The sequence below is a fragment of the Telluria sp. GW821-FHT07G12 genome (assembly GCF_059418525.1).
The window spans coordinates 1-43,897 of the sequence record NZ_JBWKQA010000012.1 but is presented as its reverse complement, the minus strand read 5'-3'; the positions used below and the strand labels follow the sequence as shown (position 1 = coordinate 43,897).

Genomic DNA, 43,897 nt, shown 5'->3' with positions numbered 1-43,897 from the left:
GGCGCGGCGGGAGCGCCGGCGGCTGGCGCGGCGGGCGGCGTGACGCGCGCCGGTGCAGGCGCGCGGTTCTGACCAGCGGGCGTCGTGGCCTGCGCAGGAGCGCGGTTCTGCGTGGCGGGCGACGTGGCCGGCGCGGCGCTTGGCGTACCCGGCGCGGTGCCTGCCGGGACGCCGCCTGGTACAGCGGCGTTCGGCGCGCCGGCGGCCGGCTGCTGGCCGGGCTGCTGCGCAGGCGGCACGGCCGGCGGCAGCGGCTGCGCAGGCAGCGGCGGCAGCGGGATCGGCTCCATCTTCGGCAGGTTGCGGCGCGGCGCGTTGTTGCCGGTGTTCTTGGGCGCTTCGGCGGCCGGACGCGGCTGGGCCGGCTGGTCGGACAGCACGATCAGCAGCTGGCGGTGGCGGTCGATGCCGGCCAGCGGCTGGCACACCACGCGCCCGAAGGCGCCCTGGGCCACGCTCTCGACCTGGCTCACCTTGGCCACCGCCAGGCCGGCCGGGTACATGCCGTCCAGGCCGGAGGTGACCAGCACGTCGCCGACCTGGATGTCGGCGTTCGGCGCGACGAAGCGCAGGTCCAGCTGGCCGGTCTGACCGCGGCCGTAGGCCACGCTGCGCAGGCCGTTTCTCAGCACCTGTACCGGAATCGCCTGCTCCTTGTCGGTCAGCAGGGTCACTTCGGAGGTGAGCGGGAACACGCGGGTGACCTGGCCGACCACGCCGGCGTTGTCGATCACGGGCAGGCCGAGCTTGACGCCGTTGAGGGCGCCGCGGTCGAGCACCACGCGGCGGGTGGCCGGATCGCGTGCGTCATACAAAATCTCGCTCATCATCGAGCGCACCGGCAGGTGTTCGCGCGCATCCATCAGCTTGCGCAGGTGGCCGTTCTCGGCCATCTGGAGCTGGGCCTGCTGCATGGCCTGGGCCATCGCCACCTGCTGGCTCTTCAGGTCACGGACTTCCTTCTGCAGCGCGGAAATCGATGAAAAATAATTGCCCATGTTGCTGATCGCATCGCGCGGCATCAGGGCAACCATCTGGAAAGGATAAAGGACCGTGGCCGCGACCTGGCGCACGGCGGTGAGCGCATGAAACCGCGCGTCGACGACAAGCAGTGCGATCGAGATGAGAGCGAACACTGTCACCTTGACCCTGGCGGGAGCGCCTTGCTTGAAGAGCGGCGGAGGACTGTATTCCATGACTTCCAATAATGAGGGCGACCGCGGGACGGGGCCGGGCGCCGACGTGAAGACACACTAACATGGCAGAAGACAGGACGCGCGGAGCGATCCGCGCAGCCTGTCTTCGCAATGTAATCCCGGCTTACTCGTACGAGAAGATCGAGCCCAGCTTGTCCATGCGCTCGAGCGCCATGCCCGAACCGCGCACCACGCAGGTCAGCGGATCTTCCGCGACCAGCACCGGCAGGCCGGTCTCTTCCATCAGCAGGCGGTCGAGGTCGCGCAGCAGCGCGCCGCCGCCGGTCAGCATCATGCCCTTCTCGGCGATGTCCGCACCCAGTTCCGGCGGCGCCATCTCGAGCGCGTTCTTGACGGCGGAGACGATGTTGTTCAGCGGGTCGGTCAGGGCTTCCAGGATCTCGTTGCTCGAGATGGTGAAGGAACGCGGGATGCCTTCGGACAGGTTGCGGCCCTTGACTTCCATTTCCTTGACTTCGGAACCAGGGAAGGCCGAACCTATGGCCTTCTTGATCGACTCCGCAGTCTGCTCGCCGATCAGCATGCCGTAGTTGCGGCGGATGTAGTTGACGATGGCTTCGTCGAACTTGTCGCCGCCCACGCGCACCGAGCCCTTGTAGACCATGCCGCCCAGCGAGATGATGCCGACTTCGGTGGTGCCGCCGCCGATGTCGACCACCATCGAGCCGGTCGCTTCGGAAACAGGCAGGCCGGCGCCGATCGCGGCAGCCATCGGCTCCTCGATCAGGTAGACCTGGCGGGCGCCGGCGCCCAGCGCCGATTCGCGGATCGCGCGGCGCTCGACCTGGGTCGAACCACAAGGCACGCAGATGATGATGCGCGGCGACGGGCGCAGGAATTTGGAGTCGTGCACCATGCGGATGAACTGCTTCAGCATCTGCTCGGTGACGGTGAAGTCGGCAATCACGCCATCCTTCATCGGCCGGATCGCTTCGATGTTGCCGGGCACCTTGCCCAGCATCTGCTTTGCTTCCTTGCCGACCGCCTGGATCGTCTTCTTGCCGTTCGGGCCGCCTTCCTGGCGGATCGCGACGACCGAGGGTTCATCCAGCACGATGCCCTGGCCACGGACATAGATCAGGGTATTCGCGGTACCCAGGTCGATCGCCAGATCGTTCGAAAAAAGCTGCGTAACAAAACCAAACATGTGTGTCCTGATGCGCATCCAAGTGCGCCTAAAGCGGACCTCGATGATCGAGATCCCAAACATTAATCGGGGAATCCTCGCCGCGATTGATGAATCCGCACCGCGGGCTTTCATGCGCGGTCCGTCTGCTTTCGGCGCCGGAGAACGCATTAGCCCGCCATTCTACCTTATAATTTGCCGATTAAACGCTGAAAAACGGGTGGAATCGCCCCTATATCAGCCTGCGAGTTCGACGGTATTAGCAAGCATTTATCAGCTTTAGCAAGCCGTTAACCAAATTTCATTATTCGCACAACCATCCTTGAACGCGGCGCCGAGCCGCGCCCTATGCCATGTCCCTGACTCTCTCAGACGTAAAACGGATCGCCAACCTGGCCCAGCTCGATATGGACGAGGCTCACGCAGAGATCGCCCTGAACGAACTGAACGGCATTTTTGCCCTCGCCGAGCAGATGCAGGCCGTCGACACCACCGGCGTCGAGCCGCTGGCCCAGCCTCTGTCCGCCATTCTCGCACTGCCGCTGCGCCTGCGCGAGGACGTGGTGTCCGAGGAAGACCACCGCGCCGAGTACCAGGCGCCGGCCCCGAAAACCCAGGACGGTTTGTACCTGGTGCCGAAAGTCATCGAATAAACAAAGCTGGGGATTCTCTGAATTATGCACAACAAGACCATTAAAGAGCTCTCGACGCTCCTGCATTCGAAACAGATCTCGTCGACCGAGCTGACCCGGCACTACCTCGACCGCATTGCCGCGAGCCAGCACAACGCCTTCCTGCACGTCGATACCGAGCTGTCGCTGGCCCAGGCGAAGGCGGCCGACGCGCGCTTCGCAGAAGGCTCGGCCGGCCCGCTGACCGGCATTCCGATCGCGCACAAGGACATCTTCGTCACCAAGGGCTGGCGCTCGACCGCCGCCTCGAAAATGTTGGGAAATTACGTCAGTCCGTTCGACGCGACCGTGGTCACGAAGTTCGGCGACGCCGGCATGGTCACCTTGGGCAAGCTGAACTGCGACGAATTCGCGATGGGCTCGGCCAACGAGAACTCGGCCTTCGGCGCCGTGAAGAACCCCTGGGATCTGCTGGCCGTGCCGGGCGGTTCGTCGGGCGGCTCGGCCGCCGCGATCGCCGCGCGCCTGGCGCCGGCCGCGACCGGCACCGACACCGGCGGCTCGATCCGCCAGCCGGCCGCCTTCTGCGGCATCACCGGCATCAAGCCGACCTACGGCCGCGTGTCGCGCTTCGGCATGATCGCCTTCGCCTCCTCGCTCGACCAGGGCGGCCCGATGGCGCGCACCGCCGAGGATTGCGCCCTGCTGCTGAACGAAATGGTCGGCTTCGACCAGCGCGACTCGACCAGTCTCACCCCTGAGCAGGGCAATGCGCGCGAAGACTTCACCCGCGAACTGAATCAGCCGCTGACCGGCCTGCGCATCGGCGTGCCGAAAGAGTACTTCGGCGAAGGCCTGGCCAGCGACGTCGAGCAGGCCGTGCGCGCCGCGCTGGACCAGTTCGTCAAGCTGGGCGCAACCCTGGTCGAGATCTCGCTGCCGAAAACCTCGCTGTCGATCCCGGTCTACTACATCATCGCGCCGGCAGAGGCCTCGTCCAACCTGTCGCGCTTCGACGGCGTGCGCTACGGCTACCGCACGCCGGAGTACAAGGACCTGCAGGACATGTACAAGAAAACGCGCGCGGAAGGCTTCGGCAAGGAAGTCCAGCGCCGCATCATGGTCGGCACCTACGTGCTGTGCCACGGCTACTACGACGCCTACTACGTGCAGGCGCAGAAGATCCGCCGTTTGATCGCCGACGACTTCCAGGCCGCCTTCAAGGACAAGTGCGACGTCATCATGGGCCCGGTGGCCCCGACCGTGGCCTGGGACCTGGGCGCGAAATCGGACGACCCGGTCGCCAACTACCTGGCCGACATCTTCACGCTGTCGACCAGCCTGGCCGGCCTGCCCGGGATGTCAATTCCTGTCGGTTTCGGTCAGGCCAAGGAAGGAGCAATGCGAAACGCCAAGCGCCCGGTCGGCCTGCAGATCATCGGTAACTACTTCAGCGAAGCCAAGCTGCTGAACATCGCGCACCAGTACCAGCAAGCCACGGACTGGCACCAGCGCGCGCCTGAAGGCGTATAAGGAGAAGAATATGCAATGGGAAGTCGTCATCGGTCTTGAGAACCACGTCCAGCTCACGACCAATTCGAAAATCTTCAGCGGCAGCTCGATCCGCTTCGGCGCCGAGCCGAACACCCAGGCCAGCCCGGTCGACCTGGCGCTGCCGGGCGTGCTGCCGGTGCTGAACCGCGGCGCGGTCGAACGCGCCATCCGCTTCGGCCTCGCGGTCGGCGCAAAAATCGCGCCGCGCTCGGTCTTCGCGCGCAAGAACTACTTCTACCCCGACCTGCCGAAGGGCTACCAGATCAGCCAGTTCGAGGACCCGGTGGTCCAGGGCGGCACCCTCAGCTTCGCCTACGAGAAAGACGGCAAGATGGTGACCAGCACCATCAACCTGACCCGCGCCCACCTCGAAGAAGACGCCGGCAAATCGCTGCACGAGGATTACCACGGCATGAGCGGCATCGACCTGAACCGCGCCGGCACGCCGCTGCTGGAGATCGTCTCGGAGCCGGAAATGCGCAGCGCGAACGAGGCGGTGGCCTACGCCAAGGCCCTGCACTCGCTGGTGATGTGGCTGGGCGTCTGCGACGGCAACATGCAGGAAGGCTCCTTCCGCTGCGACGTCAACGTCTCCGTGCGCCCAGTCGGCCAGAAGGAATTCGGCACCCGCTGCGAGATCAAGAACCTGAACTCCTTCCGCTTCATGGAAGAGGCGATCCACTACGAAGTGCGGCGCCAAATCGAACTGATCGAAGACGGCGGCAAGGTGATCCAGGCGACCCGCCTGTGGGACCCGGACAAGAAGGAAACCCGCTCCATGCGCACCAAGGAAGACGCGCAGGATTACCGCTACTTCCCGGACCCGGACCTGCCGCCGCTGACGATCTCGCAGGACTGGATCGAGCGCATCAAGGCCGACATGCCGGAACTGCCGGCCGCCATGCGCGAGCGCTTCATCAAGGACTACGGCCTGCCGGAATACGACGCGCTGATCCTGACCGGCTCGCAGGCGATGGCGAATTACTACGAAGCCGTGGTCGCCAAGGCCGGCAAGGACAACGCCAAGGCCGCCGCCAACTGGATGATGGGCGACGTCTCCTCGGCCCTGAACCGGGCCGACCTCGACATCGTCGATTCGCCGGTCGAGGCATCGCAGCTGGCGCTGCTGCTGAAGCGTATCGCCGACGGCACTATCTCGAACAACGCCGCCAAGAAGGTGTTCAGCCTGATGTGGGACGAGAAGTCGGGCGACGAGAACCTGGCGGATGTGATCATCGATCGCGAAGGCCTGAAGCAGATCTCGGATACCGGCGCGGTCGAAGCCATCGTCGACGAAGTCCTGGCCGCCAATGCGAAATCGGTCGAGCAGTACCGCGCGGGCAAGGAAGCAGCGATCAATGCGCTGATCGGCCAGTGCATGAAGGCGTCCAAGGGCAAGGCCAATCCGGCGCAGGTGACCGAGCTGTTGAAGCAAAAGCTGGCCGGCTGATCTTTTCAGCTCTTTTGCCAGATCTAAAAACCGGGTCCGTCCCCGGTTTTTTTATGGCCGTCGCACGTTCCAATACTGCCGGGCGCAAGATAGCCCCCCCGTGATAAAGCACGCATTTTTCCTAATACCAAGCTGATAAGCTTATTGACGTACTGCACATCAACAAGGCTAGGTGAACGCCTGACTCTTTAGGAATGAGCATGGATACGTCGACGGAATCCGACCGCCGCCCACTCAAGGTGCGCGGCGCCCGCTGGGCGCAAGGCCTCGCACGCGGACTGGCCCGCAGCGGTGTCAGCCCCAACCAGATCTCGGTGGCGAGCGTGGCCTTCGCCGCCGCCGGCGCTGCCTGCATGCTGGCCGGCGGCTGGTGGTTGCTCGGCGCCGCCGCCTGCATCCAGGGCCGGCTGCTGTGCAACCTGTTCGACGGCATGGTCGCGGTCGAGCACGACCGCGCGACGCCGCTGGGCGCCGTGTACAACGAATTCCCGGACCGGATTGCCGATTCCATCCTGCTCGCCGCCTGCGGCTATGCGGCGGCCCAGCCCGAACTCGGCTGGATGGCAGCCCTGGCAGCCGCCCTGACGGCCTATGTGCGGGTATTCGGTGCGTCCTGCGGGCTCGGCCACGATTTCCGCGGCCCGATGGCCAAGCAGCACCGGATGGCGCTGCTGACCCTTGCCTGCATCGCCACGCCGCTGCTGCCCTTCGGCGTCCGACCCCTGGCCGTCGTGCTGGCCATGATCGCCGTTCTCAGCCTGCTTACCTGCGTCACCCGCACGCTGCACCTGTGCCGCCAGCTCGAACAAGGGAAACCCTCATGAGCGTCTTCTTCCGCATGCAACGCGACGCCCTGCTCGGCTTGCAGAAGCTGCTCATCGGCGGCAAGGCCTTCTATGACGAGATGCCCACCGGCCAGTGCATCTTCTTTGCCAACCACACCAGCCATCTGGATACGACCGGCGTGCTGGCGGCCCTGCCGACGCCGATCCGCAACCGTACCCGCCCGGTGGCCGGCGCCGATTACTGGAACGCCTCGGTGCTGCGCCGCCACGTCGCCGGACGGCTGTTGAACGTGGTAATGATCGACCGCGCCAAGGGGGGCCCGGACGCGCTGGCGCCGCTGGCGGAAGCGCTGGACCAGGGCGACTCGCTGATCGTCTTCCCCGAGGGTACGCGCTTGCAGGCCGAGCTTCCGGGTCCGTTCAAATCCGGCCTCTACTACCTGACCAGGCATCGCCCGACGCTGCCCCTGGTGCCGGTCTACCAGGAAAACCTGCACCGCGCTCTGCCCAAGGGCGCGCCCTTTCCCCTGCCTCTGCTGTGCCGTGCCCATTTCGGCAAGCCCATTTTCAACAACCTGGGCGAGACCAAGGACGCGTTCCTGGCGCGCGCCCATGGCGGCGTATGCGCGCTCGCCACCTCTTTCTGAGCACCGCCGTGACACCAGAATTCATCAAGACCGGGCAGATCCTGCTCGGGATCCTCATCCTCGCTTCCGTGATCGGCTTTGTCCTGCACCGGAAATACCAGGGCGCCAACGAGACGGTGCGCAACCTGAACGCACGCATCAAGGCCTGGTGGGGCATGGTCGCCGTGCTGTTCTCGGCGCTGGTGCTGGGCCGCTATGCGACCATCGTCGTGTTCGGCTTTGCCTCGCTGATGGCCCTGCGCGAATTCCTGACACTGACGCCGACCCGCAAGAGCGACTACTGGCCGCTGTTCATCGCCTTCTTCATCGCCCTGCCCCTGCAGTACTGGCTGCTGTGGATCCAGTGGTATGGGCTGTTCGCGATCTTCATTCCGGTGTACGTGTTCGCGCTGATCTCCGCGGCCAGCGCCCTGAGCCAGGACACCGAGGACTTCTTGTCCCGAAACGCGCGCATCCTTTTCGCCGTCATGGTCTGCGTATATGGTGTCAGCCATGCGCCCGCGCTGCTCATGCTGGCCATTCCCGGCTTCGAAGGACATAACGCCCAACTGCTGTTCTACTTTACCTTCATCGTCCAGATCAGCGACGTGCTGCAATACGTGTTCGGCAAGCTGTTCGGACGCCGCAAGCTGGCGCCGAACGTCAGCCCTTCCAAGACCTGGGAAGGCCTGGTCGGCGGCGGCCTGGCCACCACGCTGATCGGTGGCCTCATGCATTTCGTGACGCCGTTCGGTTTCTGGGAATCGGCTGGCCTGGCGGCCTTGATCGTCGTGTTCGGCGCGCTTGGCGGCCTGGTGATGTCGGCGGTCAAGCGCTCGCTGGCGGCCAAGGACTGGGGCAGTGGCATCGCCGGACATGGAGGCTACATGGACCGCCTGGATTCGCTGGGCTTTGCGGCGCCCGTCTTCTTTCACATCACCCGCTGGCTGTGGGTGCCGTGACGGCCGGCATTTTTACGCGCCGGTTGCGCGCGGGCGGCGTCTTTATACACTACGTTTACACCCGTATCGCTAAGCTGGTCTCGTCATCATTCGTCGAAAGGACGTTGTATGTTCGAGGCCCTGGCAATCGCCACCGCAAGCCTGCTGTTCATCGCCATCGTGCTGCTCGTGCGCAGCTGCGTGGTCTACATCCCGAACGATAAAATCGGAATCGTCGAAAAACGCTGGTCCGGCCGCGGATCCGTGCAGGCCGGCTTCATCGCCTTGCGCGGCGAAGCCGGCTTCCAGCCTGCCGTGCTGCGCGGCGGCTTCCACCTGTTCGCGCCGCTCCAATACCGCGTGCACCGCCAGAACCTGGTCACCATCCAGCAAGGCACCCTCGCCTACGTGTTCGCGCGCGACGGCCTGCCCATGGCGCCGAGCCAGAACCTGGGCTGCAACAAGAGTGCCGACGACTTCACCGACGTCGCCGGCTTTCTCGCGAAAGGCGGCCAGAAAGGCTTGCAGCGCAAGATCCTGCGCGAAGGCACCTATGCGATCAACCTGGCGCAATTCGTCGTGCTGGCCGAGGGCCATGTGTACGCCTTGCCGCTGCCGGGCGACGCCAACGTCAACGCCAAGGGCGAGATCAGCGGCATCCTGGCCGCCGTGCACGACGACCTGGTGGCGCGCGGCGGCTTCCGTCCGCTCGTCATCCGCGAAGACAAGCTGGCCGTGATCACGACCCACGAAGGCCAGTCGCTGCCGGAAGGGACGATCGTCGCGCCTGTCGTCGGCGCCGACCCGCTTGAGGCCGCGCGCTACCATCACGACTTCCAGAACCCGGAAATCTTCATCGACGCCGGCGGCTACAAGGGCCGCCAGCTGCAAGTGCTGGTCGAAGGCACCTATTACCTGAACGCGCGCTTCGCGTCGTGGGAAATCGTGCCGAAGACCGAGGTGCCGGTCGGCTTCGTCGGCGTGGTCGTGTCGTACACCGGCAAGGCCGGCACCGACCTGACCGGCGACGACTACCGCCACGGCGAACTGGTGGGCACCGACGAGAAAGGCGTGCAGGCCACGCCTCTCCTGCCGGGCAAGTACGCGCTCAATCCCTACGCCAAGTGCGTGATCGAAGTACCGACCACGAACTTCATCCTCAAATGGCAGGCCGGCCAGGTCGGCTCGCACGAACTCGACAAGCATCTGTCGGAAGTCTCGCTGATCACCAAGGACGCGTTCGAGCCGGACCTGCCGCTATCGGTCGTGGTCAACATCGACTACAAGATGGCGCCGCTGGTGATCCAGCGTTTCGGCGACATCCGCAAACTGGTGGAGCAGACCCTCGACCCGATGGTGGCGGCCTACTTCAAGAACGTCGGCCAGCGCAAGACCCTGATCGAGCTGCTGCAGGAGCGCTCGGACATCCAGGAAAAGGCGATGGCGGAAATGCGCCGCAACTTCGAGGGTTACAACCTGACGCTCAACGAAGTGCTGATCGGCACACCGCGCGCCAAGCCCGAGGACACGCAGATCGAGACCATCCTGCGCCAGCTGCGCGAGCGCCAGGTCTCGCGCGAACAGCTGGAAACCTACCGCACCAAAGAAGCCGCCGCGCAGCAGGAGCGCATCCTGCGCGAAGCGGAAGCGCGCGCCAAGCAGCAGACGGCGATCACGGAATCCGAGCTGGCGGTACGCATCGCCGAGAACCAGGGCAGCGCGGCCGTGCAGAAAGCGATCAAGGCCGCCGAGGAAGCGCGCCAGGGCGCAGCGGGCGCCGCCGACGCCAAGCGCCGCCTGGCCGAAGCCGAGGCCTTCCAGCTGGAAGCGGTCGGCCAGGCCCAGGCCAAGGCCACCAGCCTGAACGTCGCGGCCTACGGCGGACCCGAACTGCAATTCCAGCAGACCGTGTTGCTGCGCTTTGCCGAGGCGATCGAACGCGGCCAGGTGGCGCTGGTGCCGTCGATCCAGGTCGGCGGCGCCGAGGGCCGCGGCACCGCCCTCGATGCCTTCATGGCGATGGCGGTGAAGCAGATGGCGGCCGCGCCGGGTGCCGCACCCTGAACGCTTAGGCCGCCGGCACCAGCGGAATCGTCACGCCGCGGCGGCGCTGGGCAAACTGCGTTGCGATGCTGTCGCGGATCGCTTCCAGTTTGCGGCCGTCGCGGTACAGCAGGTTGTAGCTCTCGAAGGGCACCATCTTGCCGTCCGGCTGGGCGAAGTGGATGCAGGACTTCTTCAGCGCCCGCACGTCCAGCGAGTACGCGTCCATGAACTGCACGATCAGCACCCGGAACACGTTGTCGTAGCGGAGCGCGGACGGCGCGCTCACCAGCGGCAGGCAGCACATCAGCTCCGACAGGCAGTTGGCCTGCGACTCGGGCGAGTGGTTGGTCGAGAACAGCTTGAAGACCTGGTCCTTCACGGTCTCGCGCAAGCCGGCGTCGCGCTCGAAGACGATGGTGTTGCCGCTGCCCTCGACCAGGGTCTGCGGATCCAGCCAGCGCGTCAGCGGCACGGTTCGTTCCGGCGTCTTGATCGCGTAGGCCATCGCCAGCGTGTCCGGGTTGCAGGGCACCGGCACCACGTCCTGCAAGGTGAACAGGCTGCTCTGCTCGTCGATCTTGCGGCGGATCTCCGACACCGTCAGGCGGTGCAGGCGCGGATCGTAATCCTCGACCCGGCCGGCATCCTGGATCGGCTGCAGGGTCACGCCGCGCACGCAGGGCTGCGTGAGCGCGAAGTCGATGATCCCGCCGATCTCGCCGTCGTTCAAACCCTTCTTGAGCGTGACCACCAGCGTGGTCGACAGGCCGGCCTCGTTCAGGTTGTCCAGCGCCTGGCGGCGGATGCGGGTCAGGTCGGCGCCGCGCAGTTCCTTGTGCACCTCGGCGCGCAAGGAGTCGAACTGCAGGTAGACCTCGATGCCGGGCGCGTAGCCGGCCAGGCGGGCGACAAACGCCTTGTCCTGGGCCAGCACGATGCCATTGGTGTTGACCATCACGTGCTTGATCGGGCGCGCCTTGGCGGCATCGAGGATGTCCCAGAACTGCGGATGCAGGGTCGGCTCGCCGCCGGACAGCTGCATGACGTCGGCCTCGCCCTCGTTGGCGACCACGGCGTCGAGCATGCGGATCACCTCTTCGAGCGGGCGGTGACGTTCGCGATGGGTGCCGCTTTCGGCATAGCACACCGGGCAGTTCAGGTTGCAGTTGTCCGTGATCTCGACCACCGACAGGCAGGAGTGCTGCATGTGGTCGGGGCACAGGCCGCAATCGTAAGGGCAGCCGTATTCCATCTTCGTGTTGAACAGCTGCGGCATCTCGGGATGCTTGACGAAGACTTCGCGGCACAGGCGGTAGTACTCGACGTCGTCGCTGACCAGCACGCGCTCGCTGCCGTGGGCGCCGCACCACTTGTCCATGTAGACCTTGTCGTCCTTGAAGATGATCTTGGCTTCGACCGGATGCAGGCACTCGGAGCAGACCGAGGTCGTCGTATCGTAGAACAGGTAGGGGCGGGTTTTGCGGCTCATTTCATTGTCCTGCGCATCGGCGGCGGATACTGTTGTTCGGATTGTTCGATCAGGCGGCGCAGCTGGGCCGATTCGCCGCGTGCAGTGGCGATGTCCTCGGGCGCCATCGTTGCCCCGGCCTTGTCGATGCGGGCGGCGTCCCCGGTCAGCATGATCAGGGTCAGCGCATCGATACGCTGCCGCGAGGTGGCGTTCTTCGCGGCGATCTGCCAGGACAGGCTGTCGGGATCGGGCTGGCCGCAGTGGAGCGCAGCGCGTCCACGCCAGACCCTTGCCTCATCCAGCCGGCCCGTGCGTTCCAGTTCGCGGCTCAGCACCGTTGCCGGCATGATCCAGCGCAGCGCGAAGCCTTCGCCGCCGGGCGTGAAGCGGCAGGCCTGGGTGGCGGCCTGCCGCAGCAGCGCCAGGCCTCGTTCGCGGTCCTGGAACCCGGGAGCGGCGCTGATGGGGGCGGCGTAGGCGCGGCTGAACCGTCCCGTCAGCATTGTTTCGCCCAATAGCGCCTGGGCCGGGCCGTAAGCCTTGTCCGCCGCCCGCGACAGCAAGGCGAACACACGCGCCTGGTCGATCTGCTCGGATGCCGGCGCGGCCAGTAGGTCCAGGGCCAGCGCAAAGGCCGCTGCGGGATCGCCCGCAGCGGCGGGGCCGGCCAGCTGCGCCATGCTTTTCCGGCGCGCCTCTTCCACTTCGCGCAGCCGGTTCTTCTGCTGCACGTTCTGGACGATGGCCGTCGTAATGCAGCCGGTCCCGCCCACCAGCGCCAGCGCGATCACCAGCATGCCCGCACGGGTGCGCGACGCCTTCATCGACAGCGATGTCATGTCCGCTTCAACTCCAAGGTTTGCCTGAGCACGACAGGCAGGTAACAGGCCAGCGCCAGCACACACACGAGCTGGATCCCGGACCAGCCGAACGCATAGGCATACGGCACCGGCTTGATGCCGTCGACCAGCAGGCGCCAGACCAGGTAGGCAGCCAGGTAGAGCTTGAACGCCAGGCCTTCGTGCCGCGCCAGGCGCGCACGGCCGCGCCACAGCAGCGCGCCCATCGCCAGCGCGAACAGCATGTCGTAGACCTGGGTCGGATGGCGCGGGATACCGTCGCCGAAATCGACGCCCCATGGCAGCGCGGTCGGCGTGCCGTAGGTGCCGTCGTACAGGCCGGCCAGGAAGCAGCCGATGCGGCCGATCACGGTGCCGGCCACCAGCGGCAGGATGAACTGGTCGCCGGTCGAACGCCGGATGCCGGCCAGCTTCTTGGCGATCTCGACGCCGAGCAGGCCGCCCAGCAGGCCGCCGACGATGGACTGGCCGGAAGCGATCAGGCGCCAGTCCGGCGCCGCGGATTGCCACAGGTGCGGCATCTCGATCCAGAACACCAGCTTGTTGCCGATCGCGGCGCCGAGGATGCAGCCGACGACGACGGCAAAGGAACCTGGCTGTAGCATGGCGGGCTGGCCGGCGCGCCGGCGCTGCCAGCGATACAGCTGCATGCCGGTGGCCAGGGCCAGCCATTCGAAGATAAGGTGGGTCGACTGCGCGGCGCCCGCGGACAGCACGGGCACCGTCATTCGGCGGGCGGCCCGGGCTTGCGCCAGATGCTGGAGATCGCTTTCCAGCACCCCCAGGCGATCGCGAGGCCGACCAGGCCGGCGATGATCAGCATGGGCGCTATGCCGCGGCCCTCGCCCGATCCTTGGAAGAAGGCGGCGATACCGCCAAACGCACCATACGCGCCGCAAGCGCCGAAGCCAACCAAAAAGAACGCCAGGACAGCGGTGGCGATGCCACGCAGGACGGTTTGCAAGGCGACTCCTTGTCGTCATTGTTTGTTGCCATTAAATCACAACTCGCCCAGCAGAGCCAGCGCCTGCGCCCGCGCCGCACTGCGCAGCGAGCGCCGCAAATCCGCATCGTCCGTGGTCCGCGCCAGCACCATCCCGCCCACGCACAGCGACACGATGGCCTGCGCCCGCTGCTCGCCATCCGGGCTACCTTCCAGCGCCGCTGCGTACACCGCCGTCAGGTTGCGGATCAGCTGCGTGTAGGCCTTTTGCGGCGACAGCCCGGCGCGCGCGACGTCGCCCGGCAGCGCGTACAGCGGGCAGTGATGCTCGACGTTGTCGAACACCTCGTCGCACAGGTAGACGTCGAGCAGCATGCGCGCCAACTGGCCCGGTTCCGGCGGCGGATTGCTGCCGATGTCGGGCTTGAAGGGATTGCAGCTCGTGAAGCTGGCGACGGCCGCCGCGTACAGCTCGTCCTTGCTCTTGAAATGGTGGTAGAAGCCGCCGCGCGTCAGGCCGGCGTCGAGCATGACGCGGTCGATCGACACCTGCTCGAAGCCATGGCGGTTGAACAGCCGGCGCGCCGCATGCACGATGCGCTCGCGGGTCTCGGCCTTGTGCTCGCTGCTGTAGGGCATGTCAGGTCTCCCATATTATGTTCTTGAACATATTATGCACCCGCGTATTCTCCTCCTATCCACATGACGAGGAGAAGACGAGATGCTGACCCTGACCACTTTCCGCAGCGTGCCGCCGTTCGCCGTCGGCTATGTGCGCGACCTGCGCGTGCGCTGGGCGCTGGAAGAAGCCGGCCTGCCCTATTCCCTGCGCGCGCTCGAGTTCCAGGAAGCGGCCACGCCCGCCTACCGCCGCGAGCAGCCCTTCAGCCAGATCCCGGTGCTGCAGGACGGCGGCCTGACGCTGTTCGAGACCGGCGCCATCCTGCTGCACCTGGGCGAACGCTGCCTGCATCACAACTCACCTCTGCTGCCGGTCGATGCGGACGAGCGGGCGCGGGTGACGATGTGGATGTTCGCGGCCCTGAACTCGGTCGAGCCCTATGTGGGCAACCTGGTGAGCCTGGTGGTGTTTTCCGCCGACGAGCCCTGGGCCGCCGGCGCCCGTCCGTCGACGGAAGCGATGGTGAACAAGCGCCTGCGCGACCTCGACGACTGGCTGGAGGGACGGGAGTGGCTGGCGCAGAGCTTCAGCGTGGCCGACATCCTGATGACGACCGTGCTGCGCCTGATGGACAACATGGAGATGGTGGAGCGCTTCGAACGCGTGAAGGCTTACCGGGACCGCTGCATGGCCCGCCCCGCCTTCCAGAAGGCGCTGGCGGACCAGGTGGCGCATTTCACGCAGGCGGCAGCGGCCGCCTGATCAGACCACGCCGTACTGCGCCCGATACGCCGCCACTGCGTCCTTGTGCTGGGCCATCGCCGGATCCGCCGACAGGTAGGCGAACAGGTCGGCCAGGTTGGCGATCGAGATCACCGGAATGCCATAGTTCTGACTGACTTCCTGCACCGCCGACAGCGGCGACAGCACGCCATCCTTGCCGCCGCGTTCCATGCGGTCCAGCGCGATCAGCACCGCGGCCGGCTCGGCGCCGGCGGCGCGGATCATGGCCACCGATTCGCGCACCGAGGTGCCGGCCGAGATCACGTCGTCGATGATTACGACCTTGCCCTTGAGCCCAGCGCCGACGATGGTGCCGCCTTCGCCGTGGTCCTTGGCTTCCTTGCGGTTGTAAGCGAAGGAGGTGTCACGGCCTTTCGCGGCCAGCGCCACCGCGGTGGCGGATGCCAGGGTGATGCCCTTGTAGGCCGGGCCGAACAGCATGTCGAATTCGATGCCGGAATCGAGCAGGGTCTGGGCGTAGAACTGGGCCAGCTTGCCCAGCGTGGCGCCGTCGTGGAACAGGCCGGCGTTGAAGAAATATGGCGACTGGCGGCCGGCCTTGGTGACGAACTGGCCGAACTTCAATACTTCGGCCTCGACGGAAAACGCAATGAACTGCTGGCGCAGATTGTCCACGACTTACCCCTGGTGTGTACTGTAAAGCCGTTATTTTAACCGGCGTGCGCAGCGCCCGACGCCGCCAGATCCACCACCAGGTCGGGATTGACCGGCTTGACCAGGTGCCGTTCGAAGCCGGCCTGGCCGCTCCTGACCTTGTCCGCTTCCTGCCCGTAGCCGGTCAGCGCGACCATGCGGCAGGGATGGCCGTCCAGCAGCGTGCGCATGCGGCGCGCCAGCTCGTAGCCGTCGAGTACCGGCAGGCCGATGTCGAGCACCGCCAGGTCGGGACGGAAGTCGCGCACCGCGGCCAGCGCCGCGATCGGCTCGTGGAAGACCCGGACCTCGTGGCCATGGGCGCCCAGCAGCCGCGCCAGGGTCTCGGCGCCGTCGACGTTGTCGTCGACCAGCATGATGCGGCGCCGCGCGGCAGCAGGTGCTGCGTGCTGCACCGGCAGGCTTTCCTCGGCGCCGGCGCCCGGCGTCAGCAGCGGCAGCAGGACGACGAATTCGCTGCCGCGGCCCTTGCCCTCGCTGCGCGCCTCGACCCGGCCGCCAGGCGGACCAGGTGGCCGACCTGGCGCTCGATGATCTCGCGTTCGCGCAAGGCGGCTTCCTCGCCGCGCAGGCGCATCAGCTGCAGCGAGGTGACGATGGGCGAGAGCGGATTGCGCAGCTCGTGGCCGAGCATGGCCAGGAACTCGTCCTTGGCCCGGCTGGCGGAGGTCAGCTCGGCCAGCAGTTCCGCGCGCTCGGCGTGGGCGCGCTCGAGCTGCTGGCGGCTGCGCACGTGTTCGGTGACGTCGACCGCCACCAGCATCACGCCAGTCTCTTCGGCCTCCAGCACGGCCAGCGGCTCGAGGCTGAACTTGAGGAAGCGCTCGTGCGGCTGGCCATCGGCGCCGTTCAGGACGATGCGCAGCTCTTCCGCCTGGGCCGCCTGCTGGTCGCGATACACCTGTTCGAGCAGGTGCTGGGGCTCGCTGTCGCGCAGTTCCGGGAAGACTTCCAGGAAGGCTTTTCCTTCCAGCCCGCTGCGCCCGACCAGTTCGCAATAGCTGCGGTTCGCCAGGCGGAACACGAAGTCCGGTCCGCTCAAGAGCGCCGCCGCCACCGGCGCATTCAGCAGCATGCTGTCGCGCTGGGCCAGCGCGACGTCGCGCTCGTGCCTTTCGGTGGCGTCGCGCGTAAAGCAGCGGGTGTAGCGCAGCTCGCCGTTCTCGAAGTGGGCGTTCGAGTGGATCACCACGTGCTTGATCGTGCCGTCCTTGCAGCGCAGGCGCGCCGGCTGGTCGTACAGGGTCTCGCCGGCCGACAGCCGGCACAGGATGTCGCCGATCACCACTGCATCGGCATGGAATTCGGCGATGTTGTGGCCGACGTATTCTTCCCAGCGGTAGCCGAGCATCTGCAGTTCGGCCTTGTTGGCCCACAGGATGGTGCCGTCGGCGCCGACGCGGTGCAAGCCTTCGGCGGCGTTCTCGACAAAGTCGCTGAACTCGCGCTCGTTGCGGCGCAGGATCGCCTCGGTTTCCATGCGGCGCGCGACTTCGGCCTCGAGCACGTGCACCTTTTGTTCGAGCCTGGCCACCTTGAGTTCGGCATCGTCGGCCGGCAGCGCCATCGAGGCGTCCGCGCAGGCGTGATCGTGTTCCGCGCACACGCGCTGGAAGGCGTTCATCAGCTTGGTCGAGGGGAACAGGCTCCAGGGGTAGGCGCAGAACAGCGAGAACGCCTGCCGCTGCGCCAGTTCGTTCCACATGCGTTCGAGCTGCAGCGCAGCGTCGTACTGGCCGCGCGCGCACAGCAGCGCCACCATTTCGCCAAAGGCGTGCACGCCGGCGCCATCGGCACAGGCTGCAGCCATGGCCCCGCCCACCACCGCGTCGAAGGACTGGGCGTCCGGCCAGCCGTCGACCATGAAGGCCGCCAGCGTCGCTTCCGCATCCAGCCACATGACATGCGTGGAAGACGCGACGGCGCCGCGCGCGCGCATCCAGGCGCAGGCGCAGCGCAGCGCGGTGTTCGGCGGTGGCGATCACGATCCCGCGGCCATTGGCGCGCAGGGCCTGGTCGACGTAGGCGGCAACCTCGTCGATCAGTAGCGCGTCGTTGTCGTAGAAGCGGACGAAGTGCCCGTGGTTGCCGTGTTTGCCAGACAAGATATCGTCGGTCTTGATGAGCACGAAGACTCCGGTGCATGCATGAGCTGGAAAGTTTAACACGGCGAAACAAAATAATTCACAATTACAGTGATAAGCGTAGTCGTCCACATACAGTTACCGAAAAGCAATCTGGAAACGCGTTAAACTCTCGTTTTGGCCATGCGCCTTGCCCTCACACTCTTTTCGACCATGCCACGAATTATCTCCGCCAACTTGAACGGAATCCGCTCCGCCCACAAGAAGGGCTTCTTCAACTGGATCGCCAGCCAGAACGCCGATTTCATCTGCGTGCAGGAGCTGAAGGCCCAGCAGGCCGACATGACCGAGGAATTCCTCGCGCCGCACGGCTACCACGGGCATTTCCACTACGCCGAAAAGAAGGGGTATTCCGGTACCGGCGTGTATAGCCGCACCAAGCCGGACGCCGCCAAGATCGGCTTCGGCTGCCTGGAGTTCGACAACGAAGGCCGCTACACCCGCGTCGATTGCGGCGACCTGACCGTGATCTCGGTCTACTGCCCGTCCGGCTCGTCCTCGCCCGAGCGCCAGGAAGCCAAGTTCCGCTTCATGGACGTGTTCCTGCCGCACCTGCAGGAACTGAAGGCCGAGGGGCGTGAAGTCGTCATCTGCGGCGACTGGAACATCGCGCACAAGGAAATCGACCTCAAGAACTGGAAGAGCAACCAGAAGAATTCGGGCTTCCTGCCGGAAGAACGCGCCTGGATGACGCGCCTGTTCGACGAGCTGGGGCTGGTGGACGTGCACCGCGTGGTCGCGCCCGACGCCGCCGACTACACCTGGTGGAGCAACCGCGGCCAGGCCTGGGCCAAGAACGTCGGCTGGCGCATCGACTACCACGTCGCCACGCCGGGCATCGCCAGCAAGGCGCATGCAGTCTCGGTCTACAAGGACGAGCGCTTCTCGGACCACGCGCCGCTGATCATCGACTACGCGCTGTAAGCCGCGCTACATCGAGCCCAGTCCGACCGCGTCCGCAATGACGTGCGCAGCCACGACGGGGAACAGCCGTCCGGTGCGCTGGTAGTACACGCCGAGCACGGCGCCGAACAGCAGCACGCTCAGGGCGCCGATCGGCCCCTGGTACATGTGATAAAGCAGGCGCACCAGCAGGGTCATGCCCAAAACCGTCGAGGCGCCGTAGCGGCGCAGGCCGCGCATCAGGTAGCCGAGCAAAAACACCTCCTCATAGGCGCCGTTGACGATGGACACCAGCGCCACCATTGGCAGGGAGACGCGCGCACGCGCCGCCATCTCGGCGATCGGCATGCCCTCCGGATGCGGCACCAGTGTCATCGCCAGCGTGGACAGCACCGTAGCGGCCAGGTAGAGGACAAAGCCGACAAACACACTGGACCACGACCACTGCGGATACAGCGTCCGCAGCGGATAGCCGCGCGCCTGCAGCACCGCGATGGCGGCGGCGCCGAAAATCAGTTCGGTGACCAGCAGCGCGCCGAGCAGGCCGTCGCTGAACCCCCGGGCGCCGGCTCCGCCCCGGTAGGCTGCCAGCGACTGCAGCGATGAGACGATGAACCAGCCAAAGCACAGCAGGACCATGCCCAGCGCCTCCAGCGTGCCGGCGTGGGGCGGTGCATCGGCGGTGGGAGACGGCTTGTTCGTCGATGAATTCATGGCGGGGGAAAGCAGGCTGAGCCGGACAGCATAGCATCTGCGGCCGAGCCCAAAATGCGCGCAATCTCACCGCAAAACTCCCCCTAGCCTGGGGGATTCGTCCAATTTCTGTGGCAAAAGCGCCATCCCTGGCCATCACCGCCGATTCCGGGTGGCTTTTTGTTGATATGATCCGTTCGTTAAGCTTGCTTGGTGGAATTTTTTATTTCCACCACCTTATTTATCCCGCCCGCCGCGCGAACGACCGTCATGACAACTACCACTCTCCCGCCGATCCTGCAGTCCGCCACCCCGACCGTCATCGCAGGCGGCATGAGCATCGACCTCGTGTTCAACACCGCGATGGCGGCCGGCAGCGGCACGATTTACATCACCGACGGCGCGGTGCAAACCGTGATCGACCGCGCCACCGGCCAGCCGGCCATGCGCGTGGTCGGCGCCACCGACACCCACACGATTGCCGCGTCCAGCGTCAGCGTCGACGGCGTCCATGTGAAGCTGAACGTGGCCGGTTTGCTGCCCGATCACAGCTACAGCATCGTGATGGGCAATGGGGTGCTGGTGTCGAGCGAGCACGTGGCCTTCGGCGGGGTGCGTTCCACCACGCAGCTCAAGTTCACCACCGCTCCCGCACCGGACAGCGGCGCGCCGACCCTGGTCTCGCACGAGATCGACAGCAGCCTGCTTAAGGCCGGCGGCAGCCTGCAGGTCACGCTGGTGTTCTCGGAGCCGGTGAACGGGCTGACGGCCGACGCCCTCGGCGCGCCGAACGCCGCCGTGAGCACCCTGGTGCCGGTCGGCGACGGCCACAGCTGGGTGGCGACCCTGGTGCCGTCCGGCGCGGCCGAACAGCCGGCCAACGTCCTCACCATCGACATGAGCAAGGTCCACGACGCCGCCGGCAATGCCGGCAAAGGCATCAGCAACGTGGCCAGCTATTCGGTCGACACCAAGGGGCCGGCCGCCGGCATCGCGCTGGACGGCGCCGACCTGTCGTCGGGTCATGACATCGTGGCCACCGTCAGCTTCTCGGAAGCGGTCAAGGGCCTGGACGCGGCGGCGCTGCAGGCCGGGCACGCATCCATCACGAACATCAGCGGCAGCGAAGACGGCAAGACCTGGAAAGTCACGCTGCACGGCGACGGCGCCACCACCGCCGCCGGCGAGGTGCTGAAGCTCGACCTCGGCAAGGTCGCCGACCTGGCCGGCAACCTCGGGAGCGGCACGGTCGCTTCAAGCGCCTATGCGGTCGACACCCAGGGTCCGTCGAGCGCCACGATCGTCCTCGACGGCAGCCTGCTCAAGACCGGCGGCACGGTCGGCGTCACCTTCAGCTTCTCGGAAGCGATCAAGGAGCTCCCGGCCAGCGCGATCACCGCGCCGCATGCCGTCATCAACGGCCTGGCGAGCAGCGACGGCGGCCGCACCTGGACCGGCACGCTGACGGCAAGCGACCCGAATACCTCGAGCGGCAACACGATCAGCGTCGACCTGAGCAAGCTGCAGGACCTGAAGGGCAATGCCGGCAGCGGCAGCGCGGTCTCCAGCGCCAGCTATGCGATCGATACGGTGGGGCCGGCGGTAGCCGACATCCAGCTGAACGGCAGTTCGGTCTCGACGAACGACGGCGTCGAAGTCACGATCAAATTCTCCGAAAAGGTGAGCCTGGGCGCGGACGCCATCCAGGCGCCGAACGCGACCCTGCTCGGCCTGAGCACCAGCGACGGCGGCCTGACCTGGAAGACCATCCTGCGTCCCGGCGCCAGCCCGGTCGAAGCCGGCGGCAACAAGCTGTCGATCGACATGAGCAAGGTGCACGACGTGGCGGGCAACGCCGGCAGCGGCAGCGTGAACGCCGCGCAGACCTACGACGTCGATACCATCGGGCCGAGCGCGAGCATCAGCCTGGATGGCAGCGAACTGCTGAACGGCGGCGGCATCGGCATGAAGATCGTGCTGTCCCAGAAAGTTGCGGACATCGCCGGCATCCTCGACGTGCCGAGCGCCACCCTGCTCGACACCTTGAAGACCGCAGACGGCGGCTTGACCTGGACCGCGACCCTGTCGACCTCCCTGTACGTGGTCGATGCCGTCAATGCGGTCACGCTCGACCTCCGCGGCATCCACGATGCGCATGGCAACGCGGGCGGTCTCGTCACATCGGCCAACTACACGGTCGACGGCACGGTGCAGGCTTATGTCGGCCATGACATCGACATCAATGACTGGCGCTCGCCGGATCTGAGTGACCACGTCAGCAACGAGGCATTCCAGTCCTTCCATGGCACCCTGTCCGCTGCGCTGACAACGGACCAGCAGGTGATGCTGTCGATTGACGGCGGCGCGGAATTCAAGGCAAGCATCGACGGCAGGTCCTGGTACGACGGCCAGGACAGCATGCATTTCGCGGACGGGGTCCACACGATCTCGGCGCGCGTGGTCGACGGCACCCACCACAGCGCCAGCTTTACGCAGAGCTTCACGATCGATACCGCGGCGCCGACGATGCTGAGCTCACCCGACGGCGCCTCCGGCAGTGCAAGCGACGACCTGGTATTCACCTTCGACGAGGCGATGTACCTGATTGCAAGCGAGGGTTCGCCCTTCTATTTCACCGATGCGGAAGGCCACACGGGCGGCGTCTATATCAAAAACAGCGATTTTTCCGCAGACCGCCACACCCTGACGATCTCCGCTGCGGAACATGGATTCGCACCGGGCAAGGATTACACGATCGAGCTGTCGAGTAATATCACCGACCTGGCCGGCAATGCGATCGCCAACCTGAAGCCCATGCATTTCCGTACCTCGGGCGTCGATACGCTGGCGCCGAGCGCGCTGTCGGCAGCTTCGCTGATCTCGTCCGGCATCTATGGCATCGGCAAGGAAATCGACATCGCCGTTTCGTTCAGCGAAGCAGTGCAGAAGGCCGGCAGCGGCACCCCGACCCTGCGCCTGACGAACAATGGCCTGGCGACCTGGGATCACACCAGCGCGGATGGCCGCACGGTTTATTTCAAGTATGTCGTCGGCGCCAACGGCGAAGACGATACCCACGGTTCGGACTCGCTCGCCCTGGTCAACAGCGCGGATCTGGTCGGCCACGTCAGCGACCTGGCGGGCAATCTGCTGGATGCCGCCCATATCAGTTTCTCGGGCCTCGACATTCCCTATGTCGACGGCTACGGCCACCACGATTCCGGCGGCAAGATCCAGATCGACGCCCATGCCAGCCCCGCGCCCAGCGCGCCAATACTGGCGGCCGCCAGCGACACCGGTGCAGCCGGCGACAACCTGACCAGCCTGCACACGCCTGGCTTTACCGGCAACGGCGCGGCAAGCTACGCCAGGGTCAAGCTGTTCGACGAGAACGGCACCCTGCTTGCCCAGACCTCGGCCAATGCCGACAACACCTGGACGATGTCGGCAAGCGACTGGCTGGACGGCAAATCCCTGGCCGACGGCACGCACCAGCTGACCGTCAAGCAGTACGACGGCGCCAACAACGAAAGCCCGGCCTCCGCGGCGCTGACGCTGAAGGTCGATTCGACGATCGCGACGGCCACCGTCACCCTGCGCAGTAGCGACGTCAAAGGCAGCGCCGACGGCGACCTGCTGACCAATGCGAGCAAGCCGACCTTCGTCGGCACCGGAGAAGCCGGCGCCAACGTCGTCGTGTGGGACGGCAGCACCATCGTCGGCCAGACCACCGTCGGCGCGGACGGCAGCTACTCGGTGATCTCCCTCTACAACCTGGCGCTAGGGCAGCATACCCTGACCGTCGAACAGACCGACCTGGCCGGCAACAACAGCCCACGTTCGGCTTCGCAATGGGTGAACTTCCGGATCGACTTCATCGAACCGGACGCGCCGGGCAAGCCGGTGCTGGCGGCCGCCAGCGACAGCGGCGCCTCGGACAGCGATGGCCTGACGAAGGAAACCAAGCCGCTGATCGGCGGCACCGCAAGCGAAGCCGGCGGCACCGTCAACATCTACGACGGCGCCACGCTGATCGGCACCACCACGGTAGGCAGCGACAAGAAATGGTCGTTCACGGTCGGCAGCCAGCCCGAGAAGCTGGCGGCCTTCGCCCCTGGCGAACACTCGCTGACGGTCAAGCAGGTCGACGCCTACGGCAACGTGAGCGCGGCGTCGGCGCCCCTGGCGATCACGGTCGACACCGCCGCGCCGACCTTCGCTATCGCGCCGGACTTCCACGATTTGAAGACCTGGGCCGCTCTCGTCTTCAACGAAAAGATCGAGTTCACCGGCGCCGGTTCGATCGACGTGCTGGACGCCGGCGGCGTCGTGCTCGGCCATTACACGGCCGGCGTGCACACCAACTGGGCGATCGTCGCCAACGACAGCGACGTGGCAGACACCGTGCTGGAACTCGACCTGGGCAGCGGCATCTATGGCCCGCTGCACCTGCAGGTCAACGGCGCGACCGTGGTCGACCTGGCCGGCAATGCTGCGGTCATCGGCAGTCCGAACTTCACGATCCCCATCCCGAGCTGATCAGGCGGGCCAGTCCAGATCCCGCTCGCTGGTGAAGCTGCGTGCTTCGCCGGTGAGCGGATCCTCGAAGGCAATCGAGCGCGCCAGCAGCTGCAGCGGGTTGGAAAAATCGTCGCCCTTGCAGGGCAGCGCCACCGGATAGAAGGCGTCGTTCAGGATAGGCACGCCCAGCGAGGCCATGTGCAGGCGCAACTGGTGCTTGCGGCCGGTGTGCGGATGCAGGCGGTAGCGGGCCAGCGGGCCGCGGCGTTCGATCAGCTCCACCAGGGTCTCCGAATTCGGCTCGCCCTCTTCCTCTTTCATGACGAAGAACTTCTCGCCGTCGACCATGCGGCTGCGGTAGGTGAAGGGGAAGTCGCGCCCCTCCAGCACCGGCGCCAGCGCCTCGTAGGTCTTGCGGATGACGCGCTTCTGGAACATCGACTGGTAGGTGCCGCGCGTCTCGATGTTGTGCGAGAAGATCACGACGCCGGCGGTCTCGCGGTCGAGCCGGTGGATGGGCGTCAGGTGCGGCAGGGCGAAGCGGCGCTTCAGGCGCACCAGCAGGGTCTCGCGCAGGAAGCGCCCGGTCGGGATCATCGGCAGGAAGTGAGGCTTGTCGACCACCAGCAGGTGCCGGTCCTGGAAAATGATGTGCTCCTCGAAGGGAATCGGCGTCTCTTCCTCGAGCTCCCGGTAGTACCAGATGCGCATGCCCTGGCGCACATGGCTGTCCACATGCAGGCGCTCACCCTTCGCATCGACCACGTCGCCGCGCGCCAGGCGCTCACGCCAGGGCGGGCCGCCGACCTCGGCAAAGCGCTCCTCGAGGAAGGCCAGCATGCCCCCGGGCCGGGTCTCGGTGATCCACAGATAGCTGGGGGCGACGCCGTCGCGCACCGGCAGCGGGACGACAGCGTTGGCTTCGGCCTGGTGGCCTTTTCTAACGAAGCGCGACATTACTGCGATAAGCCGGCAGCCGGTCGGCCGTCGTGCCTTTGCTACGCGCATACAGCGGCAGCAGGACGTTCATGTGGTTCTGTATCTGCTCGATGCGATTCTCGCCGCCCGGGTGGGTGGACAGCAGGTCGATCGGCGCGCCGCGCTGGTTCAGGGCTTCCATCTTGTTCCACAGGGCGATGCCGGCGCGCGGGTCGTAGCCGGCGCGCGCGGCGATGTCGAGGCCGACCAGGTCGGCTTCGCGTTCTTCGTCGCGCGAGAATTTCAGGACGTACAGCTGGCCCGCCGTATTGGCCAGGCCGCGCAGGTCGTAGCCGGTGTAGGCAGAGATCGCGGCGCCGACTAGCGAAGAAAACACGCCCGTGGTGGTCGCCTTGGCCTGGCGGTCGCGCCCGTGCTCGCGCAGCGCGTGCGCGATTTCGTGGCCCATCACGGCCGCGATCTCGTCGTCGGTGAGTCTGAGCTTGTCGATGATGCCGGTGAAGAAAGCGATACGGCCGCCCGGCATGCAGAAGGCGTTCACCTGGTCTGATTTGAGCAGGTTGACCTGCCATTTCCACTGCTGCGCGTCCTGGTTCCAGCGCGTGGTGTGCGGGATGATGCGCTGGGCGATGGCGCGCAGGCGCTTGACCTGCGGGTCAGTGGCCGGCACAAGCACTCCCTTCTGCTGGGCCTGGCCCAGAAGCGCAGTGTATTGCTGGGCGGCCGCCTTGTCCATCTCGCCTTCCGGCGCCAGTGCGTCGCGCAGCCAGCCGCCTTTCAGCGGCTTGACCGCAATGCCGTCCTGCACCACCTGGCCCTTCTGGCCGCGATCCTGGGCCGGCGCCGCCTGCACGATGCCGCACAAAGCCAGCACGGCCAATGTCTGCCTGAACTTGTTCATGGTCGTCTCCGATGCAGATAGCTGTCATTACGCCGCATCATACACAAGCATACCCACGCACACCGTTAGGTAACGACCAGATCCTTCTTGCGCAGCCTGAACACCGCCAGGCTGCCGCGCAGGTTCGGCAGGAAGGACACCACCTGGCCCTCGGCCAGCGCCACATATTCCAGCACTTCCAGCCCGCATTTCTCGGCCAAGTCCTTGAAATCGTGGATCGTTGCGTAGCGCACGTTGGGCGTGTCGAACCACTGGTAAGGCAGGGAGCGCGAGACCGGCATGCGGCCTTTCAGCAGCGCCACCCGGTGCGGCCAGTAGGCGAAGTTCGGGAAGGACACGATGGCTTCCTTGCCGACGCGGACGATGTCGCGCAGGCGCGCCTCGACGTGCTGCATCATCTGCAGCGAGGACAGGCACAGCACCATGTCGAAGGCGTCGTCGCCGAACAGGTCCAGGCCCTGCTCCATGTCGTGCTGGATCACGTTGATGCCGCGGCGGGTAGACTCCAGGACCTTGTCGTCGGCGATCTCGACGCCATAGCCGGTGCAGCGCTTGCCGCGTTCCAGGTAGCGCAGCATGGCGCCGTCGCCGCAGCCGACGTCCAGCACGTGCGCGCCTTCCTTGACCCAGTGGGTGATGAAAGCCAGGTCGGGGCGCAGGGTGTTCAGGTCTTCGTATTTCATGCGGCCTCCCCGTGCGCGCCCTCTTCCCAGATGCGGTCGTAATACGCGCGCACGATGTCCATGTAGCGCTTGTCCTCGAGCAGGAAGGCATCGTGGCCGTGCGGCGCGTCGATCTCGGCGTAGCTCACCTTGCGGCGGTTCTCCAGCAGGGCCTCGACGATCTCGCGGCTGCGTTCCGGCGAGAAGCGCCAGTCGGTGGTGAAGGATGCGATCAGGTAGTGAGCCCTGGTGTTCGCCAGCGCCTTGGCCAGGTTGCCGCCGTGTTCGCGCGCCGGGTCGAAATAGTCGAGCGCCTTGGTGATCAAAAGGTAGGTGTTCGCATCGAAGTATTCGGAGAACTTGTCGCCCTGGTAGCGCAGGTAGGACTCGATCTCGAAGTCGACGCCGAAGTCGAATTTGTAGTCGTTGGTCTCGGCGGCATTGCGCAGCTTGCGGCCGAATTTTTCCGCCATGTCGTCGTTCGACAGGTAGGTGATGTGGCCGACCATGCGCGCCACTTTAAGGCCGTTGCGCGGCACGACGCCGTGTTCATAAAAGTCGCCGCCGCGGTAGTCCGGGTCGGTCAGGATGGCCTGGCGCGCGACGTCGTTGAAGGCGATGTTCTGGGCCGAGAGTTTCGGCGTCGAAGCGATCACGATGCAGTGGCGCAAGCGCTCGGGGAACATGATGCTCCAAGCCAGCGCCTGCATGCCGCCCAGCGAACCGCCCATCACGGCGGCGAATTGTTCGATGCCGAGGCGTTCGGCCAGGCGCGCCTGGGCCGCGACCCAGTCTTCCACCGTCACCACCGGGAAGGCGGCGCCGTAGGGTTTGCCGGTGGCCGGGTTGGTGTGCATCGGACCGGTCGAGCCGAAGCAGGAGCCGAGGTTGTTGACGCCGATGACGAAGAAGCGGTCGGTGTCGACCGGCTTGCCGGGACCGACCATGTTGTCCCACCAGCCGGCGCTCTTGGCTTCGCCCACGTAGTGGCCGGCCACGTGGTGCGAGGCGTTCAGCGCGTGGCAGATCAGCACCGCGTTGGACTTGTCGGCGTTCAGCGTGCCATAGGTTTCGTACATCAGCGTGTAATCGCCGATGGATGCGCCGCTTTGCAGGCGCAGCGGTTCGGCGAAGTGCATCGCCTCGGGTGAGACTATTCCAATCGATCCCATGAGCTTCTTGTTTTACAGGGTTTGCAGCTGCTCGACGGCTTCAGCGATAGCGCTTGGCTCCATCGTGCGCAGGATGCGGCGGGTGCGAGGGCCCAGCACCGCGAGGTCGCTGGCGAGGATCTCCTGCTTCACGGCCAGCAGCTGGGCCGGATGCATCGAGAATTCGCGCAGGCCCATGCCGAGCAGCAGGCGGGTCAGCTTGATGTCGCCGGCCATCTCGCCGCACACGGCCACGTCGATGCCCGCCTTGCGGCCGGCGTCGATGGTCATCGAGATCAGGTGCAGCACGGCCGGGTGCAGCGGATTGTACAGGTGCGCCACCTCATAGTCGACGCGGTCGATGGCCAGCGTGTACTGGATCAGGTCATTCGTGCCGATCGACAGGAAGTCCATGCGCTTGACGAACATCGGCAGCGCCAGCGCAGCGGCCGGGATCTCGATCATGGCGCCGACCTCGATCGCTTCGTCGAACTTGATGTTCTGCTCGCGCAGCTGGGCCTTGGCCTGTTCGATCATGTTCAGCGACTGGTCGATCTCGAAGGCATGCGCCAGCATCGGGATCAGGATCCGCACCTTGCCGAAGGCGGAAGCGCGCAGGATCGCGCGCAGCTGGGTCAGGAACAGCTGCGGTTCGGCCAGGCAGTAACGGATCGCGCGCAGGCCGAGCGCTGGGTTCAGCGCCGTGTGCTCGGTCGGGTCGAGCGGCTTGTCGGCGCCCACGTCCAGCGTGCGGATCGTCACCGGGCGGCCCTTCATCGCCAGCACCGCCTTGCGGTACTGCTCGAACTGCTCGTCCTCGCCCGGCACCCGCAGGCCCGCATTGCCGATCCCGCTGCGGCCCATGAACAGGAACTCGGAACGGAACAGGCCGACGCCCACCGCGCCCGCATCCAGCGCCGGCGCGCAGTCGTCCGGCAGCTCGATGTTCGCCAGCAGCGTGACCGGGGTGCCGTCCTTGGTGATGGCCGGGGTCTTCTTGAGCTTCAGCAGGCGCTTGCGGGCCTTCAGCAAGGCGGCCTGGCGCGCGCGGTACTGGGCCATCACCAGCGCGCTCGGATTGCAGATCACCACGCCGGCATCGCCGTCGACGATCACCCAGTCGTCCTGCTCGATCAGGCGCGAGGCCTGGCTCATGCCGACCGCCGCCGGGATGTCCAGGCTGCGCGCGACGATGGCCGTATGCGAGTTCTGGCCGCCGACGTCGGTCACGAAGCCGACGAAGGAGCGGTCGCGGAAGGCCAGCATGTCGGCCGGCGAGATGTCGTGGGCGACCACGATCATCTGCGGCTGGAATTCGTCCTCGCCCGCGGGCTTGGCCGGCGGCGCGGCCAGCGCGGTGCCCATCAGGACCTTCAGCACGCGCTCGGCGACCTGCTGGATGTCCTGCTTGCGCTCGCGGAGGTATTCGTCCTCGATCTCGTCGAACTGCGCGGACAATTCGTCGATCTGGGTCACCAGCGCCCACTCGGCGTTGTAGTGGCGGCTGCGGATGATGTCGAGCGGGGCTTCGGAGATCATCGGGTCCGACAGGATCAGCACGTGGACGTCGATGAAGGCGCCCAGTTCGGTCGGCGCGTCCTTGGGCAGCTCGGTCCATAAATCCTGCAAGGCCCGATGCACTTCCGTGATCGCGCCTTGGAGACGGCGCACCTCGGCCTCGACCTGCTCTTCCGGCACCAGGTAGTGCTTGACGTCGAGCGCGGCCGGCGTGAGCAGGTGCGCGCGCCCGATCGAGATCCCGCGCGAGACCGGAATGCCATGCAGTGTGAACGATGCCATCGATATTCCTGGATGGAAGCGGCCGCCTCGGGAGTCCGGCATTACTTATTCGCCTTCGCCGAACTTGTCGTTGATGAGAGCAGTCAGGCCGGCCATGCATGCCTCCTCGTCCGGTCCGTCCGCTTCCAGCGTCACCTTGGCGCCCTTGCCTGCGGCCAGCATCATCACGCCCATGATGGACTTGGCGTTGATGCGGCGCCCGTTGCGGGTGAGCCAGACGTCGCTCTGGAACTTGGCGGCCAGCTGGGTGAATTTGGCGGAGGCGCGTGCATGCAGGCCCAGCTTGTTGATGATCTCGAGTTCCTGCTGAATCATGTTGTCGTTGTCGTCTCGTTGGTCGATGAGGTGTCGTCAGGTACCTACGCGGATCCGGTTATCCACCCGCACGGCGCCGTTCTGCGCGCCCGCCAGCGCCATCTCGACCACCACGTCGAGCGTGTCGCGGCGGTAGGTGATAGCGCGCAGCAGCATCGGCAGGCTGATGCCGGCGATGATTTCCACGCGGCCCGCCTCGGCCAGCGTGTTGCAGCAATTGGACGGCGTACCGCCCTTGATGTCGGTGATGACCAGCACGCCGTCGCCTTCGTCCAGGCGCTGGATGGCCTCAATCGCGAGGCGGTTGACCTCGACGGTATCCTGGTCCGCGGTCACGTCGATCGCCTCGAAGCGCTCGGTGGGGCCGCGGAATACGTGCGCGACCGCCGCGATGAATGCCTGACCCAGCGGTGCGTGGGTCATCAGCAGAATGCCTACCATGTCATTTCCTGTTAGCTGCTTTCTCGACGGCGTCGATGAACATCGCGGGCACATCGAAACCGGTCTGGTCGGTGATCTCCTGGAAGCAGGTGGGGCTGGTGACATTCACCTCGGTCAGGAAATCGCCGATCACATCCAATCCTACCAGCAACAGGCCACGCTCGGCCAGTGTGGGGCCGATGGCTTCCGCGATCTCGCGCTCGCGATCGGAAATCGGCTGGGCCACGCCGACCCCGCCGGCGGCCAGGTTGCCGCGCACTTCCCCGCCCTGCGGGATGCGCGCCAGCACGAAGGGCACCGGCTTGCCGTCGATGACCAGCACCCGCTTGTCGCCCTTGACGATGGCCGGGATGTACTTCTGGGCCATGATGGTGCGGGCGCCGTTGTCGGTCAGGGTCTCGATGATGGAGCCCAGGTTCAGGCCGTCGTCCTTGATGCGGAAGATGCCGGCGCCGCCCATGCCGTCGAGCGGCTTGAGGATGACGTCGCCGTGCTCGGCGTGGAAGGCGCGCAGGCGCGTACCCGAGGACGTCACCAGGGTCGGCGAGGTGAACTCGCTGAACTGGCCGATCGCCAGCTTCTCGTTGTGGTCGCGGATCGCCGAGGGCTTGTTGAACACGCGCGCGCCCTGGCGCTCGGCCAGTTCCAGCAGATAGGTGCCGTAGACGTATTCCATGTCGAAGGGCGGATCCTTGCGCTGGATGACGGCGTCGAACTCGGACAGGCGCATGGTGTCGGCCTGGCCCGCGCGGTACCACTCGTCGGGATCGCCGGTCAGCTCGATCTCGACCACGTCGGCGGTCACCACACCCTGCTCCAGCACCATGTGGCGCTGCTCGAAGGCGTAGATCTGGTGGCCGCGGCGCGCCGCCTCCCGCATCATCGCGAAGGTCGAGTCCTTGTAAATCTTGAATCCGGACAGCGGGTCGGCGAGAAAAGCGATTTTCATGTTGGTTCCAGTCGGGACAATGCATCGATTTTAGCCGGAAACGCAGATTCTCGCGGAAAGCCGGCCAGGAGCGCAGGGCCTCCCGGTCCGGCCGATTCTCATTGGCAAAAATGCATTTATTCGGACCGCATTTGCGGCCTCTCAAGCGCATAAAAGGACGGCTTGGGGATCATGGCCTGCGAGGAGGACGGGCGATGAGCGACCAGGTCGAGCAGGAACGCATCAAGCAGGTTTATCGCCAGTGGCACGGTGGCGCCGCGCTGGCCCGCTATGCCTGGCACCGGCCGGAAGTCGTGAGCCAGCAGGCGGCGCGTTCGCGAGTGCTCGCGCGGCTGCTGGCGCGCACGCTGGGCCCGGATTTGTCGAGCGCGCGGGTGCTCGACGTCGGCTGCGGCAATGGCCGCTTCCTGCGCCAGCTGATCGACTGGGGCGCCACGCCGGGCCACCTGGCCGGCACCGAGCTGCAGCAGGACCGCCTCGAACACGCACGCCTGCACACGGCGCCCGGGGTGCGCTGGCACCTGGGCCAGCTGGATGCGTTTCCCGACAATAGCGTCGACCTCGTGAGCGCCCATACCGTGTTTTCGTCGATCCTGGACGAAGACACGCGCCGTGCGCTCGCCGCGGAAATGTGGCGGGTACTGCGGCCGGGCGGCTGGACCATGATCTTCGACTTCCGCTACAGCAATCCGCGCAACAAGAACGTCCGCAAGGTGACGGACGTCGAGCTGCTGCGCTTCTGGCCGGCCGAGCAGCGGCATTACTGCAGCCTGATGCTGGCTCCGCCGCTGAGCCGGGCGATGTCGCGCCTGCCCTGGCTGATCCCGGAACTGCTGTCCGCCTGCGTGCCGCTGCTGCGCTCGCACTTCGTTTACATGGCCCGCAAGGAGCCGCCCGAAGTGCGGCGCAGGATCAATAAATCTCCGGATCCGGATCCGTCCGTTCCATCTCCAGCGACGCCGCCAGCAGCGCCAGACGCGCCACCACGCCATACACATAGAAGCGGTTAGGCGCCGCCGTGCCCGGCTTGGCCTTCAGGTCCGGCACCGCATGCTGCTGGGAGAAGGCCAGCGGCACGAACTGCGAGCCCGGCGCATTCAGGTTCTGGTCGACGCCGCGTTCCGCGTGCACGCGGTAGAAGCCGCCGACCACGTAGCGGTCGATCATGTACACGACCGGCTCGGCCACCGCGTCGTTGATCGATTCGAAGGTCGGCACGCCTTCCTGGATCAGCACGTCGGTGACGGTGACGCCGTCCTTGATGACCGACATCTTGTTGCGCTGCTTGCGGTTCAGGTCCTTGATCTCGGAAGCGTCCTTGATCGTCATGATGCCCATGCCGTAGGTGCCGGCATCCGGCTTGACGATGACGAAGGGCTTCTGGTCCTTCATCCCGTATTCCTTGTACTTCTTCTTGATCTTGGACAGCAGGGCCGACACGCTGTCGGCCAGCGCTTCCATGCCGATGTCTTCCTGGAAGTTCACCTCGCCGACCTTGCTGTGCAGCGGATTCACCATCCATGGGTCGATGTCGATCAGCTTGCCGAACTTCTTTGCCACTTCGTCGAAGGCCTTGAAGTGGTTGCTCTTGCGGCGGATCGCCCAGCCCGCATGCACCGGCGGCAGCAGCGACTGCTCGTGGATGTTCTCCAGGATCGAAGGGATGCCGGCCGACAGGTCGTTGTTCAGCAGGATGGTGCAGGGGTCGAAGTCGGCCAGGCCGACGCGGCGGCCATTCGGCGAACGCACCAGGGGCTCGACCACCAGCATGTTCCCGTCGGGCAGCGCCAGCGGGGTCGGCTGGGTCACTTCCGGCGACAGCGAACCGAGGCGCACGTGCAGGCCGGTCTGGCGGAAGATCTGCATCAGGCGCTGCACGTTCTGCAGGTAGAAGGGGTTGCGGGTATGGCTTTCCGGGATCAGGAGCAGGTTGCGCGCGTCCGGACAATACTTGTCGATGGCCGCCATGGCCGCCTGCACCGTCAGCGGCAGCATCTCGGTGGAGAGGTTGTTGAAGCCGCCCGGGAACAGATTGGTATCCACCGGCGCCAGCTTGTAGCCCGCGTTGCGCAGATCCACCGAGCAGTAGAACGGCGGCGTATGCTCCTGCCACTCGAGGCGGAACCAGCGCTCGATGGCGGGGGTCGCTTCGAGAATCTTCTTTTCGAGGTCCAGCAGGGGACCGTTGAGGGCTGTGGCAAGGTGGGGAACCATGGTGACGTCCTTGGGGCTTCTTAGCGATGTGGGAAATGCAACATGAGGGCAGGCTGGCCCTTTTTAAAGTCCAATTATCCCATCGGAAATAAAAAAGCGCCCCGCAGGGCGCTTTTTGCGACGTCGGGATCAATCAGGAATGATATGCCGATTCGCCGTGGCTGGTAATGTCCAGACCCTCGCGTTCCTGGTCTTCCGGCACGCGCAGGCCGATCACGATGTCGACCAGCTTGTAGGCGATGATGGAAACCACCGCCGACCAGATGATGGTGGTGCCGATCGCCTCGGCCTGCACCAGCACCTGGCTGGCGATCGAGTACGGGTCGGCCGACATCTTGTTGGTGGTGTAGTCGAAGATGCCCTGCCCGCCCAGCTGCGGCGCCGCGAACACGCCGGTCAGCAGCGCGCCCAGGATGCCGCCCACGCCGTGCACACCGAACACGTCCAGCGAGTCGTCGGCGCCGATCAGGCGCTTCAGGCCGTTCACGCCCCACAGGCAGACCACGCCGGCCACCAGGCCGATGATCAGGCCGCCCATCGGACCGACATAACCGCAGGCCGGGGTGATGGCGACCAGACCGGCCACCGCACCCGAGGCGCCGCCCAGCATCGACGGCTTGCCCTTGGTGACCCACTCGCCGAACACCCACGACACGGTGGCTGCGGCGGTTGCCAGCAGGGTGTTGATGAAGGCCAGCGCGGCGACGTCGCCCGCTTCCAGCGCCGAGCCGGCATTGAAGCCGAACCAGCCCACCCACAGCATCGAGGCGCCGATCATGGTCATGGTCAGCGAGTGCGGGGCCATGTGCTCACGGCCGTAGCCGATGCGCTTGCCGATCATGATCGCACCGACCAGGCCGGCGACGGCGGCGTTGATGTGGACCACGGTACCGCCCGCGAAGTCGAGGGCGCCCTTCTGCCACAGCCAGCCGGCTTTGGCGGTCTCGGTGGCCAGGGTTGCGGCATCCTTGATCGCATCCGGGCCGGTCCAGAACCAGACCATGTGGGCCACCGGCAGGTAGCCGAAGGTGAACCACAGCACCATGAAGCCCAGCACGGCCGAGAATTTGGCGCGCTCGGCAAAGGCGCCGACGATCAGGCCGCAGGTAATGGCGGCGAAGGTGCCCTGGAAGGCAACGTAGATGAACTCAGGAATCACCACACCCTTGCTGAAGGTGGCGGCGGTCGAGAAGGTGGCCTTGGCCGGGTCCCAGATGCCGCTCAGGAAGGCGCGGTCGAGGCCGCCGAAGAAGGCGGTCTTTTCCGTGAACGCGATCGAATAGCCGTAGATGCACCACAGTACGATGATGACGGCGAAGATCATGAAGACCTGCAGCAGCACCGACAGCATGTTCTTGGAGCGCACCAGGCCGCCGTAGAACAGGGCCAGGCCCGGGATCGTCATCATGATCACCAGCAGGGTGGCGACGAACATCCAGGCAGTGTCGCCCTTCTGCGGGGTCGGTGCAGCGGCCGGGGCTGCTTCGGCGGCCGGGGCGGCTGCCGCTGCTGCTGCGGGCGCCGCCGGAGCTGCCGCGGGTGCGGCGACGGCGGCATCGGGTGCGGCGGCCGTTGCGGTGGCTGCCGGCGCGGCCGGCTTGGCGGCATCCTGGGCCATGGCCGGCAGCGAACTGCCCAGCGCCAGGGCGACGGTGAAGCCTGCGATCAGTTTTGTCATTGTGCGAATCATCGGGTTCCCCTTACAGCGCATCGTTGCCGGTTTCGCCGGTACGGATACGGATTACCTGCTCCAGACTGGAGACGAAAATTTTGCCGTCACCGATCTTGCCGGTGCGAGCCGCGCTCTGGATCGTGTCGATCACCTGGTCGACGATGGCGTCGTCGACCGCCGCCTCGATCTTGGTCTTCGGCAGGAAGTCGACCACGTATTCGGCCCCGCGATACAGCTCGGTATGGCCTTTCTGGCGCCCGAAACCTTTCACTTCGGTCACCGTAATACCCTGGACATTCAGCTCCGACAGGGCCTCGCGGACCTCGTCGAGCTTGAAGGGTTTGATGATGGCGGTGATCATTTTCATGCGATTGCCTCTTCAGAAAGTTTTTGAAACGGACAGCAGGGCCGCGGACTTCCCGAGGTTCTCTCCGGATGGGCTCAGGTAGCCGCTGGTATTGGCCTTGATATAGGAAAGCGCGACCGAGCACACGCCCAGGTCCTTGGTCACGCCGACCTTGTAGTCGGTATAGGAAAACGCGCCGTTGTGGCGGACTTCCTGGTGGCCCGCGTGCAGGTTCAGCACGAAGCCGCCGCCGACGTCGACATTGGCGCCAATGTCGAGGTAGCCGCTGCCCTTGCTGTCGGCGGTGCCGAACAGGTTGGTCAGCGAGTGCGAATACTTGATGTAGGCCGGACCGTAGCCCAGCTGGCCGTACAGCTCGAAGGTGTTGGCGTTCGGGTGCAGGCCGTTATCGGGGTAGAAGTAGTACAGGCCGCCGACGTCGTAGGTGATGTCCGCGCTCAGGTTGCCGCGCTTGCCGGCGTAGATGTCCCACTCGATGTTGCCGCTGCCACCCAGGTCCTTGGTCCACTTGATGGTGGACAGCCAGGTGCCCACGTACACACCGGTCGGGTTGTGCACGTAGTCGGCGCCGCCCTGCAGAGCCGGATCGAGACGGCTCTGCGACAGGCCGCGGTAACGATAATCGCTCGTCAGCGCCGCGTTGTAACTCACTTCATGTTCCGGTTTCTGCTCCTGTTCCTGTGCGCCGGCCAGCCCAATGGACAGGCTCCATACGCCTGCCGTCACGATCACGATCTGCTGCCACTTGCTGTTTCGACGCTTCATACGACACTCCCTTATCAATGAACTTGGACCTGATGGGTTTACAATCCGAACTCGCGTCCCGGTTTTTGTATGTTGTATGCTTGCTTTAGCAGGATGCGTGCCACCCCTGAATGAAATGACAAGGCTTGTATTCCCGGGCCGCGTCCCCATTCTTGGGATGCAAAAAATGACAACGACGCCGCAGGCGCGTGCGCCATGCGGGTGCACGCACTAAATCAGCGATGTACGCACAAAAAAAGTGCGCACATCGTGGTGCGGCCACTATGAATAGAGATGGATATGAATAATTTCTTAAACGACCTGCAGGGCAGGATCAACCAGGCGATAGAGAATTCGCCGGCCAAGGACATCGAACGCAATGTGAAGGCCATGATGACCCAGGGCTTCTCGAAGCTGGACCTGGTGACGCGCGAAGAATTCGACATCCAGGCCCAGGTGCTGGCCAAGACCCGCGCCAAGCTGGAGGCGCTCGAAGTGCGCGTGGCGGAACTGGAAGCGAAGCTGGCGGCGGAGCAGAAGGTCTGAGTTGCAGCTTTAGCGCAGGCGGAAGCGCAGCGCGAGCCGCCACAGGGCGAACAGGGCAGCCCCGCCCAGGCTCACGCCGCTGGCGATGCCCAGCATGACGCCGACGGGATTGCCCAGGCGGGCATCGTCGGCCACGAAGACGAGAACGGCGGCCAGCGCCAGCTGCGCCAGCCATACGTAACGCAGCGGCCGCAGGGCCGCGACATCCCCTCCCCGCCTGAACCGGAGCGCGACATACAGCACCGGACCGCACAGCAGGCAGAACAGCAGCGCCACGACGACGCAGGTCAGGATTAGTTTCGGCATCCCGGCACTATACACATTTGGCCGCTCTCAACAATCGCAGGCCGCCCAACGCTCACCATCTGCAAGTCTTCATCCCGACAGGATCGTCATGAGTCTTGCAGTACTGCGCAGCCGGGCGCTGGCCGGCATGGACGCGCCATCCGTCAGTGTCGAAGTACACCTGGCCAACGGTTTGCCCGGCCTGGCCATCGTCGGCCTGCCGGACGCCGAGGTGCGCGAATCCAAGGACCGGGTCCGGGCCGCGCTGCAAAATTCCGGCTTCGAGCTGCCGAACCGGCGCATCACGATCAATCTGGCGCCGGCCGATCTGCCCAAGGAATCCGGCCGCTTCGACCTCCCGATCGCGCTGGGCATCCTGGCGGCCTCGGAGCAGATCCCATCCGAAGGCCTGGACCGCTACGAATTCGCCGGCGAACTCTCCCTGTCGGGCGAACTGCGCCCCATCCGCGGCGCGCTGGCGATGACCTTTGCCATGCACCGCAGCGCGGACGGCGCCAGACGCGCCTTCGTGCTGCCCCACGCCAACGCGGATGAAGCGGCGCTGGTGAGCGAGGCCGCCATCTACCCGGCGCGCACCCTGCTGGAGGTATGCGCCCACTTCGCCGCCCAGGCCGATGACGCCCGCCTGGCGCGCCACCGTCCACCGCAAGCACTGGCCGCGCCCAGCTATCCCGACTTCGCGGACGTAAAAGGCCAGCAGCACGTCAAGCGTGCGCTCGAGATCGCCGCGGCCGGGCTGCATTCGGTCTTGATGGTCGGTCCGCCGGGCACCGGCAAGAGCATGCTGGCGTCGCGCTTTCCCGGCCTGCTGCCGCCCCTGAGCGATGAGGAGGCGCTGGAGTCGGCGGCGATCCAGTCGCTGGCCGGGCGCTTTTCGATCGAGCGCTGGCGGCGCCGGCCCTTCCGCAGCCCGCACCACACCAGCTCGGGCATGGCCCTGGTCGGGGGCGGCGGGGTGCCACGCCCGGGCGAGATCTCGCTGGCGCATCACGGCGTGCTGTTTCTGGATGAACTTCCCGAATTCAGCCGCCACGTGCTGGAAGTACTGCGCGAGCCGCTCGAATCCGGCCACATCACGATCTCGCGCGCGGCGCGCCAGGCCGACTTTCCCGCCAGCTTTCAATTGATCGCGGCGATGAATCCCTGCCCCTGCGGCTGGCTGGGCCACCCGTCCGGCAAATGCCGCTGCAGCCACGATGCCGTACTGCGCTACCAGGACAAGATTTCCGGCCCCCTGCTCGACCGCATCGACCTGCAGGTGCCGGTGTCGGCGATGGCGCCGGAATCGATGGCGGCCCAGGCCGACGGCGAACCCAGCGAGGCCATCGCCGAGCGCGTGACGCGGGCCCAGGCCATCCAGCTGGCGCGCCAGGGCAAGGTCAACCAGCGCCTGGCAACGCGCGAGATCGACCGTCATTGCGAACTCGACGACGCCGCCGAGCAGTTGCTACGCAACGCGATGCGCCACCTGCACTGGTCGGCGCGGGCCTACCACCGGGTGTTGAAGGTGGCGCGGACGATTGCCGACCTGGCGGATGCGCAGCGGGTGAAGGCGGAACATGTGGCCGAGGCGATCCAGTACCGGCGCGGGCTCGTCGATTAAATATTTGCAACTTTTTTACTGGCCGACGGCGTGGGGCGCTGCTACCATCGCCCTATGAAAATCCGTCTCTTGTCGCCGGTCCTTTTCCTCCTGCTCGCCAGCGCCCTGCTGGCCGCCTGCAGCCCGAAATACAACTGGCGTGACTATTCCAGCCCGGATGCGCCCTACAAGGTCACCTTCCCGGCCAAGCCGGCCAGCTTCACCCGCAGCATCGACCTCGACGCCATGCAGGTCAGCATGACGATGACGGCGGCCGAAGTCGACGGCGCGACCTTTGCGGTCGGCTCGGCCGAGGCGCCGGACGAGGCGCGCGCCAGGGCCGCGCTGCCGGCCATGATGAAGGCGCTGCTGCGCAATATCGGCGCCGGCGATACGGACGGCAAGTTCCACACCGACGCCAGCGGCAAGACGACTGGTGACGTTGACGCCACCGGCAGCACCAATGGCATGCCGGTGCGGCTGGTCGGCCATTTCGAAGCGCGCGGCAAGCGCTTCTACCAGGTGATCGTGCTCGGCAAGGCAAACGCCGTACCGCCCGAGCAGGTCGAGCAGTTTCTTACTTCCTTCAGTCTCTGACTCTCAGCCATGATCGACGATACCCCAGCATTGCAGCTGCGCGACCTGCGCAAGTCTTTCGGCCGCCCGGCCGTCGACGGCATCAGCCTGAGCGTCAGGCGCGGCGAGCTCTACGCCCTGCTCGGCCCGAACGGCGCCGGCAAGACCACCACCTTGCGCATGGTCACCGGCCTGCTGGCGCCGGATTCCGGCCAGGTCGAGGTGCTGGGCATCGACCTGGCCGCCAACCCCTCCGCGGCCAAGCAGAAGATGGCCTATCTGCCGGACGACCCGATGTTGTACGGTAAGCTCAAACCCACCGAATACCTGGAATTCGTCGCCGGCCTGTGGGGCATCGCGCCCGAGGATGCCGAGCCGCGCGCACGCCATCTGCTCGACTGGCTCGACCTGTCCAAGCACGCGCACGAGCTGACCGAAGGCTTTTCGCGCGGGATGAAGCAGAAGCTGGCGCTGGCCGGCGCCCTGATCCACGAGCCCGAGCTGCTGATCCTGGACGAGCCCCTGACCGGCCTCGACGCCGCCGCTGCGCGTCAGGTGAAGGATCTGCTGGTCTCCCACGTCGCCAAGGGCGGCACGGTCATCCTGACGACCCACATCCTCGAAGTGGCCGAACGCCTGGCCCAGCGCATCGGCATCATCCGCCAGGGCCGCCTGATTGCGGAAGGCACGCTGGCCGAGCTGCGCGAGCGCACCCTGGGCGGCAGTTTGGAAGACGTGTTCCTGCAGCTGACGGAGCAGGCATGAAGGCGCGGCCGGGCTCAAGCCGCTGGCTGCTGCGCCACGAGCTGCGGATGGCCTGGTACGGCGCTGCCATCAATGCGGGCGGACGGCGGCGTATGAGCTGGCTCAGCATCTCGGTGTGGGCGCTTGCATGGATCCTGCTGCACGTGGGCGCTTTCCTGGTCCTGCGCACGCTGCCGGCGGGTGCCATGGATCCGCGCATGGCCATCATCGCCACGGTGGCGGTAGCGGCGATCGCCACCTTCATGCTCTCCAGCTCGCTCAAGGCCAGCGTGCTGGCCCTGTTCGAGCGCGGCGACCTGGACCTGCTGCTGTCCTCGCCGCTGCCCACGCGCAGCATCTTCACGGTACGCCTGCTGGGCGTGATCCTGGCTTGCGCCTCGCTCTACCTGTTCCTGTTCGGGCCGCTGGTCCACGTCGGCCTGGCGCTGGGCCAGGTCCGCTGGGTAGGCGTGTACGTCACGATCGCGACGACTTCCACCTTGATGGCCTGTCTCGGCATGCTGCTCACGCTGGCGCTGGTGCGCGTGCTGGGCGCGCGCCGCACCCGCGTACTGGCCCAGGTGCTGGGCGCCATCGCCGGCGCCCTGCTGTTCCTGCTGTCGCAGTCGTTTTCGTTTTTATCCCAGACGATGGCGTCGGGCGCCGCCGAACGCACGGCTAACCGTCTCATGCGCTCGCCCCTGTTCGCACCGGACAGCCCGCTGTGGCTGCCCGGCCGCGCGGTGCTCGGCGACCCGCTGCCGACGCTGGGCATGGCCGTGCTGGGCATCGCCGCCTTCGCGCTGACCGTCGGCCGCACCCACCGCTTCTTCGTGCACGGCCTGCAGCAGGCGGCCAGCACCTCGCGCGCATTGGGCAAGCCGGCCGGCGAGATGCGCCTGCGCTTCCGGCGCAGCCTGTTCGACGCCGTCGTCGTCAAGGAATGGCGCCTGATCGCGCGCGATCCGCATTTGATCTCGCAGGTGCTGCTGCAGCTGGTCTACCTGGCGCCGCTGCTGTTCCTGATCCTGCAGAAGAACGATGCGCCGGGCCCTGCGCTCGGCGCCGGCCTCGCCCTGCTCTGCAGTTCCCTGACCGGCGGGCTGGCCTGGATCGTGGTCGCCGCCGAGGATGCGCCGGACCTGCTGCAATCGTCGCCGGCAGCCGGGCGCACGATCGCACTGGCCAAGCTGGCCGCCTCGGTCATGCCGCCGCTGCTGCTGGTCGCCCTGCCGCTGCTGTGGCTGACGCTGCGCGCGCCGCTGGCCGGGCTCCTGATCGGCTTTGCGGTGGTGGCGGCGGTGCTGAGCGCCGCGTTGATCGTCAAATGGCAGGCGCGTCCGGGGAAGCGCAGCGATTTCAAAATGCGCGGCAAGGAAAACTTCCTGTGCTCGATGTTCGAACTCGTGAACACGCTATGCTGGGGCGGTATGGGCTGGCTGCTGATAACGATGACGGCCGAGCAAGGCAGCGCGGCCGGCTCGACCGCCCTGATGGCGGCAGGGGCGATGGCCGCCGCCCTGTTGACGCTGCTGCTGGCCTGGGTGATGCGGCGGCGTGAGACTTAAGCGCTCTCTAAGGCTAAAGTGACGCTGCGCACCGACGTCTTGCTGCCAGTCGTGTTATCGTTTGGTTACTAAATGATTGAACGAGACAACTATGTTAATCACATTTAAATCGAAAGCCTATCCCAACGTCCTGATGTACCAGGAACACGCCAAGCGCATCCTGGACCTGCTGGACAAGGACCCGGAGCGTGGCGTCATCACGGCTGCGGAAGCGCCGAAAGCGGTGCAACTGCTCGAGCATGAGATCGACGAGAGCCGCAAGCACCAGGCCACGGACGAGGTCGAGCAGGACGTCAAGGCCCATGCCGGCGACGCCGAGGATACCGATCACGAGCCGGCCGAAGTCGTGACCTTCTCGACCCGCGCCTATCCTCTGCTGGAAATGCTGCGCGCCGCACGCGACCAGGGCAGCGACATTCTCTGGGGCGTCTGAGCCCGGCAGTGTCCTAGCGCGCTGCGGCGGACATGGCTTGCGCCTCCGCCGGCGCCAGCGCGATTCGGCCCTTGCCCTTGCGCTTGGCCTCGTACATGGCCTGGTCCGCGCGGGCCAGCAGGCGCGCCGGATCCGGCGTCTGGTCCGGCATGTGCAGGGCCACCCCGACGCTGGCTCCCACTTGCACGCTGCCGCTGCCCAGGGTATAGGGATGGGAGAGCTGGGCCAGCAGATGATCCGCCTTGGCGGCGGCATCCGACTCGTCGCTCAGCAGCTCCAGGATCACCACGAATTCATCGCCGGCCAGGCGGGCCGCCATGTCGGTCTCGCGGATGCTGCGCAGGATGCGGCTGCTGAACTGGCGCAGCAGCTCGTCGCCGTCTTCGTGTCCGCGGGTATCGTTGACCTGCTTGAAGCCATCCATATCGAGGAATAGCACCGCGCAGGGACGTTGCGCCCGGTTCGCGCGGGCTATCGCTTCCGGCAAGGCTTCCATCAGGGCGCGGCGGTTCGGCAGGCCGGTCAACATGTCGCGCATCAGCAGGCCCTGGAGCTCGGCGGTGCGGGCCGCCACGGTGTCCTCCAGATGGGCATTCATCTCTTCCAGCGCGCTGCGATGGCGGCGTTCGCTGCGGATCAGACCGCGCAGCGCGTCCGACAGGACCTGGGCTTCATGGAAGCTGCCGGCCTGGGGTATCGCTTCCGGCGTCGCCTGCTCCGGGACCAGGGTAATGCCTTCGATGGCGCCGCTGAGGGATTTCAGGGGCGCGGCAATACGGCGCGCCAGCAGTGCCGCCAGGCCGGCCAGCACGCCCGCCAGAAGCAGGCTGAACCACAGGGCACGGCGCTCGAAGCGGTGCGCCGAAGCCATCGCCGCTGTTTCCGTCTGACGCACCAGCACGGCCCAGTGCAGCGCCGCGCGCTCACGGCTGTGCCCGCTCAAGCTGTAGCCGGTCACATAGGTATGCCCATCCGGCCAGCGTTCCGTGATGGCGCCGGTCTTGCCCTGCAGGGCCAGGGTCAGGCTTTCGGTCGAGATGCGCTTCTCGAGCATGTCGTCGGGACCGAGCAGGACCACGCCGTCGTTGCGCACGACAATGATCTCGGCGCCGATGTCGCGTTGCGCCGGCGTCAGCAGGTCGCGCGCAAGACTGCGCGCCCAAGACCAGCTCAGGTGGATGGCGAGCACGCCGCGCAGGCGACCGTCGGTATCCCGGATCGGTCCGGCGACGTCGACGAAGCGCCACGGATCCGGCGTGCGCGGCAGCAGGTTGCCCAGCAGGACGGCGGGGTGGTAGTCGTTGGCCGTCACGCCCTGCTCGCCGGTATGGAACCATGGCCGCGCGCTGACATCGCGGTTCTCCAGCAGGCCGCCGGTTGCGGCGAAGACTTTGGCGTCGGTGTCGGCGATGCCGATCCAGGCGTAGTCGCCGAAATTGTGCTGCAGGTTCTCGAGAACCTGGCGCGCGGCGGCGGGGTCAGTGAGATGGCGCAGCTGCGGCAGGGCCGACAGCACGTAGACGTCGCGCACAGCCTGGTCGAGGGTGCGGTCGAGCGAATCGCGCATCTGCCAGGACAGCTGCTGCAGGCGTAGCCTTGCCTGTTCGGAGGCATGCTCGATCGCATAGTGGTCGACCAGCAGCAGTTGCAGCAGGACCGTGACTGCCACGGTCAGACAGGAGAACGACACCATCAATGCCGCAAGGCGCATGTGCCTCGCCCGCTTGGGTTGCGGAATGGTGTCGCTAGCAGTCATGTTGTACCTGAATTGGCAAAAGCGAAATGCTACCGTACATACGGCTCTTGGCTCCAGCAAAAAATTGCTTTTTATCAGCCCTGTGGCGGTTTTGCCTATACAGGCAGAATGCTTGATTTATTGGGCGCAGAAAAGCAAAAAGCCCGCTCAGTGTTGACTGAGCGGGCTCTGCTTAATAATTAGCCTGACGATAACCTACTTTCACACTGGTTGCAGCACTATCATCGGCGCAAAGTCGT

The 43,897-nt window shown here is 65.9% G+C and carries 43 protein-coding genes; 18 read left to right on the top strand and 25 right to left on the bottom strand.

Annotated elements, in window-relative coordinates:
- Both mreC and AC07PE_RS26690 read right to left on the bottom strand, forming a co-directional pair.
- Positions 1–1,196: rod shape-determining protein MreC (gene mreC, locus AC07PE_RS26695; RefSeq protein ID WP_498770299.1), on the bottom strand; the 1,196-nt coding region annotated here is incomplete at its 3' end.
- Between the two features lie 124 nt (positions 1,197–1,320).
- Positions 1,321–2,364 (bottom strand): rod shape-determining protein, encoded by a 1,044-nt coding sequence (locus AC07PE_RS26690; protein WP_047827025.1) that lies wholly within the window; start codon positions 2,362–2,364, stop codon positions 1,321–1,323.
- A 332-nt stretch (positions 2,365–2,696) separates the two neighbouring features.
- Here AC07PE_RS26690 and gatC point away from each other — a divergent pair, with 332 nt between their 5' ends.
- The 7 genes from gatC to AC07PE_RS26655 all read left to right on the top strand — a co-directional run bounded on the left by gatC (position 2,697) and on the right by AC07PE_RS26655 (position 10,395).
- Entirely contained in the window at positions 2,697–2,996 is a 300-nt protein-coding gene (gene gatC / locus AC07PE_RS26685) for an Asp-tRNA(Asn)/Glu-tRNA(Gln) amidotransferase subunit GatC (RefSeq protein ID WP_498770297.1), read from the top strand.
- 24 nt (positions 2,997–3,020) lie between these two features.
- The gene (gatA, locus tag AC07PE_RS26680) at positions 3,021–4,508 is read left to right on the top strand and encodes an Asp-tRNA(Asn)/Glu-tRNA(Gln) amidotransferase subunit GatA (protein WP_498770295.1); all 1,488 of its coding nucleotides are present in this window, start codon (positions 3,021–3,023) and stop codon (positions 4,506–4,508) included.
- Positions 4,509–4,518: 10 nt separating this feature from the next.
- On the top strand, positions 4,519–5,979 hold the full coding sequence (gene gatB, locus AC07PE_RS26675) for an Asp-tRNA(Asn)/Glu-tRNA(Gln) amidotransferase subunit GatB (protein WP_498770293.1): 1,461 nt from the start codon (positions 4,519–4,521) through the stop codon (positions 5,977–5,979).
- Between the two features lie 200 nt (positions 5,980–6,179).
- Positions 6,180–6,803 (top strand): CDP-alcohol phosphatidyltransferase family protein, encoded by a 624-nt coding sequence (locus AC07PE_RS26670; protein WP_498770291.1) that lies wholly within the window; start codon positions 6,180–6,182, stop codon positions 6,801–6,803.
- Positions 6,800–7,411 (top strand): lysophospholipid acyltransferase family protein, encoded by a 612-nt coding sequence (locus AC07PE_RS26665; protein ID WP_498770289.1) that lies wholly within the window; start codon positions 6,800–6,802, stop codon positions 7,409–7,411. The genes AC07PE_RS26670 and AC07PE_RS26665 overlap by 4 nt, the downstream gene beginning before the upstream one ends.
- An 8-nt stretch (positions 7,412–7,419) precedes the next feature.
- The gene (locus AC07PE_RS26660; RefSeq protein ID WP_498770287.1) at positions 7,420–8,352 is read left to right on the top strand and encodes a phosphatidate cytidylyltransferase; all 933 of its coding nucleotides are present in this window, start codon (positions 7,420–7,422) and stop codon (positions 8,350–8,352) included.
- A 108-nt stretch (positions 8,353–8,460) separates the two neighbouring features.
- Positions 8,461–10,395 (top strand): SPFH domain-containing protein, encoded by a 1,935-nt coding sequence (locus tag AC07PE_RS26655; protein WP_498770285.1) that lies wholly within the window; start codon positions 8,461–8,463, stop codon positions 10,393–10,395.
- Between the two features lie 4 nt (positions 10,396–10,399).
- Here AC07PE_RS26655 and AC07PE_RS26650 read toward each other — a convergent pair whose 3' ends face one another.
- Genes AC07PE_RS26650 through AC07PE_RS26630 form a run of 5 tightly spaced genes read right to left on the bottom strand, consistent with a single transcriptional unit; the run spans position 10,400 to position 14,290 of the window.
- Positions 10,400–11,866, bottom strand: coding sequence for a radical SAM protein (locus AC07PE_RS26650; protein WP_498770283.1), 1,467 nt, complete (start codon positions 11,864–11,866; stop codon positions 10,400–10,402).
- Positions 11,863–12,687, bottom strand: a complete 825-nt coding sequence (locus tag AC07PE_RS26645; protein ID WP_498770281.1) for a hypothetical protein — start codon at positions 12,685–12,687, stop codon at positions 11,863–11,865. Before AC07PE_RS26645 ends, AC07PE_RS26650 begins: the two co-directional genes overlap by 4 nt.
- A complete protein-coding gene (locus tag AC07PE_RS26640; protein WP_498770279.1) occupies positions 12,684–13,436 on the bottom strand; it encodes a prolipoprotein diacylglyceryl transferase in 753 nt (250 codons plus the stop codon). The genes AC07PE_RS26645 and AC07PE_RS26640 overlap by 4 nt, the downstream gene beginning before the upstream one ends.
- Positions 13,433–13,672 (bottom strand): hypothetical protein, encoded by a 240-nt coding sequence (locus tag AC07PE_RS26635; protein WP_498770277.1) that lies wholly within the window; start codon positions 13,670–13,672, stop codon positions 13,433–13,435. The genes AC07PE_RS26640 and AC07PE_RS26635 overlap by 4 nt, the downstream gene beginning before the upstream one ends.
- 36 nt (positions 13,673–13,708) lie before the next feature.
- Positions 13,709–14,290: a TetR/AcrR family transcriptional regulator gene (locus AC07PE_RS26630; protein WP_498770275.1), complete on the bottom strand. Its 582-nt coding sequence runs from the start codon at positions 14,288–14,290 to the stop codon at positions 13,709–13,711.
- A gap of 82 nt (positions 14,291–14,372) precedes the next feature.
- Between AC07PE_RS26630 and AC07PE_RS26625 the strand changes: the two genes are divergently transcribed.
- Positions 14,373–15,035, top strand: a complete 663-nt coding sequence (locus tag AC07PE_RS26625) for a glutathione S-transferase family protein (RefSeq protein WP_498770273.1) — start codon at positions 14,373–14,375, stop codon at positions 15,033–15,035.
- Here AC07PE_RS26625 and pyrE read toward each other — a convergent pair whose 3' ends face one another.
- Genes pyrE through AC07PE_RS26610 form a run of 3 tightly spaced genes read right to left on the bottom strand, consistent with a single transcriptional unit; the run spans position 15,036 to position 17,631 of the window.
- Positions 15,036–15,692 carry an orotate phosphoribosyltransferase gene (gene pyrE, locus AC07PE_RS26620; protein ID WP_498770271.1) on the bottom strand — a complete coding sequence of 219 codons (657 nt, stop codon included), beginning with the start codon at positions 15,690–15,692 and terminating at the stop codon, positions 15,036–15,038. It abuts the gene before it with no gap.
- A 35-nt stretch (positions 15,693–15,727) separates the two neighbouring features.
- Positions 15,728–16,126, bottom strand: coding sequence for a response regulator (locus AC07PE_RS26615; RefSeq protein WP_498770269.1), 399 nt, complete (start codon positions 16,124–16,126; stop codon positions 15,728–15,730).
- A gap of 32 nt (positions 16,127–16,158) precedes the next feature.
- The gene (locus tag AC07PE_RS26610; protein WP_498770267.1) at positions 16,159–17,631 is read right to left on the bottom strand and encodes a PAS domain S-box protein; all 1,473 of its coding nucleotides are present in this window, start codon (positions 17,629–17,631) and stop codon (positions 16,159–16,161) included.
- A gap of 7 nt (positions 17,632–17,638) precedes the next feature.
- Here AC07PE_RS26610 and AC07PE_RS26605 point away from each other — a divergent pair, with 7 nt between their 5' ends.
- Positions 17,639–17,779 (top strand): hypothetical protein, encoded by a 141-nt coding sequence (locus AC07PE_RS26605; protein ID WP_498770264.1) that lies wholly within the window; start codon positions 17,639–17,641, stop codon positions 17,777–17,779.
- Between the two features lie 249 nt (positions 17,780–18,028).
- Complete coding sequence (locus AC07PE_RS26600; protein ID WP_498770262.1) at positions 18,029–18,799, top strand: exodeoxyribonuclease III; 771 nt, start codon at positions 18,029–18,031, stop codon at positions 18,797–18,799.
- A 6-nt stretch (positions 18,800–18,805) separates the two neighbouring features.
- On the opposite strand, the gene AC07PE_RS26595 is transcribed toward AC07PE_RS26600, so the two are convergent.
- Positions 18,806–19,492 carry a CPBP family intramembrane glutamic endopeptidase gene (locus AC07PE_RS26595; protein WP_498770260.1) on the bottom strand — a complete coding sequence of 229 codons (687 nt, stop codon included), beginning with the start codon at positions 19,490–19,492 and terminating at the stop codon, positions 18,806–18,808.
- A 249-nt stretch (positions 19,493–19,741) separates the two neighbouring features.
- On the opposite strand from AC07PE_RS26595, the gene AC07PE_RS26590 reads away from it, so the two are divergent.
- The gene (locus AC07PE_RS26590) at positions 19,742–24,010 is read left to right on the top strand and encodes an Ig-like domain-containing protein (RefSeq protein WP_498770258.1); all 4,269 of its coding nucleotides are present in this window, start codon (positions 19,742–19,744) and stop codon (positions 24,008–24,010) included.
- On the opposite strand, the gene AC07PE_RS26585 is transcribed toward AC07PE_RS26590, so the two are convergent.
- The 8 genes from AC07PE_RS26585 to gshB form a co-directional block, all read right to left on the bottom strand.
- Complete coding sequence (locus tag AC07PE_RS26585; protein WP_498770256.1) at positions 24,011–24,949, bottom strand: pseudouridine synthase; 939 nt, start codon at positions 24,947–24,949, stop codon at positions 24,011–24,013.
- Positions 24,933–25,832, bottom strand: coding sequence for a M48 family metallopeptidase (locus AC07PE_RS26580; protein WP_498770254.1), 900 nt, complete (start codon positions 25,830–25,832; stop codon positions 24,933–24,935). The genes AC07PE_RS26585 and AC07PE_RS26580 overlap by 17 nt, the downstream gene beginning before the upstream one ends.
- A 65-nt stretch (positions 25,833–25,897) precedes the next feature.
- Positions 25,898–26,515 carry a methionine biosynthesis protein MetW gene (gene metW, locus AC07PE_RS26575; RefSeq protein ID WP_498770252.1) on the bottom strand — a complete coding sequence of 206 codons (618 nt, stop codon included), beginning with the start codon at positions 26,513–26,515 and terminating at the stop codon, positions 25,898–25,900.
- Positions 26,512–27,633, bottom strand: a complete 1,122-nt coding sequence (gene metX, locus AC07PE_RS26570) for a homoserine O-succinyltransferase MetX (protein WP_498770250.1) — start codon at positions 27,631–27,633, stop codon at positions 26,512–26,514. The genes metW and metX overlap by 4 nt, the downstream gene beginning before the upstream one ends.
- A gap of 45 nt (positions 27,634–27,678) precedes the next feature.
- The gene (gene ptsP / locus AC07PE_RS26565; RefSeq protein WP_498770248.1) at positions 27,679–29,445 is read right to left on the bottom strand and encodes a phosphoenolpyruvate--protein phosphotransferase; all 1,767 of its coding nucleotides are present in this window, start codon (positions 29,443–29,445) and stop codon (positions 27,679–27,681) included.
- 45 nt (positions 29,446–29,490) lie between these two features.
- On the bottom strand, positions 29,491–29,760 hold the full coding sequence (locus AC07PE_RS26560) for an HPr family phosphocarrier protein (protein ID WP_230020193.1): 270 nt from the start codon (positions 29,758–29,760) through the stop codon (positions 29,491–29,493).
- A 36-nt stretch (positions 29,761–29,796) separates the two neighbouring features.
- Positions 29,797–30,201: a PTS sugar transporter subunit IIA gene (locus AC07PE_RS26555; protein ID WP_498770245.1), complete on the bottom strand. Its 405-nt coding sequence runs from the start codon at positions 30,199–30,201 to the stop codon at positions 29,797–29,799.
- A 1-nt stretch (position 30,202) separates the two neighbouring features.
- The gene (gene gshB, locus AC07PE_RS26550; RefSeq protein WP_498770243.1) at positions 30,203–31,150 is read right to left on the bottom strand and encodes a glutathione synthase; all 948 of its coding nucleotides are present in this window, start codon (positions 31,148–31,150) and stop codon (positions 30,203–30,205) included.
- Between the two features lie 194 nt (positions 31,151–31,344).
- Between gshB and AC07PE_RS26545 the strand changes: the two genes are divergently transcribed.
- The gene (locus AC07PE_RS26545; RefSeq protein WP_498770241.1) at positions 31,345–32,160 is read left to right on the top strand and encodes a class I SAM-dependent methyltransferase; all 816 of its coding nucleotides are present in this window, start codon (positions 31,345–31,347) and stop codon (positions 32,158–32,160) included.
- Here the strand turns inward: AC07PE_RS26545 and gshA are convergent.
- The 4 genes from gshA to AC07PE_RS26525 form a co-directional block, all read right to left on the bottom strand.
- The gene (gene gshA / locus AC07PE_RS26540; RefSeq protein ID WP_230020180.1) at positions 32,063–33,364 is read right to left on the bottom strand and encodes a glutamate--cysteine ligase; all 1,302 of its coding nucleotides are present in this window, start codon (positions 33,362–33,364) and stop codon (positions 32,063–32,065) included. The genes AC07PE_RS26545 and gshA overlap by 98 nt on opposite strands.
- A 133-nt stretch (positions 33,365–33,497) precedes the next feature.
- Complete coding sequence (locus AC07PE_RS26535) at positions 33,498–34,982, bottom strand: ammonium transporter (RefSeq protein WP_498770301.1); 1,485 nt, start codon at positions 34,980–34,982, stop codon at positions 33,498–33,500.
- Positions 34,983–35,064: 82 nt separating this feature from the next.
- Positions 35,065–35,403, bottom strand: a complete 339-nt coding sequence (locus AC07PE_RS26530) for a P-II family nitrogen regulator (protein WP_230020178.1) — start codon at positions 35,401–35,403, stop codon at positions 35,065–35,067.
- A 12-nt stretch (positions 35,404–35,415) separates the two neighbouring features.
- Positions 35,416–36,168: a TorF family putative porin gene (locus AC07PE_RS26525; protein WP_498770238.1), complete on the bottom strand. Its 753-nt coding sequence runs from the start codon at positions 36,166–36,168 to the stop codon at positions 35,416–35,418.
- Between the two features lie 273 nt (positions 36,169–36,441).
- Between AC07PE_RS26525 and AC07PE_RS26520 the strand changes: the two genes are divergently transcribed.
- On the top strand, positions 36,442–36,693 hold the full coding sequence (locus tag AC07PE_RS26520; protein ID WP_498770236.1) for an accessory factor UbiK family protein: 252 nt from the start codon (positions 36,442–36,444) through the stop codon (positions 36,691–36,693).
- Positions 36,694–36,702: 9 nt separating this feature from the next.
- On the opposite strand, the gene AC07PE_RS26515 is transcribed toward AC07PE_RS26520, so the two are convergent.
- The gene (locus AC07PE_RS26515; protein ID WP_498770234.1) at positions 36,703–36,999 is read right to left on the bottom strand and encodes a hypothetical protein; all 297 of its coding nucleotides are present in this window, start codon (positions 36,997–36,999) and stop codon (positions 36,703–36,705) included.
- Between the two features lie 88 nt (positions 37,000–37,087).
- Here AC07PE_RS26515 and AC07PE_RS26510 point away from each other — a divergent pair, with 88 nt between their 5' ends.
- The 5 genes from AC07PE_RS26510 (at position 37,088) to AC07PE_RS26490 (ending at position 41,902) form a co-directional block, all read left to right on the top strand.
- Positions 37,088–38,602: a YifB family Mg chelatase-like AAA ATPase gene (locus tag AC07PE_RS26510; protein ID WP_498770232.1), complete on the top strand. Its 1,515-nt coding sequence runs from the start codon at positions 37,088–37,090 to the stop codon at positions 38,600–38,602.
- Between the two features lie 54 nt (positions 38,603–38,656).
- Positions 38,657–39,178 carry a hypothetical protein gene (locus tag AC07PE_RS26505; protein ID WP_498770230.1) on the top strand — a complete coding sequence of 174 codons (522 nt, stop codon included), beginning with the start codon at positions 38,657–38,659 and terminating at the stop codon, positions 39,176–39,178.
- A gap of 9 nt (positions 39,179–39,187) precedes the next feature.
- Complete coding sequence (locus tag AC07PE_RS26500) at positions 39,188–39,922, top strand: ABC transporter ATP-binding protein (protein ID WP_498770228.1); 735 nt, start codon at positions 39,188–39,190, stop codon at positions 39,920–39,922.
- Positions 39,919–41,469: a putative ABC transporter permease subunit gene (locus AC07PE_RS26495; RefSeq protein WP_498770226.1), complete on the top strand. Its 1,551-nt coding sequence runs from the start codon at positions 39,919–39,921 to the stop codon at positions 41,467–41,469. Before AC07PE_RS26500 ends, AC07PE_RS26495 begins: the two co-directional genes overlap by 4 nt.
- Before the next feature lie 91 nt (positions 41,470–41,560).
- A complete protein-coding gene (locus AC07PE_RS26490; protein ID WP_498770224.1) occupies positions 41,561–41,902 on the top strand; it encodes a DUF1840 domain-containing protein in 342 nt (113 codons plus the stop codon).
- A 13-nt stretch (positions 41,903–41,915) separates the two neighbouring features.
- Here the strand turns inward: AC07PE_RS26490 and AC07PE_RS26485 are convergent, their stop codons facing one another.
- Complete coding sequence (locus AC07PE_RS26485) at positions 41,916–43,658, bottom strand: diguanylate cyclase domain-containing protein (RefSeq protein ID WP_498770223.1); 1,743 nt, start codon at positions 43,656–43,658, stop codon at positions 41,916–41,918.
- Positions 43,659–43,897 lie beyond the last annotated feature (239 nt).

What these genes read in the sequence shown, in the direction of transcription:
- gatC (WP_498770297.1), top strand. Translation starts at nt 2,697, where the DNA reads ATGTCCCTGACTCTCTCAGACGTAAAACGGATCGCCAACCTGGCCCAG.
- AC07PE_RS26495 (WP_498770226.1), top strand. Translation starts at nt 39,919, where the DNA reads ATGAAGGCGCGGCCGGGCTCAAGCCGCTGGCTGCTGCGCCACGAGCTG.
- AC07PE_RS26600 (WP_498770262.1), top strand. Translation starts at nt 18,029, where the DNA reads ATGCCACGAATTATCTCCGCCAACTTGAACGGAATCCGCTCCGCCCAC.
- gatB (WP_498770293.1), top strand. Translation starts at nt 4,519, where the DNA reads ATGCAATGGGAAGTCGTCATCGGTCTTGAGAACCACGTCCAGCTCACG.
- AC07PE_RS26525 (WP_498770238.1), bottom strand. Translation starts at nt 36,168, where the DNA reads ATGAAGCGTCGAAACAGCAAGTGGCAGCAGATCGTGATCGTGACGGCA.
- AC07PE_RS26590 (WP_498770258.1), top strand. Translation starts at nt 19,742, where the DNA reads ATGACAACTACCACTCTCCCGCCGATCCTGCAGTCCGCCACCCCGACC.
- AC07PE_RS26690 (WP_047827025.1), bottom strand. Translation starts at nt 2,364, where the DNA reads ATGTTTGGTTTTGTTACGCAGCTTTTTTCGAACGATCTGGCGATCGAC.
- AC07PE_RS26580 (WP_498770254.1), bottom strand. Translation starts at nt 25,832, where the DNA reads ATGAACAAGTTCAGGCAGACATTGGCCGTGCTGGCTTTGTGCGGCATC.
- metX (WP_498770250.1), bottom strand. Translation starts at nt 27,633, where the DNA reads ATGCACTTCGCCGAACCGCTGCGCCTGCAAAGCGGCGCATCCATCGGC.
- AC07PE_RS26655 (WP_498770285.1), top strand. Translation starts at nt 8,461, where the DNA reads ATGTTCGAGGCCCTGGCAATCGCCACCGCAAGCCTGCTGTTCATCGCC.
- AC07PE_RS26485 (WP_498770223.1), bottom strand. Translation starts at nt 43,658, where the DNA reads ATGACTGCTAGCGACACCATTCCGCAACCCAAGCGGGCGAGGCACATG.
- metW (WP_498770252.1), bottom strand. Translation starts at nt 26,515, where the DNA reads ATGAAATACGAAGACCTGAACACCCTGCGCCCCGACCTGGCTTTCATC.
- AC07PE_RS26505 (WP_498770230.1), top strand. Translation starts at nt 38,657, where the DNA reads ATGAAAATCCGTCTCTTGTCGCCGGTCCTTTTCCTCCTGCTCGCCAGC.
- AC07PE_RS26630 (WP_498770275.1), bottom strand. Translation starts at nt 14,290, where the DNA reads ATGCCCTACAGCAGCGAGCACAAGGCCGAGACCCGCGAGCGCATCGTG.
- AC07PE_RS26625 (WP_498770273.1), top strand. Translation starts at nt 14,373, where the DNA reads ATGCTGACCCTGACCACTTTCCGCAGCGTGCCGCCGTTCGCCGTCGGC.
- AC07PE_RS26585 (WP_498770256.1), bottom strand. Translation starts at nt 24,949, where the DNA reads ATGTCGCGCTTCGTTAGAAAAGGCCACCAGGCCGAAGCCAACGCTGTC.
- AC07PE_RS26650 (WP_498770283.1), bottom strand. Translation starts at nt 11,866, where the DNA reads ATGAGCCGCAAAACCCGCCCCTACCTGTTCTACGATACGACGACCTCG.
- AC07PE_RS26500 (WP_498770228.1), top strand. Translation starts at nt 39,188, where the DNA reads ATGATCGACGATACCCCAGCATTGCAGCTGCGCGACCTGCGCAAGTCT.
- AC07PE_RS26670 (WP_498770291.1), top strand. Translation starts at nt 6,180, where the DNA reads ATGGATACGTCGACGGAATCCGACCGCCGCCCACTCAAGGTGCGCGGC.
- AC07PE_RS26510 (WP_498770232.1), top strand. Translation starts at nt 37,088, where the DNA reads ATGAGTCTTGCAGTACTGCGCAGCCGGGCGCTGGCCGGCATGGACGCG.
- AC07PE_RS26545 (WP_498770241.1), top strand. Translation starts at nt 31,345, where the DNA reads ATGAGCGACCAGGTCGAGCAGGAACGCATCAAGCAGGTTTATCGCCAG.
- AC07PE_RS26560 (WP_230020193.1), bottom strand. Translation starts at nt 29,760, where the DNA reads ATGATTCAGCAGGAACTCGAGATCATCAACAAGCTGGGCCTGCATGCA.
- gshA (WP_230020180.1), bottom strand. Translation starts at nt 33,364, where the DNA reads ATGGTTCCCCACCTTGCCACAGCCCTCAACGGTCCCCTGCTGGACCTC.
- AC07PE_RS26490 (WP_498770224.1), top strand. Translation starts at nt 41,561, where the DNA reads ATGTTAATCACATTTAAATCGAAAGCCTATCCCAACGTCCTGATGTAC.
- AC07PE_RS26595 (WP_498770260.1), bottom strand. Translation starts at nt 19,492, where the DNA reads ATGAATTCATCGACGAACAAGCCGTCTCCCACCGCCGATGCACCGCCC.
- AC07PE_RS26640 (WP_498770279.1), bottom strand. Translation starts at nt 13,436, where the DNA reads ATGACGGTGCCCGTGCTGTCCGCGGGCGCCGCGCAGTCGACCCACCTT.
- AC07PE_RS26535 (WP_498770301.1), bottom strand. Translation starts at nt 34,982, where the DNA reads ATGGCCCAGGATGCCGCCAAGCCGGCCGCGCCGGCAGCCACCGCAACG.
- AC07PE_RS26555 (WP_498770245.1), bottom strand. Translation starts at nt 30,201, where the DNA reads ATGGTAGGCATTCTGCTGATGACCCACGCACCGCTGGGTCAGGCATTC.
- AC07PE_RS26610 (WP_498770267.1), bottom strand. Translation starts at nt 17,631, where the DNA reads ATGTGGCTGGATGCGGAAGCGACGCTGGCGGCCTTCATGGTCGACGGC.
- AC07PE_RS26665 (WP_498770289.1), top strand. Translation starts at nt 6,800, where the DNA reads ATGAGCGTCTTCTTCCGCATGCAACGCGACGCCCTGCTCGGCTTGCAG.
- gatA (WP_498770295.1), top strand. Translation starts at nt 3,021, where the DNA reads ATGCACAACAAGACCATTAAAGAGCTCTCGACGCTCCTGCATTCGAAA.
- AC07PE_RS26645 (WP_498770281.1), bottom strand. Translation starts at nt 12,687, where the DNA reads ATGACATCGCTGTCGATGAAGGCGTCGCGCACCCGTGCGGGCATGCTG.
- AC07PE_RS26515 (WP_498770234.1), bottom strand. Translation starts at nt 36,999, where the DNA reads ATGCCGAAACTAATCCTGACCTGCGTCGTCGTGGCGCTGCTGTTCTGC.
- AC07PE_RS26530 (WP_230020178.1), bottom strand. Translation starts at nt 35,403, where the DNA reads ATGAAAATGATCACCGCCATCATCAAACCCTTCAAGCTCGACGAGGTC.
- gshB (WP_498770243.1), bottom strand. Translation starts at nt 31,150, where the DNA reads ATGAAAATCGCTTTTCTCGCCGACCCGCTGTCCGGATTCAAGATTTAC.
- ptsP (WP_498770248.1), bottom strand. Translation starts at nt 29,445, where the DNA reads ATGGCATCGTTCACACTGCATGGCATTCCGGTCTCGCGCGGGATCTCG.
- AC07PE_RS26520 (WP_498770236.1), top strand. Translation starts at nt 36,442, where the DNA reads ATGGATATGAATAATTTCTTAAACGACCTGCAGGGCAGGATCAACCAG.